This window comes from Shewanella sp. ANA-3 (genome assembly GCF_000203935.1).
GTDB lineage: Bacteria > Pseudomonadota > Gammaproteobacteria > Enterobacterales > Shewanellaceae > Shewanella.
In genome coordinates this window covers 459526-517196 of record NC_008577.1, presented here as the reverse complement: position 1 = coordinate 517196, position 57671 = coordinate 459526, and the positions used below count along the sequence as shown (strand labels likewise).

Sequence of the window (57671 nt, the reverse complement as noted above, 5' to 3'; positions counted from 1 at the left end):
CCTGAGATCATGGATGGTCGCGTTAAGACCCTGCACCCTAAAGTGCATGGTGGCATTTTGGCGCGTCGCGGTCTTGATGAAAATGTCATGGCTGCCAACAACATCAATGCAATCGATCTGGTTGCGGTTAACCTCTACCCCTTTGCCGATACCGTTGCTAAAGCCGGTTGCACCCTAGAAGATGCGATTGAAAACATCGACATCGGTGGCCCGACTATGGTGCGCGCCGCGGCGAAAAACCATAAAGACGTGACTATCGTGGTAAATGCGGCCGACTATAACCGCGTATTAGCCGAAATGGCCGCCAACAATGGCAGCACGACTCACACGACCCGTTTCGATTTAGCGATTGCTGCCTTCGAACACACTGCGGGTTACGATGGCATGATCGCCAACTACTTCGGCACTATGGTTCCTGCACACAGCACTGACGAGTGCTTCGAAGATTCTAAGTTCCCACGCACCTTCAACACCCAATTAGTGAAGAAGCAAGATCTACGTTACGGTGAAAACAGCCACCAAACTGCGGCCTTCTATGTCGACACTAAGATCGACGAAGCCTCTGTTGCGACAGCCGTCCAGCTGCAAGGTAAGGCACTGTCTTACAACAACATCGCCGATACCGATGCCGCCCTTGAGTGTGTGAAAGAGTTCAGCGAGCCAGCCTGCGTTATCGTTAAACACGCTAACCCATGTGGTGTTGCACTGGGTAAAGACTTGCTCGATGCCTATAACCGCGCCTATCAAACTGATCCAACTTCAGCCTTCGGCGGCATTATCGCCTTCAACGGCGAGTTAGATGCAGCAACGGCTAGCGCTATCGTTGAGCGTCAATTCGTTGAAGTGATTATTGCGCCAGTCGTGAGCCAAGGCGCACGCGATGTAGTGGCCAAGAAAACCAACGTGCGTCTGTTAGAGTGCGGTCAATGGGATACTAAGACCAAGACCTTAGACTATAAGCGCGTGAACGGTGGCCTGCTGGTGCAAGACCGCGATCAAGGCATGGTTGGTTTAGATGACATTAAAGTCGTGACTAAACGTCAACCGACCGAGAGCGAGCTGAAGGACTTAATGTTCTGCTGGAAAGTGGCTAAGTTCGTTAAATCTAACGCCATTGTTTACGCTAAAGACGGTATGACCATCGGTGTCGGCGCCGGCCAAATGAGCCGCGTCTACAGCGCTAAGATTGCCGGTATCAAGGCGGCCGATGAAGGCCTAGAAGTGGTTAACTCTGTGATGGCGTCCGATGCCTTCTTCCCATTCCGCGACGGTATCGATGCCGCAGCGGCGGCGGGCATCAGCTGCATCATCCAGCCAGGTGGCTCAATGCGCGATGCTGAAATCATCGCTGCTGCCGACGAGCACGGCATGGCCATGGTAATGACGGGCATGCGCCACTTCCGTCACTAATGCCACCTACAGCCAGCACGCTATGTGCTGGCTGTTTCGTTTATCGCACTCTGTAGCGCTAAGAATCTAACCACAAGAATTTAAAACTCAAAGGGATGACTTAACATGAAAGTATTAGTTATTGGTGGCGGCGGCCGCGAACATGCCCTAGCTTGGAAAGCGGCACAATCCCCACAGGTAGAGCTGGTTTATGTTGCTCCGGGTAACGCTGGCACAGCCCTCGAGCCGAAGTTAGAAAACCTCAACATCAGCGCGACGGACATTCCTGCCCTGCTCGATTTTGCTCAAACCAATCAGATCGAACTCACCATCGTTGGCCCAGAAGCGCCGCTGGTATTGGGTGTGGTCGATGCCTTTAACGCTGCGGGTCTACCCATTTTTGGCCCAACCAAAGCGGCAGCACAGTTAGAAGGCTCTAAGGCGTTCACTAAGGACTTCTTAGCACGCCACAATATCCCAACTGCGGGTTATAAAAACTGTACCGAAATCCAAGATGCTAAAGCCTTCGTGCGTGAACTAACGGGCAAGACAGGTTACCCAGTCGTAATCAAGGCCGACGGTTTAGCCGCAGGTAAAGGCGTGATCATCGCCCAAGATCAAGCCGAAGCCGATGCCGCCATCGAAGATATGCTCGCAGGCAACAAGTTTGGCGATGCCGGTTCTCGCGTGGTTATCGAAGAATTCTTAAAAGGCGAAGAAGCCAGCTTTATCGTGATGGTTGATGGTAAAAATATCCTCGCCATGGCGACCAGCCAAGACCATAAAGCCCGTGATAATGCCGACCACGGTCCTAACACTGGCGGAATGGGCGCTTACTCACCTGCACCAGTCGTTACCCAAAGCGTGCACGATTGGACCATCGCTAACGTTATCCGCCCAACGGTTGATGGCATGGCGGCTGAAGGCAATGTTTACACTGGCTTCCTGTATGCGGGTCTGATGATCGCACCAGACGGCAGCGCCAAAGTACTGGAATACAACTGCCGCTTTGGCGACCCAGAAACCCAACCTATTATGATGCGCCTCAAGTCAGATCTGGTTGAGCTGTGTTTAGCCGCGACCCGTGGCGAGCTGGATAAAGTTACCGCCGAGTACGACTCACGCGCCGCAGTCGGTGTTGTATTAGCCGCAGGCGGTTACCCAGACGACTACCGCAAGGGCGATGTGATCCAAGGTTTAAGCCTAGGTAATCACGATGCCAAAGTCTTCCACGCGGGTACTGAGATGAAAGACGGTCATGTAGTTACTAACGGCGGCCGCGTTCTATGCGCTACAGCCCTAGGACACACTGTGACCGAAGCACAAAAAGCTGCTTATCTGCTGGTTGATGAAATCCACTGGGATGACGTGTATTTCCGTACCGATATCGGTTATCGCGCCATTGCCCGCGAACAACAGGGCTAAGCTTTAATTCATTTAAAAAAACCGGCTATGCGCCGGTTTTTTTATGACTTAAATTTGACAAGCGTCAATTTTAAGTTAATGATTTATATCGATTTAAACAATAAAAACCTACTTTCACCCGCATTATTCCTATACAATGCTACGCAAATGTTAACTACCTACAAATGCTAAGGATTCTCCATGGAGATTAGACTCATTTCTGCCGCCATCGCCTTGATACTCGCGGGTTGTGGCGGAGGCTCAGAGGACTCGGGTAGCACAACCCCTCCGCCGGAGCCGCCAGTCCAACCTCCTGCGGTGACTCAATATACGGCGAGTACCAGTTCAGTCTCAGGTGGTAAGCTCATCCCTAGCAGCCAAAAGGTCGATGCGGGTAAAAGTGCCAGCTTTAGCGTTCAAGCCGACAACGGTTTCGTGCTGGATAGCATTAGCGGCTGTGGCGGTGCGCTGACCGAACAGACCTACATCACTGCGACGATAAGCGCCGATTGCACAATTACCCCAAGCTTTATCAGCAATGCTGAAAATGCCATTCGCCATCAAGACCATACCCTTGCCAGCGCTAACGAACTGATTGATTTCAGCACCACCGAACTTGCCAAAGTGGACGCTGCCCGCAAAGCGAAAATCACCGAACTCTATCAAGGTGTGGGTAACAGCATCAGTTGGCATCCGACCCACGATTCCATCACCTTTTCGAGCTTTATGCCGGAAAACACTTTTACCTTACTGCCATCCAATGTTGATGGCAGCGGCGCCAGCGCCGTACGCGGTTTAGTGATGGCGAGCGAACAACAAGGCCAGCGTTATGCCGCCATGGGTGGTAACCTGTTTGCGGTTAATAATTCGGATCAGAGTGATAAGCTGCTGAAAAACCTCATTGGATGGCTGACCAAAGGCGGCGATCAGCAGAATGGCCTGAGCATAATCACGGCACAGATGCCAAGTCGCGCCGACAGTTGGTATTTCCCCCATAACGAAGGGATCCGCACTTGGCTAAGCAAGTACTACCCCGACGCCCACAGCATCAACGACGCCAATAGCTGTGATTACACCGCCCTTGCCAGCTGTATCGATACCTTAAAACCTGATTTAATCGTTATCAGCGATATTGACCGCGACAACCTAGGTTACGCGGGCATTCAAGCGGCCATCACTAAAGCCAAGGCAGCGGGGATCCCGCTGCTGCTCTCGAATTATCGACGCGAACAAAGCGCTATGCTCTCGCCATTCTATCTTGAGATGGGGCTCTCTACTGCAGGAAACTATTGGTCGAAACTCAATGCCAATAACCTGAGTATCGACACTATCCTAGCGCAAGATAAGGCGCTCGCGGATGTCGAAACCCTGCTGGCAAATTTGCGCGAACAACGCTTCGACACGCAAGTGCTCAATGACTGCGGCGGCAACTATTTAAGCTGTAACAGCAGCGCCTTTGTCGAGGCCTTTAAGGCGGGCGCGGATTGGTATCGCAGCAATGCAGAAACCTTAGATAACAATGATATCGATGCTTTCAACAGCCCTAATTTTAGCTTGATGAAAGCGGGATTACTCCTCGCCGACAAGTATCGCAGTGAAATCGATTATCCCATCGCCTACAGCGAATCCGCCCAGTGGCAGCAAGCCCTGTTTGCCGATTGGACTGTCAGCTACGCTCGCGCCCACAACCTCGCCCAAGCTGACTTAGGTGAGTATGTCACCGACAGAGCCAATCTAAGCAAGGGCAGCAATGCCCATTACGCCTACCCTGCCACAGTGACGGAACGTAAAAGCATCACTGTGCCCTACTCCGGCCAGTGGACAACCACGGGCTGGTACGCCTTACCCGGACAGACCATCACCCTCAGCCGCTTAGATAACACAAATGCGAATGTCGAAATTAAGCTGAATTATCATAGACGTAATACTAACCGCGCCTATGAACAAAAGGTTTATCGCGCGCCATTGGAGCTGGCCCAGCAACGCCTCAAGCTCGCCAAAGGGCAAAGCATTGAGTTTTCAACCCCCTATGGCGGCCCGATTTACCTCTATATCAGTGGTGGCGAAGGAGCGCTCAGTGTCGATGTGCAAGCCAAGAATGTGGCTAAGCATCCCAGCATTATGGATTTTTCCAATCCCGCAGAAATCACGGCCTTCAATGACAAGATCCAAAACACTGAGTTGCCCCATGTGGATCTTCGTACCGATGGCGCCGAGCAACATTTGCGCCGCGACCGTTTTATGAATGCGATTGGCGGTAAGATCCCGGATGTCAATGCGTTGCTTAAGAGCATTGTCGAGGATCATATCAACAGCGTGTATACCCTCGCTGGGCTGAAAATCCAAGGTAAGAGCTTAAGTGAGTCTCTACCTGCGGATGTGCTTACCAGCTGTCAGGCACTGTTTGGCGCCGATTGCACCGATGCCAGTTTGCATACCCGCAGCATCATCCAACACGCTAACTATGACCAAAACGCCCACTGTGGCTCAGGTTGTAGCGGTAATCCATGGGATGCGGCTTGGAATATTTCACCCACGGGTTGGGGAGATAACCACGAACTCGGCCACAATCTGCAAACCAACCGTCTAAACGTGCAATATGCCACTGCTGCCAATAGCGACAATTGGACAGGCTATGGCAGCCGCGCGGGGGAAAACTCCAACAATATCTTCCCCTATGTGGTGCTATGGAAGACCCATTATCTGCGTGATGCTAATACCAACACCATCACCGATGGTCATATGAATCACAAAGATCTCTTCTATGTGTTTATGTCCGATGCCGCTGGCACCACGGATACCAGTGGCAAACGCGTGATCTTCGGCGCCAACTGCAAAGTGCTTGATGCGGGCGAAGACAGATACACAGCCCCTTGGGCCAGCAATGCCTACGCGGTACACAACGGCTATCGCATGGCCTTTTACATCCAAATGGCGCTAAAAGCCAATGGCATGACACTCAGCGACGGCACCAGCTTAAGCAATGGCTTCAATATCTTCACCCTGCTGTATCAACACAGCCGCATCTTTGGCAAATACGCCAATAATGCCAGCGACTGGGAGGCTAACCGCAGCAAACTGGGCTTTGAACTCTTCCCATACGAGGGCCATAGCGTTTACGGCGGCAAAACGGTGAGGGATATTCCGGGCAATGACTTTATGCTGGTATCACTGAGTAAACTCACAGGCAAAGATTGGCGCAGCCACTTTGATATCTTGGGTCTGCGTTACTCAAGCCTAGCCGCGGCGCAGGTGATAGCAAATGCCAGCCAAGGTACGGTGCCTATGGGTATGTATGAGCTTGAAACCGATTTACCGCCGGCAAATATGAGCCAAGGTTTAAACTTTATCCCGCTGTCACTTAGCGATGGCAGCACATTGTGGAAGGGCACAGGCTCACCTAGCCAATGTGCTAAGCCTTAAGAGTAATAGATGTCGATAGCCTGACACCTAAGCCCAATCACCCATAAACCTCGCCTATGCGGGGTTTATTTTTGCCCTAAAGCGTGAGCTAACGCACACAAGTCACCCTTTGGCGGGCGCACTATCTAGACCCAACAAAAAATATCAGGGGTTATTTATGGGATATTCGATCAAAGACATTATTTATCAAGGGGAAAAGTCTGGCGTGCACAATTGGCAAACGCTATCGGGACAGAATTATTATTGGCATCCAGACTGGTTGCACATTGCCGAGGATCTTACTGGTCACAAAGCCACCGCCCATATTCAAGCCGATGGCGATAAGGCGACCCAAAGCGAGGCCGAGCAAGCCATTGTGAAGCACCTCAACCGCGGCAAATAAGCGTCAATGGCCCGACGCAATCGCCTTGCGGGCGATTTTATCGATTAAACCCGGTGCAATCAGCTTTAGCCAGCGCCCGAGTCGACCACGCAGCGACGTAATAAGCTGCCGACCTCGGGTCGCGATCACAGGGAGCATCATGTTCGCACATTGCTCGGCGGTGATAATTTTGGCTTCCTGCATCGGGGATTTACCAAGGGGCTTACCCTCACCATTGAGGGCACGCTTATGAATCTGTGATACGACAAAATCGGGACAAATCACAGTCACGGCGACATTATCATCCGCCAGCTCAATCCGCAGTGAATCAAAAAAGCCGATAACCGCGTGTTTAGAGGCGGCATAGCCACTGCGTGTCGGCACGCCCGTTAACCCTGCCACAGAAGCGACCACCACCACCTGACCTTGGCTCGACTTTAAATAGGGTAAGGCGGCGTGAGTTAAATACGCTGGGCCTAAATAGTTGACTCGCATGATATCTTCGAGCACAGACAACTGATTGAGCTCATCGAAACGCGACCACATGGTCATACCCGCGTTATTTACGAGAATATCAAGGCGGCCATAATGAGCAATAGTGGCTTGAATTAAGGCTTCACATTGGGAGGCGCTACTGACATCGGCGGCAAACACAAAGGGAGTCGGACCATAGTTCGCGATTTCGAGGGCGAGGGAGGCTAAACGTGTTTCATTGCGGGCACTGAGCACCAGTTGGCAACCCACCCGTGCCATAGCGATCGCCAGCGCGCGGCCAATACCTTCCGAAGCGCCCGTAATAATGACTACTTTCCCCGTCAGTCCATCCATAACTATTCCCTTGTTACCAATGTGTTAATTATGCTCCGAGGTAAATTGGCATAATCATCTTAAAAGCGCAATCCCCTAGGCGCGTTGTGCCGCCTGCATATCAAACTGCTGGCAATAACTGGCCAAAGGTTGCGGTCGTCCGATTGCATAGCCTTGAGCGTAGTTAATACCAATCACTTGTAATCTATCGATAATCTCTTGGTTTTCGACAAACTCGGCAACCGTCTCAATCCCCATTACGCGGCAAACATCTTGAATAGATTTAACGATAGCGTAATCCTTGGCGTTGACAGCTAAATTCTTCACAAAACAACCGTCGATTTTGACATAGTCCACCGGTAGTTCACGCAGATAACCGTAGGATGCAAAGCCACTGCCGAAATCATCCAATGCGAAGGAAAACCCGAGTTTACGCAGCTGCCTGAGCATTTCCATGCCACGCTGACGGTTTTGAATCGCCGTAGTCTCGGTGATTTCAAAGCAGACACATTGGCTCGGAATATCAAAAATATGTTGCTGCTGAGCTATGTATTCCACCATGCCTTCGGCGCCTAGACTATTGCCTGAAAGGTTGATTGAAATACAGTGATCCGGCCACAGCTGTGGATTTAACGACAGCCATAAAAAGGCTTTACGTATCACCTCTTTATCGATTTCTGGCATCAGCTTAAAGCGCTCCGCCGCCGCAATAAACTGCGCTGGCGCTAAAATACGACCGCATGGCTCTTGGATCCTCAGCAGAATTTCCATCCGTTGCCGTTTGGAACTCGCCCCTAAACCGCGGATCGGTTGGTAGTAGAGCAGCAGTTCGTTTTCCTCAATCGCTTGCGCGATACGCACCGCCCATTTTGGTGCGTTACGCTGATAAGTCAGCTCTTTATCTTTATCATCGTAAAAATGGATTTGGTTTGTGCCCTTAGCTTTAGCGGCGATACAGGCAATATCCGCATCCTTGAGCAGCTCCAAGGCATTGATATAAGGCGCACGGCCAAAGGCAACACCGATACTCAAACCGACCTTATAGTTACAGTTTTTATCGTGCAACACCTGCAGCGAAACCTGAGCAATGATCTGTTTTAACTGCTGCGCCACAGATAAAGCCGTGCTATCGCAGATCACTAAGCCAAATTCATCGCCCCCGAGGCGGGCTAACAAGGTCTGTGGCCCGAGACAAGATTGAATCGCCCGCGCTACTAAGACCAACATGCGATCACCGGCTGTATGACCACAGCTATCGTTAATCAACTTAAACTGTTCTAAATCCAGATAACATACCGCGATGCGCTTAGCCTGACTGGCAAACTGCGGTAACTGCTCTTCAAAGGCTTGGCGATTCAATAAGCCAGTAATGCCATCGAAATTCGCGCGTTTTTGCAGCTGACGCTTAAGCAATTCTTCTTGGGTGATATCCCGCAGCACCACCACAGTACCAGTAATTTCTTTATCATGATTCAACACGTTACTGATGCTGCGCTCAATAACCCGTGGCGTTGCGGTTAAAAGTTTGATTTTGGCGACTTGCGGCGTGGTCTCCCCTAAGCGCATACAGTGGAATACCGCTTGATTTAACTGCTCCCCCGCTTTTAATAACGACGCTAGGCTCTGACCCACAGCGTAACAACTGGCGACATCGAGTAAGGACTCGGCCTTGGGATTCATGTAGATCACCTTGGCATCGATATCAGTCAGGATCACCGCCTCGGCAATCGACTCCAAAGTCGTCTTACCACGTTCTTTCTGCTGATAAATGCGAGCAAGTAAGCTGTTCACTCGGCTGGCCAACACTTCTAACTCGGCGTTGCCTTCGCCACTCACAGGGCGATACACGCTGGCCGTAGGGTCGACCAATGCCAACTGCTTCATCATGCTCTTAAAGGGCTTTAATAGGCCTGCGCGCAGCCAAATGTACCCCAGCGCCACAATTAACACGCCGAGTAGAATAATCCCCACCGAAACCCAATCGAGGTCGAGCTTTACCTCTTGGAAAGGTTCGGTTGAAAACTGCACCTGCAAATACAAGGGAATGTTATTCAGCAAACTCGGGATTGGGACGAACCCGACATAATCCTTTGCTGTTGCCAGATTGCTGCTGCTCATTTGTACCTGAGTAACTAATGGCACCTGGGCATATTCTAGTAAGTCTTGTGCCGATAACTGGCGCACCAAGAGCACGTATTCTTCGGGGGCAACCGCAACCGCGGTAACAACGAGCCCAACATTCCCTGCAAGATAAGCTCCTGCAAGCTGAGGTTTATCGGCGGCAAGTACCGCGCGGGCTATTTCCTGTTGTGTTGGCAAGGCAATGCTGGAGGAATTGGCGAGGACACTTTGCAGTTGTCCGCCTTGCAGAATAAACCAATGCAAATTGGCGGATATGGCACTCTCACGCCATGATGATTCGATTGACTCTAGCAGATCGCCATCGACCCGAGACAGAGGCGAAGCGTAGATATTAGTCAGGAAACTTAAGCGGTCGAGATCGATATGAAACTGTTGTTGAACATTGTTCAGCTCATGCTGCACATTGTTTTGGCGCAACTGCTCGACCCTATGGTCGAACCAATAACCGAGGCAATAGGACACAAGCACAACCGCAGGCAGACAAAACCCCGCAATAAATACCAATATTTTGTTGCCTATGCGCATCTTCTACCACGGCTTTCGTAATTAAATTGATTAACGGCTTTACATAGTCCCTTATAGCGCCATGCAACATAGCTTATTTGCAAATAGGATTAAATATCACTTTGCTTTATCCGTTGCTAAAGTAAGCAATAGCATGCATTTAATTGTTTAAAACACCTTTGATTTAGCACAGCTATTCGATAAATAAGTTTCTAAAAGTTAGATGTTAATCAAGATCCTATGTTCTAAATCCGTTTGTAAATACTTTGTTTCTTATATTGTTTTGATTGAACTGCGTATTATCAGGCAGTGTACTTCGTGCTTAATCAATCCTGCTCAGCGAAGGAAACACAGCAATAAAAAACGGACCCTAGGGTCCGTTTCTTCTTCTGTATCGATTACTTATGGTACTGCTTAGATTGAGCATGAACCGCCTTGATAAAGGCACCTGCATGCTCAGGGTCAACGTGCTGGTGAATACCATGGCCTAAGTTAAACACATGGCCTGTACCTTCACCGTAGCCCGCCAGAATTTGAGCCACTTCTTCTTCGATACGTGGAATTGGTGCGTACAGCATAGATGGATCCATGTTGCCTTGCAGTGCCACTTTATGACCAACACGGCGACGGGCGTCGGCAATATCGACAGTCCAGTCTAACCCTAAAGCATCACAGCCCGTTTCTGCCATAGCTTCTAACCATAAACCACCGCCCTTAGTGAATAAGGTCACTGGCACTTGGCGGCCATCGGCAAAGCGAGTCAGGCCATCGACAATCTTCTGCATATAACGCAGTGAGAATTCACGGTAAGCCGTGTGCGATAACGCGCCGCCCCATGAGTCGAAAATCATCAGCGATTGCGCGCCGTTAGCAACCTGTGCATTCAGGTACAGAGTCACTGAATCGGCTAACTTGTCGAGTAACATATGCAGTGCCGCTGGCTCTGCGTAGGCCATCTTCTTAATTTTTTCGAAGGTTTTGCTCGAACCGCCTTCAACCATGTAAGTCGCAAGTGTCCAAGGCGAACCAGAGAAACCAATCAATGGCACTTGGCCATTCAGTTCACGGCGAATAGTGCTAACCGCTTTCATCACATAACCCAGATCATCTTCTGGATCGGGAACGGCTAATTTTTTGATGGCATCGATAGTGTCTGTTGGGCGCTCAAAACGTGGGCCTTCGCCCGCCTCAAAATACAGACCTAAACCCATCGCATCGGGAACAGTCAGAATATCGGAAAACAGAATCGCCGCATCCAGCTCGTAACGACGCAGCGGTTGTAGCGTTACTTCACAGGCCAATTCATGGTTTTTGCATAAAGACATGAAGTCACCCGCTTGAGCGCGAGTCGCTTTGTATTCAGGAAGATAACGACCTGCTTGACGCATCATCCACACTGGAGTCATATCAACAGGCTGTTTTAGTAGGGCGCGTAAATAACGATCATTCTTTAATTCTGCCATTTGGCTTGATTCCTAGACTTATTGAGATCCGCTGGGTCGGTAGTTTAGCATTTACGCGAATAATGTAACCAATATGAGCTAATTTATGTGAGCTAATCCCCATCATTGCTGTCCATTTAAGCACTTATCGTCAAAATGCTAGCCAGATAACATACTGTTTATTAATCGAACCCAAAGTCACACTAAGACAGAAAAAAGTTGCGCTGGTTTCCTGCCTTTGGTATAAAAAGTTTGCGCTAGCAAGAACAATCAAGAAGCTCGTCGCATCGAGCCTGCTATATACATTACTCGCCCAACGATAGGTTTCTATCGTTGGGCTTTTTATTTCCGCATTTTTTTATACAAAACAGCTGGTTTGTCCATCTGCCAATTCTCGCAAATCCCAACAAAAAGGGTTGATCCAAGAGCTATTTCTCCCCTACATTAGAGTCATGTCCTGGCACTTAAATGGAATGCATCATGCTGAGAGAACTCGAAAAAGCAGAACAAAAGTGGGGCGGTTCAAATAAGCTTATAGATCAATGGCTAGAAAATCGTCGTAAACTCTTGGTGCATTACTGCCAGATAGCGGGCCTTCCTCCCTATGGGAAAGCCGAAAAATCTCTTCCCTCCTTCGACCATGTAAAATCCTTTTGTGATTTATTAGTCGATTACGTCTCCGAAGGCCATTTCGAAGTCTATGACCAAGTGGTCAATGCCTGTGAAAAATTTGGCGCCTCGAGCAAAACCTTAGCCCAGCAAGTACTGCCAAAGATCACCCCGACCACCAACGCGGCGTTAGATTTCAATGATAAGTACGCCGAAGCGCAGGATGATCAAGTGTTATACCAGCTCGATAAGGATCTCTCTGAACTGGCCCACACCATGGAAACCCGTTTCGAGTTAGAAGATAAATTGCTCGAAGTGTTACATAACCAGTATTCAGAGCACGCCCAACAAGCCTAATTAGTGTTAACCGTTATGCGCCGCGAGTCGCATGATGACTCGTCGCTTGGGGCAAGTCGCCATCCTTGATAAATGTTTGAGATTGGCATTCACCTCTTAACTAAGCGCTTAGCAATAGCATCCACAAACAAAAAAGCCAGCTTTCGCTGGCTTTTTCATTTTCATATCAATCGATTATACAGCTGATTGAAAGATCACTTGTGATGCTTTCTTAGTGTAAGAATCGATTTGATCGAAGTTCAAGTAACGGTAAGTGTCAGCTGCTGTTGCATCTAACTCTTTCGCGTATTCTTGGTATTCTTCAACTGTTGGCAGACGACCTAACAGGGCTGCAACTGCCGCTAATTCCGCAGAGGCTAAGTAAACGTTAGCGCCTGTGCCTAAACGGTTCGGGAAGTTACGGGTAGAAGTTGATACTACAGTTGCACCTTCAGCCACACGTGCTTGGTTACCCATACACAGTGAACAGCCAGGGATCTCGATACGCGCACCCACGCGACCGAAAATACCGTAGTAACCTTCTTCGGTCAGCTGGTCTTTGTCCATCTTAGTCGGTGGCGCAATCCACAGACGGGTTGGCAGCGTCTTAGCGAACTTGTCTAACATCTTACCGGTCGCACGGAAGTGACCGATGTTAGTCATACAAGAACCAACGAATACTTCGTCGATTTGTGTTTGCGCAACAGAAGACAGTAATACTGCATCGTCAGGATCGTTAGGCGCACACAGGATTGGCTCTTTGATCTCGTTCAGATCGATTTCGATCACAGCAGCGTACTCAGCATCCTTATCGGCGCTCATCAGCTCAGGATTCGCTAACCACTCTTCCATGCCTTTGATACGACGTTCGATAGTACGACGGTCACCGTAACCTTCGGCAATCATCCACTTCAGCATAGTGATGTTCGAGTTCAAGTACTCGATGATTGGCTCTTTGTCTAACTTAATAGTACAACCCGCTGCAGAGCGTTCTGCAGAAGCGTCAGACAGTTCGAATGCCTGTTCTACTTTCAGGGTTTCTAAACCTTCGATTTCCAATACGCGGCCAGAGAAGATGTTGATCTTGCCTTTCTTCTCAACGGTCAGCAGACCCATTTCAATCGCTTTCAATGGAATTGCATGTACTAGGTCACGTAGGGTGATGCCAGGTTGCATCTTGCCCTTGAAGCGCACTAATACTGATTCTGGCATGTCCAGAGGCATAACACCGGTCGCCGCTGCGAAAGCAACTAAACCAGAACCCGCTGGGAATGAAATACCGATTGGGAAACGCGTATGTGAGTCACCACCAGTACCTACTGTGTCTGGTAATAACATACGGTTTAACCAAGAGTGGATAACACCGTCACCTGGACGCAGAGACACACCGCCACGGTTCATGATGAAGTCTGGCAGCGTGTGGTGAGTGTTCACGTCAACGGGTTTTGGATAAGCGGCAGTGTGGCAGAATGACTGCATAGTCAGGTCAGCACTGAAGCCTAAACAGGCTAAGTCTTTCAGCTCGTCACGGGTCATAGGACCGGTAGTGTCCTGAGAACCCACAGAAGTCATCTTAGGCTCGCAGTATTGGCCTGGACGCACGCCAGCAACACCGCAGGCCTTACCGACCATCTTCTGCGCTAAAGTGTAACCTTTGCCAGAGTCAGCGATGTCTTGAGGACGTACGAATACGTCAGATGCTGGTAAACCTAAAACTGAACGTGCTTTGTCAGTTAAACCACGGCCGATGATCAATGGAATACGACCACCCGCACGCACTTCGTCTAACAGTACGTCGGTTTTCAGGCTGAACTCAGAAATCACTTCCTCAGTGCCATGACGCTTCACTTGGCCAGCGTATGGATAAATGTCGATCACATCGCCCATTTCCATTTTGCTGACGTCAAGTTCGATTGGCAGTGCGCCCGCATCTTCCATAGTGTTGAAGAAAATCGGCGCAATCTTGCCACCTAAGCAGAAACCACCAGCACGTTTGTTAGGTACGAATGGGATATCATCGCCCATGAACCACAGTACTGAGTTAGTCGCTGACTTACGTGATGAACCAGTACCAACAACGTCACCCACGTAAACTAATGGGAAACCTTTGGTTTTCAGCTCTTCTAATTTCTTGATTGGACCTACGCTGCCAGGTACATCTGGCTCGATACCATCACGCGCGTTTTTCAGCATAGCTAAAGCGTGCAATGGGATATCTGGACGTGACCAAGCATCAGGTGCTGGTGACAGGTCGTCGGTGTTGGTTTCACCTGAGACTTTGAATACGGTCAGGGTCACTTTGTCCGCTAATTTTGGACGGCTTAAGTACCAGTCTGCGTTTGCCCAAGCTTCAACGACTTGTTTAGCATAGGCATTACCCGCTTCCATTTTCTCAACCACATCGTGGAAAGAATCAAACATCAGCAGCGTGTGAGATAAGGCTTTAGCGGCTAAAGGCGCCAGAGCAGGGTTATCTAACTGAGCGATCAGCGGCTCGATGTTATAGCCACCTTGCATAGTGCCTAATAACTCAGTCGCACGTTCGGCAGACAGGATAGGTGAAGTTGCAGCGCCTTTGGCAACCGCATCTAAGAAAGCGGCTTTTACGTAAGCGGCTTCGTCAACACCGGGGGGAATTCGATTTTCTAGCAGGTCAAGAATAACGGCTTCTTCACCAGCGGGGGGATTTTGAACCAATTTAACCAGTTCAGCCACTTGATGTGCATCTAATGGCTTAGGGACTACGCCCTCTGCAGCACGTTCTGCGACGTGTTTACGATATGCTTCTAGCACGGCAACATTCCTCTTTGTTTGGCGCTCTAACAACGAAACTGCACGTCTTCTCAATTGAAGCTGACAGTCCGACATGATCGACCCGTATTTCCGGCCAGCAGTATACTACAGCTTTGCAAAAGTATGAATCAGGTCACACTCGGCGAAAGACGAAATAAGGGCTAAATCCGGAGGTGCAGCTCAACTTACGGCAAGAATAAAACAAGGGAAATTAGACAATAGTTTGAAAACAGACAAAAAACCATAAGCGACAAATAGTTAACATAAGTTAATCAATTTAAAATCGAACGAATATTTTTTTGCTCACAACCGCAGGTTAAGCGTAAATATTTTTAAACTTTGTGCTTTTAGACTTTGAAGATGCAGAGCTTAACCATACACTCAAGTTCCCAGAGCATAGCGCTTAGTAATCCTTCCCATCCCTTGGAGTAGTAATGACATCCCTTAGTATTCAAGCTGTTATCTTTGATATGGATGGTGTGTTAATCGATTCAGAACCCCTTTGGCAACGGGTTGAGTATGAAGTCTTATCGGCACTTGGCGTGCCCGTCACTATCGAAACGATTCAACAAACCACAGGTTTACGTATCGACCAATGTGTCGACTATTGGTATCACAAAGCACCTTGGGCCGATTACGACAATGCCAAGGTCAGCACCGCCATCGTCGATAAAGTCGCAGAGGAAATCCTGCGAACGGGCGAAGCCATGCAAGGCGTTCAACAAGCCATTGATTACTGCCAAGCTAAAGGCTTAAAGATAGGCCTAGCCACCTCTTCTTTTTACACCATTATCGAAGCCGTACTCAGTAAACTCGGCCTAAGCGATAAGTTTATGGCGGTACAATCCGCCGAAGGTCTCACCTATGGCAAACCCCATCCCGAGGTGTACTTAAATTGCGCCGCCGCGTTAGGAGTCGACCCGCGTTATTGCCTCGCGATTGAAGACTCTTTCAATGGTCTTATCGCCGCCCGCGCTGCCAATATGCAGACCGTCGCCATTCCCGCACCGGAGCAACGCGGGCAGGCCAAATGGGTTGTCGCCCATCACCAAGCCGACAGCTTGTTAGATTTACCGGCTATCTTGGGCTAATCACAGCAACAATTGACGCAAATAAAAAAGCCAGACATCCGTCTGGCTTTTTCATTTTCATCCTATGGATTACCAGATTTTTACGCGCTCTTCTGGTTTTAAATACATCTTGTCGCTTTCTTTCAGCTCAAAAGCTTTATAGAAGGCTTCAATATTGCGCGGTGTACCCATAGCACGGTAGTGGCTAGGTGAATGCGGATCCGTCAGTAAACGACGACCTAACTCTTCATCACGGTAGTTGCGGCGCCACACTTGTGACCAACCGACGAAGAAACGCTGCTCACCCGTTAAGCCATCGAGCACTGGTGCAGGTTTACCGTTTAAGCTCATCGCATAGGCACGCGCCGCTACGGTTAACCCGCCTAAGTCACCAATGTTTTCGCCTAAGGTTAAATCACCGTTCACAAACTTACCGGGCAACGCTTCATAGCCAGAATACTGCGCCGACAGTTGCTTACCGCGTTTTTGGAACTCTTCACGGTCTTTATCAGACCACCAATCACGCAGGTTGCCGTCGCCATCGTACTTAGCACCTTGGTCGTCGAAACCATGGCTGATTTCGTGGCCAATTACCGCACCGATACCACCGTAGTTAACCGCATCATCGGCTTCCATATTGAAGAATGGCGGTTGCAGAATCGCCGCAGGGAATACGATTTCATTGCCAACAGGGCTGTAATAAGCGTTCACCGTTTGTGGTGTCATATGCCACTCGGTACGATCGATTGGCTTACCTAACTTGTTGATCATGTCTTGATATTCGAAGTTGGCATAACGCATATAGTTACCCACCAGCTCATCAGGCTTGATCTCTAACGCTGTGTAGTCTTTCCACTTGTCTGGATAACCAATCTTGTAGGTAAACTTAGACAGTTTTTCTTGAGCCGCGACTTTCGTTTCAGGCGTCATCCACTCGAGTTCGTTGATGCTGACTTCAAAAGCTTTGATCAAGTTTTTGATCATGGTTTCCATGCGGGCTTTTGCTTCTGGTTTGAAATATTGCTTAACGTACTCCTCACCGACTAACTCACCAATCACTTGGTCGGCGCCATCTACCGCCTTTTTCCAACGTGGTTGTTGTTCTTCAATACCCATTAAGGTTTTGCCTTTAAAGGCAAAGTTAAGGTCAACGAAGTTTTTGCTTAACAGCTCAGCATAGCTATCCACTAAGTGGAACGTTAAGTAATCCTGCCAAGCTGAAACGGGGAAGGCATCAAAATTAGCGCCTAACTTTTCTAAGTATGATGGCTGACGCACGATGACTTCAGTCACTTTATCGCCAAGGCCCGCACTGGTCGCAAAGGCATTGATATCAAACTTGCCAGTGAGTTTTTGCAGCTCGGCACGGCTCAGTTTGTTGTAAGACTTGTTAGCATCGCGAGATTCAACGCGGCTCCACTGGCTCTTAGCGATCATCATCTCGATGTCGGCTACGTTTTTCGCGGCACGTTTTGCATTTTTATAGCCTGCTTCAGTCAGAATATCAGTCACATATTTCGCCATTGCTTGGCGATTAGCGACAAACTTAGCGTCATCTTTTAAGTAGTAATCGCGGTCTGGCAAGGTTAAGCCCGACTGGCTTAAATACACTGCATATTGGGTAGAATTTTTCGCGTCGTTATTAACGTAGAAACCAAAGGGAATACCTGAACCGCTGGTGAGTAATTTCCCCATCACCGCGGGTAATTCACTGTGATTTTTCACTGCAGAGATGTCCGCCAGTAATGGATTTAATGGGGTTACACCTAAGGATTCGAGCAAATCGGTATTCATAAAGCTGGCGTTAAAGTCACCGATTTTTTGATTATTAGAGCCAGGAGCAGCATCTTTTTGCGCTGCGGCGGCATCGATGATTTTTTTCAACGCATCTTGGCTTTGATCGTACAGCACAGAGAATGCACCGTAGTTAGACTTGTCGGCAGGGATAGGCGTATTCGCTAACCATTTACCGTTCACGCTGTAATAAAAATCGTCTTGATGGCGAACTGAGGCATCAAAGTTTTGTAATTCAATGCCAGAAACCGCGGCGACTTCAGTTTTAGGCTCGCTGCTGCAAGCGGCTAAACCTAGGCTCAGGGCAATCCCCAGCGCCAGTGTGCTAATCTTCTTCATTGTTTTCCCCAGCTTCCGTTGAGAGTGTTGTTATTTTTTCCTGCAAAACCTTAGCATTTTGCCTAGTTTGGCTGTAGCAAGATTTTGTAAAAGGTTATGACACTTAGTGATATTTGCGCAAACCAGTATAAACGCGATTTTTAGATTATGCAGGAATAGTGTTCAGCAGGAAAAACGAAGGGCATAACCTTAGTTATGCCCTTCGATCGATTTAGAAGGCTTTACCGACAAATAAATACAAGGATTTATCACCCATATCTGTAATACCAAAGCCCAGTGCTGCCGGCCCCATAGAAGTATCTGTACCTATGTAAAGGCTAGAAGCATAGATAAGGTCTGAGAGGGATACCTCTGAGCGTTCATACCATACATTTCCCGCCTCTAAACTTAGCCCTAAATAGAGTGGGTAATCTCTCATACCTAATAAGGCATCTCGGCCCAGATCATACTGATAGACAAAGGCACCAAAGAGCTTATGGTCGCCATTTAATGAATCTTTATGGTAGCCAGAAAGATTTAAGAAACCGCCTAAATCCGATAAATGTAAGCTATTACTACTGTCGTTATTGATAGTCGCCAATGATGCTTTGCCTACAAAGGAATGATTACCCACACTTAACGCCCCTTTCCAATCGGCTTCTATCTGAACACTGTAGTCAGTGTCATTGTTATCGACGACATCATCAAAATTCTCATTACGTACATAAACGTTTAGCGTTATGCGATTACCAGATGTTGGGAAGCTAATGCTGTCTAGGCTGTCATAACCCACTCTTAGATAAGCACCATAGGAGTTAAAATCAAAATCTTTAACTAGCCATGCATCATTAATAATAACCCCCTTTTCCGCAACCAAGCCCAATTCAATAACACCTTGAGGGACATAGTTATAACCTATACCCATTTCAATCGTATGAGTCTTCTTATTGAAAATAAGGGCACGGTTATTGTTATCGTATATATCCCAATTATGGATATCGTATTGATAACGAGCTCGACTATAAAAATCCTGATCCCTATCCAAGGGTTGATAAAACTCGGTTGCAAATAGCTTTTCGAACCCTAGCTTGACCTCGTTACGCCACTCTCCACCATTAAAGGTTAAGTCGGTCATGGTATAAGCCATGTCGAAACTGATGGCCGAATCGGTACTAAAGTCATCTTCCCAGTTAAAGCCGAGTTGGAAGTAATTTGGCCCCCAGGATTTCGCACGGGTAGTCACAGTCAATACCCGGCCTTCTTCGCCTTCCACAAACTCAGCATCCACGCGCTCAAATTTGTTTAAGGCATAAATCCGTTTTAACGCCTCGTTTAGCTCATCTTTAGTCACGGCTTGGCCGGCTTTCAGATCTAAGGTTTCCTTCAATAGGTTCAGACTAACCTTAGATTGGTTATCGAATACGATTTCTTTAATAGGATGCGCCACATCCGCCATTAATAACTTGCCCTTAGCCTTCTTCGCATCCACATAGGCGGCATATTCTTCGGCGCTGACACTCATGCTCTGCAATTTATCTAACTGACCGTTGGCGGCTTCTTTCCCCAGCGTCAGGGCCAAGGGCATGATGGTAAAGTCTGTGGTGCTTAAGGCATCGATAGCGGGACGGATCAATACGTCTTTATCTGTCAGTAATTGTTTTTGCTTTTCGGTACTGGCATTGGTCAAAAAATTTGATAACTGGTCGAGCACCGCAATCGTGCTGTCCAGTTTGTCTTTTTTCACCAGCGGCGAGCCGATATCTACGGCAATAATGATATCCGCGCCCATAGCCTTAACCACATCCACGGGCATATTGTTGGCAATACCGCCATCGACTAATAACTTGCCATCGATCTGAGTCGGTTGCAGTGCACCCGGCACAGTCGCAGATGCCTGCATGGCTTTGACTAAACTGCCGTGGTCGATGACGACGGGCAAACTGGTTTCTAAATCCGTCGCGACCGCACGATAGGGAATGGCTAAGGCATCAAAATCGCCAAATTGCTGTACCAGATCGGTTGATTGGCGTAATAGCTGCGACATGGTTTGCCCACGCAACAATCCACTCGGTGCCCTAACCTCTCCTTCGTTGTAACCTATGTTGAGCGGAATATTGTAACGATCACGTAACTGCTTATCTCGATAACTCAAGACGTTACGCGGAATGGTATCCGAATAACCGCTGTCCCAATCGACCCCCATCATAATGGCTTCGACTTCACTCGCGCTGTAGCCCAAAGAGTACATGCCAGCAACATAGGCACCGATACTGGTACCTGCGATGTAGTCCACGGGAATATGATGTTCTTCTAGGATTTTAAGCACGCCCACGTGCGCAGCACCTTTAGCGCCGCCACCACTGAGTACCAGCCCAACCTTAGGTCGTTCCGCCGCATACAAGGGCGTTAGCAAAAAACATAAAAAGACAGAAGCGAGTATTCGACGCATCATAATGGGCTACTTTTTATTGGATAAAAAATTCAACTTATCTTAACAAATTTATTGATTTAACCGTCAGCGATATTTTATCTGAACCGATGAGTGATTAAGCAATACAAGATAAACACAGTTCGCTATTCCGCAGCGAAATAGCGAAGTGAATGCAATAGACAAACGCTCAAAATAACGACCAATATTTCACAAGTAAACCGCATCAGCATGACTTGGAAATAACCCTAAACTTAAGATCCAAGAGTCGTTTTTTGCAGTAAATATCGTTCGAACTCTGTCACCGACATAGGCTTAGCAAAATAATAGCCCTGCACTATATAACAGCCACGGCTAAAGACCTGTTCCAACTGTTCGACCGTTTCGACCCCTTCGGCCACCACGGTTAATTTCAAGTTGCGAGCCAGCTCGATAATACTGCTAACAATCGCCTGATCCGCAGAATTAGTCGCGATATCAATCAAGAAGGAGCGGTCAATCTTCAAGGTATTCACATCAAAATGACGTAGGTAAGCCAAGGAAGAATAGCCAGTGCCAAAGTCGTCAATAGCCACTTCAATTCCCAATTCTTTAAGCTGAGTCAGATGGCTTTTTGCCGCTTGCACTTCCTTCATCAACACGCCTTCGGTGATTTCTAACCCGAGGGATGAGGTCGGCATTTGGGTATCGGCTAAGATTTTTTTCAAGCCTTCGATAAAATCCGGCTGGCGGAAATGCACCGCAGAAATATTCACCGACAATTTAAAGGGGGCCGCACAACGTTTTACCCACTTAGCGCCATCCAAGCAGGCGCGGCGGAATACCCAGCGGTCAATTTCAACCACTAAACCACAGGCTTCGGCGACCTTAATAAAAATATCGGGACGGATATAACCTTCCTTCGGATGGCGCCAACGAATTAAGGCTTCCATCCCAATAAATTTATCGCCACGTAAAATATCAATCTGCGGCTGATAATAGAGCTCAAACTCTTCCCGCTCGATGGCCTTACGCAAATCCGCTTCCAAGCGTAAATGGTATAAGGCTTGGGCATTACGCTCCGACGAATAATATTTAAAGTTGCCACGCCCCTCTTCCTTGGCGTGGTACATGGCAAGATCAGCGTTTTTAATAAAGGCTTCGGGCTGCACCGCATCATCGGGCCAAATACTGATACCGATACTGGTGGAGATATAAAACTCGCGACCAAACAATTTAAATGGCGCCACAATTTGCGCGAGTAAACGCTCGGCAATATGGTTTATCTCATTTAAGTTATTGGCATTTCTCAGCAGGATCACAAACTCATCGCCGCCAAAACGACACAGCAAATGCTCACTGCCGATGCAAGACTGCAAGCGGTTGGAGGCTTCAACCAGCAAGGCATCACCCATGCTATGGCCGTAGGAGTCGTTTACATGTTTAAAGCGGTCGAGGTCGAGGAATAAAAGCGCCAGCTTTTCACCAGTCTGCTGCGCGGTCTGAATCGATTGCAATAACCGGCTCGAAAACAGTGAGCGGTTAGGCAGCCCAGTTAACACATCATAATTCGCCAATCGTCTCAGATCCGCCTCGGTGCGTTTTCGCTCGGTAATATCCGAAAAGACAATCACATAGTGTACAGAGCTATCACTCGCCGACTGCATCACAGAGACGTTAAGCCACACGGGGCAAACCAGCCCATTCTGCCCCACTAACTCACGCTCACCCGTCCACGAACTGTCTTGTCCGAGTAACTGATGCACTTCGGTCGAGAGGCCATCCTTCATTTGCACGAATTGAGAAAAAGATTGTCCGACGAGGTCATGCTGCTCAGAACCAATGATTTGCTGCGCCGCATGGTTTGCCACTCGAATATTTTCATCCACATCTAAGATCAACACCCCTTCGGAGGTGTTCTCAAAGGCTTGGGCGAGAAGATTAATTTCATCCTCTAGCTGACGCTGCAGGGTAATGTCGCTATAAATCCCCGCTACCCGTTCAATCTCGTGGGTAGTGCGATTACGCGACACCGGGCGGCCCCTCACTCTTAACCAGCCCCAATTACCACTGCGGCGTTGATAACGATATTCCGCCTCAAAGCGATCGATTTCACCCGCTAACATACTGTTCCACTGACCTAAAGCTTTATCCCTATCCTCAGGGTGGACGGGGAGAGTCTCGAGGGTAACCACAATCTCATTGGCATGATTACCTAGCACGGCGCCACGGTTATCGAGGTAAAAGCTCTGGGTATCTCTATGCCATTCCCACAGGTCGGAGTCGCTACCACGAAGCGATTGGCGTAAACGATCGTCGCTCTCAGTTAATGCCTGATTCATCGTCATAAAAGTACGTACTTGACGCTGACGATACCAAGCTAAACTCAATGCGATGATCGAAAAGATCAGTAGCAAGATGCCCTTAAAGCCTTGAGTCAACCACCAATGCTGCTCAACATAGAAGGGATAAGCGAAGGGTTTATCCGACCAGATCCCATTCACCTGACTTAAAATCTCCAGCCCATACTCGCCTGCCGCCAGTCCAGCGAGGTTTATCTGCGACTCGCCTTGCAGCAGTACATAGTTATCTTCTTCTCCTTGATATCGCAGCCGATACTTAAATTGGATGGGTGAGTCGTCTAAATAATCTAAGTTTGTGATTTGCAGACTGACCATATTGGCACCTGGCTTAATCACCATCATAGGCTTAGGCAATAAAGACACTTGCGTATTATCGTCATAATAAACAGACACTGACTCCAACATCACATGGTCATCTGTTATGCGATTCGACAGTTTATCCACATCTATGTGCATTACCCCTTCAGGGGTACCGATATAAAGCCCTGTAGCCGCTGAATAAAAATATGCCCCCTCATTCATCTCATTTGAAATCAAACCATCGAGTTGATTGAACATAGCAATATGCCCTGTTGACGTATCTTGTCTGATCAGGGAATCTGCACAGGCAACCACATTGGCATTCGTGGTTTTTTGGATAAAAAATACCGAGCTACAGTTAACTTGCCATTGCGAAGTAAGCGAAATTAACTCAGCAGTATTAAGTCGATATTCAAATAGCCCTCTCTCATAGGAACCAAACCACATCACTCCAGGAGATATTTCTTCAATATGACTAATCGATGGCTCAGAGCTCAAGCCGCTGAATAATCCCCTCTTATCGTGGAATAGGTTTTGCTCATCAATAAAACCAAACACTCGTCTTCCGCCTAACCATAACTTGCCATCGGAAGCTCGATACAAAGTACGAATAGTAGGTCGCTTGGGTTCTGGTGAGTCCCCCGTCGATCCATCAATATTAAAAGGCTGTGGCTCAAACAGCCCTTGCTCCCAAAAATAGAGACCCGTTCCTGTCGCGATCCAAAATCGCCCTTTTAATTTAGGATCAACATAAGTGCTGTAGATCAGTTTATTTTTAAACTCTTCACTCCCATGGGCCCACTGTGAAAAACTCATTCCTTTTAGGGTTAATTTATCGACAACAAATAACCCACTGGTGGTCGAAACTAATAAATAATGCTCGATAAACTGACTGATCCCATAAATACTCTCATGGGCTTTCAACCCGTCTATCTCAACGGTCACCGCTTTCTGGTTATTTTTCCCCACAAAACTAAGATTTGAAGCACCAAACCATAACCCTTCATCACTTGCAAACACAGACCACACCATAGGATCGGGTAGCCCATAGGGGGGTTCGCTTGTGTAGGTATCGAGAATAAAATCCGGCTGCGAAGCCAGCAATGCCAAGCCATCACCAGAGCCGCCCACCCACATTAAGCCAGCATTATCAAATAAGATGGCCTTCAATGTTTCCATATTGGCTTGCGTCTTAAGCTCTTGTTGATAATTTTCAATCTGGTGGGTATCGGGAGACCACTTGAGTAACCCCGCTCGACTTGAAAACCAAATTTCACCATTATGGCCCTCAACCATAGCGGTACTCCAATCGGGTAATTCTGGAACAGGAAAAATCTGTAAGGTTTTTGGTTCTAATCGATAAACCCCTCGACTCGTTGCAATCCAAATACGCTGTTTTGAATCCTCAAGCATATCCAGAATACTTCCCATAGGTTCAGTCCATTGGTAATCAACGACTTTTTCCCCCGCACCGTTGAGAAGTAGCAATTGAAATTGACCCGCAACAAGAAACTGACCATCAGGCAAACTCAATAATTTTCGCCATGGTAAATCGCGATTCACAGGCAATTGGTTGACTAAAGTCAGAGTAAGTTTTGAAGGGGAAAAATCGTAAATCTGACCATTATCAATCAATAATCGCCATTCTTGGGTATTCTTACGCGCTGCAGAAAGTAAAACACCACCGGGGAAATGTGGAAATAAATTAGCTGACCCCATCTGGATAAACTGATTTTTTGCAATATCGTAAAGGTAAGTCGCGGCATTTGTGCTCAGTAAAAGCATATCGCGATCGACATTGATAACGGTTGTTAAAAACTCATCCGCAAGCCTTAATTCAGACCCAGTTTTATCAATCCGTCTCACTTTAGAATTACTAACCCGATACAAACCTTGCTCGGTTGCTGCCCACACAAAACCATGGTCATCAAGTGTGAGCGCACGAATGCTCGTGGCTTCTAGTCCATCTCTATCAGTAAAAACCCGTTGCACAAAACTACCCGCCCAAGCCGACTGGAGACTCAAGCAAACAAGCAACATGGAGGGCAAAATGAAGTGGATTATTATTTTTTTCATTTGATGACTTACTTCACACCATAGTTGTACTGTAGCAGTTCAACAATCCCAATACACTCGCTTATTCACATTAAATTTACATTTTTATTTAGGCAATAAAAAAGCGCCCTATTGGACGCTTCTTGAAGAAAGGTATTAACTTACTTTTTCTTTGCCTTTGGGTTTGGCAGGTCTGTAATAGAACCTTCGTAGATTTCAGCCGCTAGACCTACTGACTCGTGCAGCGTTGGGTGAGCATGGATAGTTAATGCTAAATCTTCAGCATCACAACCCATTTCGATTGCTAGGCCGATTTCGCCTAACAGTTCGCCACCGTTCACACCCACGATAGCACCACCGATTACGCGGTGAGTGTCTTTATCGAAAATCAGCTTAGTCATACCTTCGCTGCAATCAGAAGCGATAGCACGGCCAGAGGCAGCCCATGGGAAAGTCGCTGTTTCGTAAGCAATACCTTGCTCTTTCGCTTCTTTCTCAGTCAGACCAACCCAGGCCACTTCAGGGTCTGTGTAAGCGATTGATGGGATGACTTTTGGATCGAAGTAGTGCTTCATGCCAGCGATCACTTCGGCCGCTACGTGGCCTTCGTGCACGCCTTTGTGAGCGAGCATTGGTTGACCAACGATGTCACCGATAGCGTAGATGTGCGGTACGTTTGTACGTAATTGCTTGTCTACGTTGATGAAACCACGCTCGTCGATCTTAACGCCTGCTTTTTCAGCGTCGATCAGCTTGCCATTTGGCGTACGACCGATAGCCACTAACACTGCATCGTAACGTACTGGCTCAGTTGGTGCGCTCTTACCTTCCATCGAAACGTAGATACCGTCTTCACGGGCTTCAACCGCAGTCACTTTGGTTTCGAGGATCAGGTTGAATTTCTTCTTGATTTGCTTAGTGAATACGCGAACAACGTCTTTGTCAGCCGCTGGAATCACTTGGTCGAACATTTCAACCACGTCGATTTCACTGCCCAGAGAAGAGTAAACCGTACCCATTTCTAAACCGATGATACCGCCGCCCATGACCAGCAGTTTGCCAGGCACTTCTTTCAGTTCTAATGCGTCGGTCGAATCCCAAATACGTGGGTCTTCATGGGGAATGAATGGCAGTTTGATTGGGCGAGAACCCGCAGCGATAATCGCTTGGTCAAACTTAACAACGGTCACAGTACCGTCTTCAGCAGTCACTTCTAAGCTGTTAGGGCCAGTAAATTTACCGAAGCCATTAACAACGTTTACTTTACGCATTTTAGACATGCCGCCTAAGCCACCAGTCAACTGGCTGATCACTTTTTGCTTGAAGCTGCGTAACTTGTCTAAATCGATTGTTGGCTCGCCGAACACAACACCGTGTGCAGCAACGGCTTTGGCTTCTTCGATAACTTTAGCAACGTGTAACAGGGCTTTAGATGGGATACAACCCACGTTCAGACACACGCCACCTAAAGTGCTAAAACGTTCAACGATAACGGTTTCCAGACCTAAGTCAGCCGCACGGAAGGCAGCAGAATATCCAGCAGGACCTGCACCTAATACCACTACCTGAGTTTTGATTTCGTTACTCATGTTTTCCTCTAATTCTCATTCAATCCGTTGGAGGAGAGTAATCCTGCCAACCGAAAATGCGCCAGCGCGTAAGGTGGGCGCATTTTAACCTGTGTTTGATACTGATCACAATAAACAAAAGGCCACTCAAGTTGAGCAGCCTTATTTGTTTACAGAATCAAAGTACGAATATCGGACAGAATTCCTGACAGGGTCACGCTAAAGCGTGCAGCCATAGCACCATCGATCACGCGGTGATCGTATGATAGCGACAGTGGCAACATCAATTTAGGCTCGAATTCTTTACCATTCCACTTAGGCTTAATTTCAGATTTAGACACACCTAAAATCGCCACGTCTGGGTAGTTAACGATTGGGGTAAATGCAGTACCACCAATGCCACCTAGGCTTGAAATAGTGAAGCAGCTACCCTGCATATCGGCAGACTTCAGCTTACCATCGCGGGCGCGGATAGAAATATCGGCCAACTCACGAGATAACTCGATAATGCCTTTCTTATCCACATCACGTACCACAGGAACCACTAGACCGTTTGGCGTATCCACCGCCACACCGATGTGGTAGTACTTCTTCTGGATCAGTGATTCACCGTCGCTGCTTAAGCTTGAGTTGAACACAGGGAATTGTTGCAGCGTTTTCGCCACAGCTTTCATCATAAAGACCAGCGGAGTGATCTTATAATCGGCTTTCTTCTTCGCCGCCGCGTCGTTCTGCTGCTTACGGAACTCTTCCATTTCGGTGATATCAGCTTCATCGAACTGAGTCACGTGAGGAATAGTTACCCAGTTACGGTGTAGGTTTGGACCAGAGATCTTCTGGATACGGCTTAATGGAATTTCTTCCACTTCACCAAACTTGCTGAAATCCACTTTCGGTGCAGCAATCACTTGCAGACCACCACCGTTACCCGCTGCAACTGAAGTTGCTGCTGTCGCCTTAGGACGAGACAGTTCGTACTTCACATACGCCTGTACGTCTTCCTTCATGATGCGACCTTTACGGCCAGAACCCGTCACTTGAGTGAGATCCACACCAAACTCACGGGCCAAACGGCGAACCGCAGGAGACGCATGCACCACACCGGTTGCCACTGGCGCACCCGCACTTGGGTGATGTGGAACCGGTGGACGGCTCGGCGCGGCTGCAACAGGTGCTGGTGCCGCTTCTTGGGCGACAGGTGCAGGTGCTGCGGCTTGAGGCGCAGGAGCTGCACCAGCAGTCACAGTCTCAATCGTCGCAATCACGCTACCTTGAGAAACCTTATCACCGACTTTAACGGTTAACGACAACAGTTTACCGGCGAATGGCGCAGGCACTTCCATGGTCGCTTTATCGGTTTCTAACGTGATCAAACCTTGGTCAGCAGTGATCATATCACCCACAGACACTAGCACTTCGATCACATCGACATTGCTGGCATCACCAATATCTGGCACTTGGATTTCTTTAACCGCAACCACTGGTGCAGCAGCTACTGGAGCAACAGCCGCCGCAGGTGCAGCTTGAGCGACAGGAGCTGACGCGCTTGCTTGTGGAGCAGCGGCAGCAGGAGCTGCGCCACCCACTTCGAGCATGATCACTAAGGAGCCTTGAGAAACCTTGTCACCCACAGCCACTTTCACTTCTTTTACCACACCCGCGAATGGCGATGGTACGTCCATGGTCGCTTTGTCGGTTTCAAGCGTGATAAGGCCAGCGTCCACCTCAATCTTATCGCCAGCGGCAACTAAGACTTCGATAACAGACACATCTGTGTCACCACCGATATCCGGCACAGTGACTTCAACCACTTGGGTTGCACCCGTGGCTGGCGCGGCAGCCACAGGGGCAGGAGCCGCTTGTACTGGAGCAGGTGCTGCTGGTGCTGGCGCAGGAGCGGCAGCTTGAGCAACCGGTGCAGCTTGAACATTAGCCGTGCCCGCTGCTTGCATCATCGCAATTAAGGTACCTTCGCTGACTTTGTCACCGACGGCCACTTTCAATTCGGCTAACACACCCGCGAACGGCGCAGGAATGTCCATGGTCGCCTTGTCGCTTTCAACGGTCAGAATCGACTCTTCCGCTGCTAAGGTATCGCCCACAGAAGCACAGATTTCGATAACCTGTACTTCATCGCCGCCGATATCAGGAACAAAAACTTCTTTTAATTCAGCCATTTTTATTGCCTCTTACGCGTACTGTGGATTGATCTTGTCAGCGTCGATGCCGTATTCCTTGATGGCATTCGCTAACACATCAACAGGCAGCTCTTTACGATCAACCAGAGATTTCAGTGCCGCGATAACGATGAACTTAGCGTCCACTTCGAAGTGGTGACGCAGGTTGTCACGGCTGTCTGAACGACCGAAACCGTCAGTACCTAACACTTTATAATCGGTTGGCATAAATGCACGTAACTGCTCGCCGTAGATCTTCATGTAGTCAGTCGCAGCGATTGCCGGAGCATCACTTGAAATCACTTGGCTGATATACGCTTGTTTTGGCGTTTCAGTTGGGTGCAGCATGTTCCAACGCTCAACCGCTTGACCATCGCGAGTCAGTTCGTTGAAGCTGGTGACGCTGAATACGTCGGCAGTGATGCCGAAGTCTTTTGCCAGTGCTTGAGCCGCTTTGCGGGTTTGCTCAAGAATGGTGCCACAGCTCATTAACTGAACTTTGCCTTTACCCGAACCGCTAACCGTTTCCAACTTGTAGATACCTTTAACGATACCTTCCTCGGCACCTTCTGGCATTTCAGGCTGAATATAGTTTTCGTTCATTGTGGTCAGGTAGTAGAAGATATCTTCTTGTTTTTCGCCGTACATGCGACGAATACCATCTTGAACGATAACGGCAATTTCATAACCGTAAGTTGGATCGTAGGTAATACAGTTAGGAATAGTGTTAGCCAGTACGTGACTGTGACCGTCCTGATGCTGTAAACCTTCACCGTTCAGTGTTGTACGGCCTGAAGTACCACCGACTAAGAAGCCACGTGCACGCATATCACCCGCAGCCCATGCCATGTCGCCAATACGTTGGAAACCGAACATTGAGTAGTAGATGTAGAATGGAATCATCGGTGTATCGTTGACTGAGTAGCTGGTCGCAGCAGCTACCCAAGATGACATTGCACCCAGTTCGTTAATACCTTCCTGCAGCACTTGACCAGTTTTATCTTCACGGTAGTAAGCCACTTGGTCAGAGTCTTGCGGGACGTATTTTTGGCCTTCGTGAGCATAAATACCCACTTGACGGAACAGGCCTTCCATACCGAAGGTACGCGCTTCGTCAGGAATAATTGGCACGATGTTTTTGCCAATTTTCTTGTCTTTTAACAGTGCAGTCAGTACGCGAACAAACGCCATCGTTGACGAAATTTCACGGCCGTTAGAACCCTGCAAAATCGAGTCGAAAATCTTCAGTGAAGGAATTTCCAGCTCTTCGCTGAACTTCTGACGACGTTGTGGCACGCTACCATGTAGTGCGGCACGACGGCTCATCATGTACTTCACTTCTTCCGAATCTGGACCTGGGTGGTAGAACGGCAGATCTTCTAATTGATCGTCTGGAATGGGGATATTGAAACGATCGCGGAAGTAACGGATAGACTCGATACCCATTTTCTTCACGTTGTGGGCGATGTTCTTACCTTCACCCGCATCACCTAGGCCGTAACCTTTAACGGTTTTCGCCAGGATCACCGTTGGGCGACCTTTAGTCTTACGTGCATGGTCTAATGCCGCGTACACTTTAACTGGGTCATGACCACCACGGTTTAAGCGCCAAATGTCATCATCTGACATGTTCGCCACCATTTCGGCGGTTTCTGGGTATTTGCCGAAGAAGTGTTCGCGAGTATAAGCGCCACCTTTGGCTTTACAGTTTTGGTATTCACCGTCAACGGTTTCTTCCATTAACTGCAGTAACTTACCACTGGTATCACGGGCCAATAATGGATCCCAGTAACGACCCCAAATCACTTTCACGACTTCCCAGCCAGCGCCGCGGAATTCACCTTCCAGTTCTTGGATGATCTTACCGTTACCGCGTACTGGGCCGTCCAGACGTTGCAGGTTACAGTTGATGATAAAGACTAAGTTATCTAATTCTTCACGGGCAGCTAAACCAATCGCACCTAAGGCTTCTGGCTCGTCACACTCACCGTCACCTAAGAAGCAGTATACGGTTTGCTCAGAACAATCTTTCAGACCACGGTCAGTCAGGTACTTTAAGAAGCGAGCTTGGTAAATCGCTTGGATTGGACCCAGACCCATAGAAACCGTTGGGAATTGCCAGTAGTCAGGCATCAACTTAGGGTGCGGATAAGAAGATAAACCTTTGCCATCCACTTCTTGACGGAAGTTAGCCAGTTGGTCTTCAGTTAAACGACCTTCCAAGAATGAACGCGCGTAGATACCTGGGGCGATATGGCCTTGGAAATACACTAAGTCGCCGCCGTCTTTCTCGTTTGGCGCGCGGAAGAAGTGGTTGAAGCATACGTCATAAATGGTTGCGCTCGACGCGAAACTCGAAATATGGCCGCCTAACTCTAAATCTTTCTTAGAACCACGCAGCACCATAGCTAAGGCGTTCCAACGGATGATAGCGCGAATGCGACGTTCCATCTCTTGGTTGCCTGGCATGTGCGGCTCTTGACCCGCTGGAATGGTGTTCAAATAGGCCGTGGTCGCAGTGTAAGGCAAGTGCGTGCCATTGCGACGGGCTTTATCGATCAGTTTCTCTAATAAGAAATGGGCGCGTTCAGGGCCTTCCTGTTCTAATACAGCTTGCAGGGCGTCAACCCATTCCTGAGTCTCTAACGGATCTAAGTCTTGTAGCATATCTTCAGACATGACACTGTCCTTCTCTATATACATGATGATGAATGGTGTTTGCGGCATATTCCGCTTTAGCGATTGCTAAAGTCGGGAACTTAAGCGCCACTCTTTAAACGGCGCAAACTTCGCTGCAACCGGCTATCTTCTTCCCGCACAGATAACATCACCTCTTCGATGTAACTTAAGTGTTCATTCGAGGCTTCTCTGGCGGCTTCAGGATCACGACGAACGATAGCAGCGAGCAGAGCACGTCTGTGATCGTTGGCCATAGTGGAGGCTTCTTCGCGGCGGCTTAAAAGCTCCAAGTTTTGCGCCACATTCTTATGCAGCACAGGGGTTAAACTGAGTACGAGATGCAACATAGCCACATTGTGTGACGCTTCAGCTACTGCGCGGTAAAAACGCACAATGGCAGCGGCTTGTTGTTCGATATTGGTGGCGGCTTCCACCTCAAGGATCATACGCTTGATATTTTGCATATCGGCGTCTGTGCCACGCAACGCGGCAAAATAGGCCATCATGCCTTCGGTCGCATGACGAAATTCCAGCAAGTCGTATTGGCTTTCTGGATCGGCAGTCATTAATTCAACGATAGGATCGGCAAGACTCTGCCAGAGTTGTTCTTTGACATAAGTGCCACCGCCTTGACGGCGCATTAATAGCCCTTTCGCCTCAAGCTTTTGAATGGCTTCACGCAAGGAAGGGCGAGACACTTCAAACTGGATGGCCAGTTCGCGCTCCGGCGGTAATTTCTGACCCGGCTGTAAACTGCCTTCGAGGATCATCTGCTCGAGTTGCGCCATGATCACATCAGAAATTTTTGGCTGATTAATTTTACTATAGGCCATTTGGCGCTCAGCTCCGTTGTAAATTGGTCTTACCAATTTTTATGAGTGAGCGCACTTTATCAAATCATACTTTTGATGTCTAGATTGAAAATCGACCTTAAAAGGTGATCCCATCCAAAACCGCTCACGATGAGAGAGCATAGCCTAAAAAACTCATCATGGGGTCAGACCATTAAACCACAGCAAGAGCAGGTGCTAGGTGCTAGGTTCTAGGTGCTAGATTCTAGATTCTAGAGCCACGAAGTGGCGTCCTAGAGCAGCGCTTTTTGCTGCGTCCTAGCAGCAAAGCGTCCTAGATTCTAGAAGCCGCGCAGTGTCCTTCTTATTAACTCACCAACCCAAAAATGGTCAACAGCGATAGCACAGCAACCATCAGCGTAAAGTTGCGTTTACTTAAGACTAATAATGCTAAGGTCGATTGTACACAAACTGGTGCACTAGACTCCTCCGGCAGCGGTTGAGCCGCTAATGCCGTTTCAGTGACTACTCGTCTGGCACTCGCATGGATATTTAAGGCATGGTCACGCCAAGCCGAGAGCCCTTCGCTAAACTGACCGCTGAGCGCATAGCCAAAGGAAAATATCCGACTCGGGATCCAATCCATAACAAACATAATATCTTCAATCAGCGGTAAATTAAGCGACTTACGCACATTCTCTTCGGCATAAAAGCGAGCGGTGCAATATAACACCGCGCCGACTGGGCCTAGGAAGATAAAACATAATGCCACTGCGCCGTAATAACGATAGTTAATCCAGGCAACACTCTGCCCGACCTTAGCGCCTAAGTCTTTTTCAGACACCGCATCCAAACATTCACTGCAATCTAGTTCGGCGGCATAGTGGTAACAGGCTTGCACATCGGAGCGACACGCCGCCTGCATATACTTTTTGAAGCTATCGCGCTGTTTTTGATGATTAAAGCAAATAATTGCCACCACCACCCACAGGGCAAGAGTTAACAGCCCCCAGAACATGCCTGACGCAACCCACCCCAAAACATGAACGACCAAAGCCGGTAACACGAGGGCGAGCAACATGTTAGTACTAGTAAGAGAAGCTTTATCACCAAAAAAGGTCGATTGATAGGATTGCAGCACGCGATCGCATTGCCAAGAGGCAGGAAGAAACTTCAATCGTTCTACGAGAATGGCGACCAGTAATGAAAATAATGCCATCAGTAATACTCCTTGTAAAAAAGCTGGACGGACTAGAAAAAGCAGCGCGGGCTTCGCCCTTCTAGGCCCTAGGTTCTAGGTTCTAGGTTCTAGGTTCTAGGTTCTAGGCTCTAGAGCTACGAAGTAGCGTCCTAGAGCAGCGCTTTTGCTGCGTCCTAGCAGTTGCGCAGCAACCTCCTATATTCTAAAAGTCGCGCAGCGCCGCTAAATATCTTTGCCAGTCAAAGCTTGGGCCTGGGTCAGTCTTCCGCATTGGTGCAATATCGCAATGTCCCACAATCCGCTCTGCGGTTAACGCAGGATATTGTGCCAATAAAGCTTGGGTCAATGCGGTAAGTTGCTGATATTGGGCGGCAGTATAGGGTTCAGTATCCGTACCTTCAAGTTCAATACCAATAGAGAAATCATTACAATTTTCCCTTTCGCCATAACGGGATACACCCGCGTGCCAAGCTCTATCTTCACAACTCACATACTGCACACATTCGCCATCGCGGCGAATTAAAAAATGAGCCGACACCTCCAGCCCAGCTAAATCGGCGAAACTTTCATCGGCACTGGTATCTAAACACCCTTGAAATAATTGATCAATATAAGGCAGCCCAAAGCATCCCGCGGGCAAACTAATATTGTGGATCACCAACAGGCTGATCTCTCCAAAGGGCCGACGGTTAAAATGTGGTGATTCACAGCGCCGCGCCGCGCGATACCAACCAAACTCAAAACTCATGTTTACTCCTTAAAAACGGAACGTCACTACGAGACGGCTAGGTTCTAGGTTCTGGGTTCTAGGTGCTAGGTTCTAGGTGCTAGATTCTAGAGCCACGAAGTGGCGTACTAGAGCAGCGCTTTTGGCTGCGTCCTAGCAGCGAAGTGTCCTAGATTCTAGAAGGAGCGCAGCGACGCTCTAGCACCTAGCGGCGCAGCCATGATAATCTTAAGCCAAATGCAAGCAAGCAATTTCAAGCACGCCATCTGTGGCATGCAAGAATGCAAGGACCCAATCATGCTAGAAAACGATATTCGCCACGCCGTAAAAACCGCCCTCAATGAAGACCTTGGTGGAACAGAGATCAATGAGCACAGCAAAGCCATTGCCTACGGCGATATTACCGCCCAACTTATTCCTGCTGATAAATATGCAGAAGCAACCTTAATCACCCGTGAAGAAGGCGTTTTTTGCGGAAAAGCTTGGGCCGAACAAGTCTTTAATCAATTAGGTGGCGATGTCGCCCTGCACTGGCATGTTGATGATGGCGATCTCGTGTTGCCAAACCAAGTCTTATGTGAATTATCAGGCCCTGCCCGCACCCTGCTGACGGGCGAGCGCACGGCAATGAACTTTATTCAGACTTTGTCAGGAGTGGCGACGCTGACAAAACACTATGTCGATAAGTTAGCGGGCACTCACACACGACTACTCGATACTCGCAAAACCATCCCAGGACTCCGCACGGCTCAAAAATACGCAGTCACCTGTGGCGGCGGTAAAAACCATCGAATTGGTTTGTTTGATGCCTTCTTAATTAAAGAAAATCACATTATGGCCTGCGGTGGCATACGCCAAGCAGTGGATGCAGCGCGCAGTTTACATCCTAATAAACCCGTAGAAGTCGAAGTCGAATCCCTAGAAGAACTGGCATTAGCGCTAGATTCAGGCACAGATATCATTATGTTAGATAACTTCGATATCACCATGATGGTCGAAGCCGTCGAGCTGAATAATCAATACAAGGCTAAAGGCAGCGGTGCAAAACTCGAAGTCTCAGGCAATGTCACCTTAGATACCTTGGCAGAATTTGCCAAAACTGGGGTTGACTATATCTCCGTTGGCGCCCTCACCAAGCATGTTCGCGCCTTAGATCTATCAATGCGGCTGAAAGGCTAGAAAAAGCAGAGCGGGCTGCGCCCTTATAGATTCTAGGTACTAGGTTCTAGTAGCAGCCCATAAGCCGTCATCCTCGCGAACGACTGCATGGATGCAGGAGGTAGAATAACGCAGGAGCAGTTATCGACGAGGGGATCCAGCTTTATGCATTTCAGCTCTAGCTTCTAGCGCGAGCTTGCGAGCGTCCTAGCAGTTGCGCAGCAACGTCCTAGATTCTATCTTCCCAACCTTTACAGTATAACCCCACTAAATACGCAGATTAAAAACAGGTATAACTCGCGTCGATGTTTTGACTCTGTGTTAATTGCGTCAACTTAACTAACATTGTCAATACTTTGTTAGAACGCAATACGTTTTAGCATCAAGTTTTTAGACAAAATAATCATTTAATTAATACTTTATGCGTAAAAGTAGTTTCAATTTACTTAACTTTGTACTAACTTTTACCACAGGCGAGATGGCCGTTTCGGCCTTCCTTATCAAAATGAGCTCAAAGTGAATTGTCGCTAGCCAAAAAACCAGCAATTCATTCAAGGCAATTAAGATAAGCAGCCGAAACGAACACAATCGATAAATGACACTTTGCACTGTATTGGAGTTAAAAATGAAAGGTATCAAAATGAATAAGAATGCTCAGGGTTTTACCTTGATCGAATTAATGATTGTAGTAGCCATTATCGGTATTTTGGCTGCAGTGGCATTACCTGCTTATCGTGAATATGTTGCAACCTCGCATGGTGGTGCATCAATGAAAGGCCTTGCAGGATATGTAACTAAGGCCCAAGCATGTATCCAAACAGGTGTCGGATGCACAACTCTCGGAACTGAAATTACCGCTGACCCAAAAGTTGATGCAGACCCAGCAGTTACAGAAGCAACTGGAACAGATTTAACATATGATGACGGTACTTGTACTGTTACAGCTACAATCGGTGCTACTGGCGGTGTATCTTATGCTGCAGACACTAAAGATGCTAATAAAGCAACCAAAAAACAATGTGAAGAAGGTGCTGGATTAAAAGCTAGTAGTTAATCTTATTGTTTTATAGAAAGCCCCTTTTGGGGCTTTTTTATTTTTATCAATTAATTATCCCAGTTAACCATAATCTTGGATAAAGTTGCTGATTAAGCGCGGTATCACCGAGGCTAACGATTAACAATGCACCACAGGTTATTAATATTGCCACTAACGCAACTTTTAATGGCAGTGTTATTACTCGCGATTGATAGTGACGGCAATTAAGTGCCAATAATGCCACCAATAATGCTTGGGATAATGGCATTACAATCACCCCATCAAACATGGCATAAATCCATATTGCGCATAGGGCAAATGCCAACACTATATCGGTAGTGTCCGTCTCTATGACTATATGTGAGCTGGTGTCGAGGCTACATTGTGAGTTTTTAGCCAAATGCTCACTCGACTTTGCCCCTAATAATTTAAGTCTTTTTAATATTGACCATAATGTTATTAGCGACCAACTCGCCAGTAAGATAAACGCAACCACACCAAACTCATATAAAAACTGCATGAGGGCATTATGTGGGTGAGCATTAGGTAAAGGTCTTGCTTCTGCCCATGCAAAACTCATTGGCCCGTAACCTAAGCCAATATGTTCAGGGATCGCATGCAAAATATAAATCCACATATCAATCCGGCCAGAGCTATTGGTTCTTAATTGCCAAATTGGGCTATCAAAAATAAACAGTGGAATGATAATGATCAGCACCAGCCATAAAAGCGTGCCGAAAGCCACCGCCTTCATAATGGGGCGAATAAATGCTTTACCAAAGCTGGCGGGCAAAAAGCGATACACCACAATAGCCGCCACTAGCAGCGCTAATAATGCTCCGCGAGCCTCCGATTGCAGCAGGATTAACCACAACACACTAAAGGTCACCATGGCTACTCGTTTATATTTTTTAAGTGGTTCGATATAAAAAGACAAACACAACAGCGGCAGCAGCGCAACTTGCAACTGGTTGAAAAACCTTACATTCATAAAGTCAGCCACTAAAGAATGCACATCGGGCCGATTGTTATCAAGGGCATGAAATAGCAGCAGCAAGAAAAACTTAACTGCAATACAAATCGAGAAAAATAATGCAAACCCAAAAAAGTATTGCAGCGCAGCAGTTCTGCCTATATCCGCAATCAATACACCAATGACGTAAAACAAACAGAGCAATAATAAAAAATTAGCTAACTCAACGAATGACCAAAATGGATGCTGGCTAAAAATGGTTGATATCAAACCGAGTATAAATAGGCTTGCCACCACCCACAGTGTAAAAGGCGATGTGACGATTATTGGAATACTCGGTCGCCACAAAAGGCCAACCGCTGAACACACGATAAATATAATTACTAGGATTCGCTTAAGATCGTAAGCGTTATCCACCCCCAGATATCCAGTGATATAACCTGATAATACCGAGCCAAGAAAAAATAGCGCGAAGAAAGTGAGCAGGATAATCCGACTAACAATCGGGATTGATTTCAATATTTGCATCCTTAATTGAGCATACCATCATGCATTTATCCCCGATGGTGAGCGTTAGATTTTATCGCCAAATGACCGATTATTTGCACGTTCTAGTCAAGTAAATCGAAGCGACTTGAAGATAAGGCATTGTTATTTATCGACCATTAATCCACAGTACAGTTTATGGTAAAACATTGCTACTTTTGCAAGCGGTATATAAATTCGCATCCTTATGATGATACTCATTTTTTTGTGATTATTTGAGCTTTTTTATATATGACAAATAACCTTTTTGCCGCTATGATGGAAAAACTAATGGAGATAGGAGTTTTTCATGCCATCCGCTGGCCTTCACCTGGGATTATCCACCCTTTTCATCCGTAAAGGTCTGCTTAATGAAGAGCAGATGGCGAGTGCCATCACTAAATCCCGCCAAAATAAACAAACCTTAGTCACTACCTTAGTGCAGACTAAGCTAGTGTCGGCTCGCAGTATTGCCGAGCTTTGCTATGAGGAATACGGCACCCCGCTGCTGGATTTAGCCGAATTTGATGTTAGTGCCATTCCCGAAGAGTTTCTGAATAAAAAACTGATTGAAAAGCACCGCTGCTTACCGCTATTTAAGCGCGGTAATCGCCTCTATATCGCCACCTCTGACCCCACCAATATTGCCGCCCTTGAGGAATTCCAATTTAGTGCAGGCCTACATGCCGAAGCGATTTTGGTGGAAGAAGATAAGCTCGCTAAAGCCCTTGAAAAGGTACTAGAAGAAGATATTACTGGCCTTGATTTAAGCGGCATGGATGAAGCAGCACTTGCCGGTATCGAAGTTACCGATACCGATAAGCGCCAAGAAGAAAACGCAGGAGAAGCCAGCGATGACGCCCCTATTGTTATTTATATCAATAAGATATTAACCGATGCCATTCGTAAGGGCGCCTCTGACTTACATTTTGAGCCCTATGAAAAACGCTACCGTATCCGTTTTCGTATCGATGGTATTTTGCATGAGGTCTCCGAACCGCCCATTAGTTTAGCAGGGCGACTCTCGGCGCGCTTAAAGGTAATGTCCAAGCTGGATATTGCCGAGCGCCGCGTCCCACAAGATGGGCGGATTAAAATGAAGCTATCCCGCACTAAGTCTATCGACTTTCGGGTAAGTACCCTGCCGACCCTGTGGGGCGAGAAGATTGTAATGCGGATATTAGATTCTTCTTCCGCCCAGCTTGGTATCGAAAAACTCGGTTACGAACCCGATCAAGAAAAGCTTTACCTTGAAATGCTAGCCAAACCTCAGGGCATGATATTAGTGACAGGCCCAACGGGTTCGGGTAAAACCGTTTCGCTCTACACAGGCTTAAATATCCTCAATACCGCCGAGCGTAATATCTCCACTGCCGAAGATCCGGTGGAAATTAACCTTGAGGGGGTAAACCAAGTCCATATTAATTTAAAAGCGGGTTTAACCTTTGCTTCAGCACTACGTTCGTTTTTGCGGCAAGACCCCGATGTGGTGATGGTCGGGGAAATCCGTGACCTTGAAACCGCCGAAATTGCCATTAAAGCCGCGCAAACTGGCCACTTAGTATTATCAACCCTGCATACTAACTCGGCGGCAGAAACGCTCACCCGTTTAATTAATATGGGCGTACCCGGCTATAATATTGCCAGCTCAGTTAATTTAATTATTGCTCAGCGCCTTGCACGGCGGCTTTGCACTGAATGCAAACAAGCCGAACAGATACCCGAACATGAGCTACAACGCTTAGGCTTTACCGATGAGCAAATCGCTCAAGGGTTTACCACCTTTAAACCTGTGGGTTGTGAACATTGTTCTGGTGGCTATAAAGGACGGGTAGGTATTTACGAAGTGATGAAGATGTCAGATGAAATTGCCCGTACTATTATGGAAGGTGGCAATTCATTGCAGATAGCAGATCAAGCCAAGGCTCAAGGCATGCGCGACCTGCGGCAATCGGGCCTCCTAAAAGTCCTTCAAGGGGTAACTAGCATTGCAGAAATCAATAGGGTGACAAGCTTTTAAAGTCTACTCATCTATGACGCATAAAGTGCTCGATAGTTTTTATTTAATCGCTTTTGTTCCATTTTTTATACTAACCTAGTACCAATAAAGCTTTAATTAATCACGCCTAACAGGGATTATCTATGGCTACGGCAACTACTGTAAAAAAGCCTCGTGCCAAAAAGAGCGAGCAAAAAAGCCAACCCAAAATCTATACCTTCGAATGGAAAGGCCTTAATCGCGACGGTCAGAAAACCAGTGGTGAACTGAGGGGGGCCTCTGCGGCCGAAATTCGCAGCCAACTCAAATCCCAAGGTGTAAACCCTAAAACCGTACGCAAGCAATCAGCGGCCCTATTTAAGCTAGGTGACGCAAAAATTAGTCCAATGGATATTGCCATGATTACACGGCAAATTGCGACAATGCTTGCTGCTGGCGTTCCCTTAGTCACGACTATTGAGTTACTCGGTCGCGGTCATGAAAAAGCAAAAATGCGTGAGCTATTAGGCTCCATTCTTTCCGAAATCCAATCGGGTATTCCACTATCAGACTCACTACGCCCCCATAGACGCTATTTCGATGATCTCTATGTTGATTTAGTAGCTGCGGGTGAACACTCGGGATCTTTGGACGTAGTATTCGACCGTATTGCGACATACCGTGAAAAGTCTGAAGCATTGAAATCTAAGATAAAAAAAGCCATGTTTTATCCGGCTGCAGTAGTCGTCGTAGCCATTTTAGTAACAACTCTACTGTTACTCTTTGTTGTCCCGCAGTTTGAAGAGATTTTTAAAGGATTTGGCGCGGAATTACCTGCTTTTACTCAGTTGGTGCTTCATATATCCAGAGGCTTACAATCCTCTTGGTATATTTTTTTGGGAGCTATCGTAGCTGGAGTATTTTTGTTTGTTCGCGCCCATAGAAACTCGCAAATGGTTAGAGATCGAGTGGATGAAGCCGTATTAAAAATTCCTGCAATTGGACCTATCTTGCATAAAGGTGCAATGGCGCGTTTTGCTCGAACCTTAGCCACGACTTTTGCCGCAGGGGTTCCGTTAATCGATGGTTTAGAATCTGCAGCTGGTGCATCAGGAAACGCTGTATATCGAAAAGCCATTTTGAAAATCCGTCAAGAGGTGATGGCCGGGATGCAAATGAACGTCGCCATGCGTACCACAGGGCTTTTCCCCGATATGTTGATCCAAATGGTGATGATCGGTGAAGAATCAGGTTCACTCGATAATATGCTAAACAAAGTAGCCAATATTTATGAGATGCAGGTCGATGATGCGGTTGATGGCTTATCAAGCCTTATCGAGCCCATTATGATGGTGGTTATTGGCACGGTTGTTGGCGGCCTCATTGTCGCTATGTACTTACCAATCTTCCAAATGGGTAAAGTTGTAGGTGGTTAAGCCGTTGTAGACTCAATGTTTTCCAGAATTGAAACTGTACTTTTAATAATAACAAGTAACAATGATGACTGACTTTATTTCTCTTTTAAGCCACTCTCTAGCTCAGAGTCCTTGGCTGTTTATTACGTTAAGTTTTGTGTTTGCCGCCACTATTGGCAGCTTTTTAAATGTCGTCATTCACCGCTTTCCGGTGATGATGAAGCGCGAGTGGCAACAGGAGTGCAATCAATATCTACAGGAATATCATGCAGATGTAGTAGAGCAGATTGGTATCGAAAAGCTCAACAAGCCGATAGATACTTACCCTGAAAAATACAATCTCGTGGTGCCAGGTTCCGCCTGTCCTAAATGTAAGACCGCAATCAAACCTTGGCATAATTTGCCGATTGTGGGCTGGTTAATGCTCAGGGGAAAATGCGCCGCCTGCAATACAGCAATCTCCTCTCGCTATCCGATTATTGAGTTAGTAACAGGATTACTCGTTGCAACGCTCGCTTGGCATTTTGGTCCTAGCTGGCAATTTGTGTTTGCTGCGGTATTAACCTTTGTATTGATTGCATTAACGGGTATCGATCTGGATGAGATGCTGCTTCCCGACCAGATGACCCTTCCACTCCTATGGCTAGGATTACTCATTAACCTCAACCATACCTTTACTACTCCAACCGATGCCGTTATAGGTGCTGCAGCGGGCTATTTGAGTCTCTGGTCAGTATTTTGGCTGTTTAAGTTGCTCACAGGTAAAGAAGGCATGGGTTATGGCGACTTTAAACTGCTCGCCGTATTTGGTGCATGGCTAGGTTGGCAAATGCTCCCCCTAGTCATTTTACTATCCTCTTTAGTTGGTGCCCTTGTCGGCATCACGCTCATCGTACTCAAACGTAATCAGCTAGCCAATCCAATCCCCTTTGGGCCCTATATTGCCGCTGCAGGTTGGATAGCCCTGATATGGGGACAACCTATAGTCGATTGGTATCTAAGTACGCTATAAAAACACTGTCTATATCTTTCTTCAGTGTTTAGCATTCAATTTTGTACAGATATAGTCCAAATTGATTAGGTGCCTTATCTAGATGGGAATCTTATGTCCAAGTTTGTTGTAGGTCTAACGGGTGGTATTGGTAGCGGAAAAACTACCGTTGCCAATTTATTTGCCGAAGAAGGTGTCGATTTAGTCGATGCCGATATAGTCGCTCGCGAAGTGGTAGCAAAAGGCTCAAAAGGGCTCGAAGCCATTATCGATCACTTCGGCACTGAAGTATTAACCGAGGCTGGCGAGCTTGACCGAGCCAAGCTACGACAACGGGTATTTAGCGATGAACAACAGCGCCAATGGTTGAATCAGTTGCTCCACCCGATGATCCGCCAAGAAATGTTGTCAGAAGTCGAAAATGCGACCTCTGACTATGTAATTATGGTTGTACCCTTGCTATTTGAGAACGGGTTAGATAGGTTAGTCAATCGGACTTTAGTGGTGGATATTTCGCCTGAGTTGCAAATCAGCCGTACCGTAAAACGGGACAATGTGGACGCCACTCAGGTAAATAACATCATTAATAGCCAATGTAGTCGCAGTGACAAACTCGCCAGAGCCGACGACATTATTGATAATCAGGGAGAGATATCAACACTAAAACAAGAGGTGCAAGCATTGCACCAGCGCTATTTACAATTATCCGGTAATCACGACGCCCATGACTGACTTAGTTTATGAACAGCCTTTAAATGAGAAAATCCGTAGCTACTTGCGGCTCGAATATCTCAATAAACAGCTCAGTAATAACCTAAATCACGACCACCAACATAGATGTTTCTACCCTCTTTTCTCCCTGTGCGAATTATCGGAGCGTTGCGACTATCGCAATGAGGTCCTTAAAGATATCGAACGCAATCTGCTACAACTAAGCAAATGGCAAGAGCTCGACCATGCCGATAGCGAACAGATTGAGTTTTACATTCAAGCATTAATGCAAGCCAGAGAGCCACTTCAGCGTCCCGAGCGCTGTGGTAGTCAACTCAAACAAGACCGTTTTTTATCGGCTCTGCGACAGCGTTTTGGTATGCCAGGCGCCTGCTGCAACTTCGATCTTCCCCAACTGCATTTTTGGCTCGCCAAACCTTGGGAAGAAAGACAGCAAGATTACCAAGCTTGGATCAGCCATTTTGATCCTTTACTCAATCCCATCACGCTTTTGCTTCAGTTAACTCGCAGTACCGCCCATTTCGATAATGCCACCGCCCATGCCGGTTTTTACCAAGGTGACAGCGCTCAAGCACTCTCGCTAGTGCGAGTCAAAGTCGATGCCGCCCACGGCTGCTACCCCACCATCAGTGGCCATCGCAATCGCTACGCCATCCACTTTGTGCAATTCGACCAACAGCGCCACTCTGACCGCAGCATCGAATTCCTACTAGCGACCTGTGCTTGAAGCCTTTACACTAACGACCTCTAAGCTGCTGCCGAGTTAAAGCCGCATAATTGCGATACTCAGCGATTCCCTTGTTATTTCAGTCGACTGCTAAGGAGAAGTCTATTATGCCGTTAACCGTCAACTGTCCAATTTGTAAAACCCCAGTAGAATGGGTCCCACAATCGGAATTCAAACCTTTTTGTAGCGAGCGCTGCAAGATGATTGACCTCGGCGATTGGGCCTCCGAAAAACATGCTATTCCGGTCAAATCTGAGTTTGACCTCGACGCGTTAGATGAACTCGGTTACGACGAAGAAAGCTTTTTCAAAGAGTAATACTCAATAATCAGCCCTTTATAAGCAGAATTTTATGACAAAACGCATTCATGTTGCCGTAGGCATTATCCTCAACCCTAACGGGCAAATCTTACTCGCTAAGCGCCCCGAGCATTTACATCAAGGCGGTAAGTGGGAATTTCCAGGAGGCAAAGTCGAACAGGGCGAAACCGTCACCCAAGCCTTAATTCGGGAGCTAAAAGAGGAAGTCGCGCTAATCGTCAGCGCAAGCGAGCCTTATATGGCGCTAAGCTACGATTATCCCGATAAACAAGTGTTACTCGATATTCACACTGTCAGTGAATTTACGGGAGAGGCGCAAGGGCTTGAAGGGCAACAGATTGCTTGGGTCAATAAACATGAGCTAAGCCATTACGACTTCCCAGAAGCCAATAAACCGATCCTTAGTAAATTATTGGCGCAAACCGAGTAACAAAACCGCTATTTTGCAGGCAAGATTTAGGTTTTACATTAGCGTTACGTGATCTGGGTTGCAGCAAATTCATCCGCAACTTTTAGAAAGCGCAAATTAGTGTTTGAATGCAAACTCATTATTCTTCTTCGATTTCGAGGGCATATCATGCACAATAACGTCAAAGCATTACTCGCCACGACCGCGTTATTTTTTAGTTGCCAAGTACTAGCAAATGGCGGCTGTGGCTTTGAAGAGCAACAACAGGGCTTGATTGCCACCTGCAGCGAGGAGAAACAAGAAGTGATTTTAACCGGTGTCGTTGAAGCGCAACATTTAGTAAAAGATCTCAATGAGTTTGCAGAGGGCTACAAGAGCTATCAGGTGGATACCGCATCCATAGCCCCTCTTAAAAATATCGCTGAGCCAACCGAAATCGTGGTCATCATCGGCACTTGGTGCCCAGACTGCCATCGCGAAACCCCACGCTTTATTCGCATTATGGAAGAAGTGGCTAACCCCAATATCAAAGTGACTTACATCGGGGTTGATCGCAGCAAGCAAGATCCTGAAGGACTGGCGGCAAAATACGACTTCAAACGTATTCCAACCTTTATCGTGCTACAACAGGGTAAGGAAATTGGCCGTATCGTTGAGCGTCCAACCGTTTCACTCGAAAAAGATTTAGTCGAGATTTTAAAGTAATCTCGAGTCGCTAAATAATAAAGGCCGCTAAGTCTACACTTGGCGGCCTTTATCTTTTTAAAATGGAGCCGAAGTTAAATCGCTTCTTCTAAAATTCGCTGCGCCAGCATCACTAACACCCCTTCACGCAGTGCGCCGCCTGATAGCGCCAACTGCTCAATGCCCAAGAATTCAAAGAGTGCGAGTAAAATTGCCACTCCTGCAGCAAATGTCGGTGCGCGTTCGGCACTTAGGCCGAGAATCCCCATAAGGCTGGCATGTTCTTCGGCAAGGATTTCCGCTTTAAGCTGTGTCAACACAGCTAAAGTAATGATTTCAGACTGCTTACGGTGCATTAAGACTTCGACTACAGATTGCACCGCGCCAGAAGCCCCCACCACACAGTGCCATCCTAAGTCTTTTAACCTTTGCCTATGTTCACCTAAGACTTCGAACACTTCCTGCTTGGCATCGTCAAAATCGAGCTCTTGCAACGGGGCATTGTTAAAGAAGCGACGGTTAAAGGTCACGCTGCCCATGGGTAAGCTAGTCTTAAACTGAACTTGGTGGCCATCACCGATTATAAACTCGGTACTCGCGCCACCAATATCGATCACTAAACGTCGACCTTGGCCACAAGTGGTCGCCACCATGCCTTGATAAATAAGCTCAGCCTCACGCATGCCTGAGATAATCTCAATCGGATGACCCAAGAGCGGAATAGCCTTTTGATTAAACTCATCGGCATTATGGATACAGCGCAGTGTCGCGGTGGCAATCACAGCGACATGATTAGGATGGATTTTATGCAGCGCCAACATTTGGGCAAACATCGCTAGACAATCTAGGCCACGCTGCATCACTTCTGCGGTTAAATGACCATCTTCGCCAATGCCTTCGGCTAACCTTACTTTACGTTTGTATTTAGCAATAATCTGTGGCTGACCGCCTTTTGTCTTAGCGATCAGCATATTAAAGCTATTAGAGCCTAAAGTAATGGCGGCATAAGCGGGTGTTGGCATTTAAGGCTGTCTACGCGTCCTGTCATGGCGAGGTGGACGTCCACCACTACGATGGGCACCTTGTGGTCGCCCTGCACCTGAGCGTTCACGTAAATTACGTGCTCCCGCAGGGTGCCTGCGATGAATTTTGACCGGCGGCGGAATATCTTCCAGCAAGGCATCACGGTCATAATTACTCACAGGAATAGAGTGATTGATGTAGGTTTCAATCGCTGGCAAATTCAGAGCGTATTCTTCACAGGCAAAACTGACCGATACACCTTTGTTACCCGCACGCCCAGTACGACCAATACGATGAACGTAATCTTCACAATCATCAGGTAAATCATAATTGTAGACGTGGGAAACATCGGAGATATGCAGTCCGCGCGCCGCAACGTCGGTCGCGACCAGAATATCCAATTGGCCTTGAGTGAATTGCTCGAGAATGCGAATACGCTTCTTCTGCGGCACATCGCCCGTCAGCAGGCCGACACGATGGCCATCCCCTTCAAGCCAAGACCATAGGTTTTCACAGCTGTGCTTAGTGTTTGAAAAAACAATGGCTTTCTCTGGCCAATCTTCTTCAATCAGCGTCAGCAGCAAACGCATTTTGTCTTCTTGGGAAGGATAGAAAATTTCTTCTTTGATGTTCTTGGAGGTTTTTTCTTCGGGGGCTATTTCGACTTTCACAGGTTCATTCATATGATCGTAGGCGAGTTCTTGCACCTTCATCGAAAGTGTCGCCGAAAACAGCATATTCAGACGCTGATCGGCACTGGGCATACGTCGGAATAAGAAACGAATATCCTTAATAAAACCGAGGTCGAACATGCGATCGGCTTCATCTAGCACAACCGCTTGAATACCGCCGAGATTGATAATGCCTTGGCGCACGTAGTCGATAATCCGACCTGTGGTACCAATCAGAATGTCTACACCTTGATCGAGCGTCTTGCGCTGCACATCATAGCTTTCACCGCCATAAACAATGCCCACTTTTAAGTGGCTGTGTTTGGCAAGGAGAATCGCGTCTTTGGCGATTTGAATCGCCAGCTCACGGGTAGGAGCCATAATGATGGCGCGCGGCTGATTTAACTGACGGTTTTCAGGGACAGGCGTCGACAATAAATGGTTAAATGTGGCAACCAAAAACGCCATTGTCTTACCCGTGCCCGTTTGGGCTTGGCCGGCGATATCTTTTGATTGAAGTAATACGGGTAATGATAACGCCTGAATCGGCGTACAAAATTCAAAGCCGTTTTCGGCAAGTGCCTGTTTAACCTCTGGATGCAGAGGAAGGTCGGCAAATTTTTGATTAGATAAATGTGTTTGGCTCATAGCGCAAGCATACCATTTGGGGTTGCAATAAGATACTCGATCGTTTGAAATAGCCACATTGTAAAAAGGTAACTTGAAAAGCTATTTTTCAGCCCCAATATACATGGTAAGCCATTAACAAACCAGCAATGGCAACCAAACTGGAGAACATCATGAGCGATAAAATTATATACCTGAGCGACGACAGCTTCGAAAACGACGTATTAAAGGCCGATTTACCAGTATTGGTAGACTTTTGGGCTGAATGGTGTGGTCCATGTAAAATGATCGCTCCAATCCTTGACGACGTTGCCGAAGAGTACGCAGGTCGTGTGACTATCGCTAAATTAAACGTTGACCAAAACAACGTTTCTCCAGCGAAATATGGCGTTCGTGGTATCCCAACTTTACTGTTATTCAAGAACGGTGAATTAGCGGCGACTAAAGTTGGCGCACTATCTAAAACTCAATTAAAAGAGTTCATCGACGCACAAATCTAATTTGTTGTCGCTATGAGTGACCTCCGGCACAAGCTTTAATTAATTGTGCCGGAATACCCCTAAATTTCTGGACGCCCCGCTTTGTTAGTGCTACTTTAATAACCAGATTCTTTCTAACTAAACCACTTCTCGCTCGTCAATCACTATCCTGAATCACAAACTTTACTGATTGATTGCGGTAAGCTTTGTCGCGTAACACAAGATCCCCAACATGAACTTAACTGAATTAAAAGACACGCCGATATCCGACCTAGTCTCGCTAGCCGAAAATATGAAACTCGAAAATATGGCCCGCGCTCGCAAGCAGGACATTATTTTCTCTATTCTTAAAGCCCACGCCAAAAGCGGCGAAGACATTTTCGGTGGCGGTGTATTAGAGATACTCCAAGACGGATTCGGTTTCTTACGTAGTGCAGATGGATCTTATTTAGCTGGCCCGGATGATATTTATGTATCACCAAGCCAAATTCGCCGCTTTAACATGCGAACGGGCGACACGATTTTTGGCAAGATTCGCCCACCAAAAGAAGGTGAACGTTATTTTGCCCTGCTAAAAGTTAACGAAGTTAACTTCGATAAACCTGAAAACTCTCGCAACAAAATCCTCTTTGAAAACTTAACCCCACTCCACGCAGAAGAACGTATGCGCATGGAGCGTGGTAATGGCTCTACTGAAGACATCACTGCCCGTATTCTGGATTTATGCTCACCTATCGGTAAGGGTCAACGTGGTCTGATCGTCGCACCACCAAAAGCGGGTAAAACCTTATTACTGCAAAACATTGCTCAGTCAATCACCTACAACAACCCAGAAGTTGTGTTGATGGTACTGCTGATCGATGAACGTCCTGAAGAAGTGACCGAGATGCAACGCCTAGTTCAAGGTGAAGTGATTGCATCGACCTTCGACGAACCAGCTAGCCGTCACGTACAAGTGGCTGAAATGGTAATTGAAAAAGCCAAACGTTTAGTTGAGCACAAGAAAGACGTTGTGATCTTACTCGACTCTATCACTCGTTTGGCTCGCGCCTACAACACTGTTATCCCATCATCGGGCAAAGTGTTAACTGGTGGTGTGGATGCAAACGCCCTGCACCGTCCTAAGCGCTTCTTCGGCGCGGCTCGTAACATCGAAAACGGCGGCAGCTTAACGATTATTGCTACCGCACTGGTTGATACCGGCTCGAAAATGGACGAAGTGATCTACGAAGAGTTCAAAGGTACAGGTAACCAAGAACTGCATCTGTCACGCAAGGCCGCTGAAAAACGCGTATTCCCAGCGATTGACTTCAACCGCAGTGGTACTCGTCGCGAAGAAAAACTGACCACACCTGATGAACTGCAAAAGATGTGGATCCTGCGTAAGATCTTAAATCCTATGGATGAAGTCAGCGCAATGGAATTCCTGATCGATAAACTGGCTATGACTAAGACCAACGAAGAATTCTTCACCGCGATGAAACGCGCTAAGTCTTAATCCTAGGTTTAGGGTCAAATCTTTCAAAAAAGCCGCTTAATGCGGCTTTTTTATTGCGCCGAGTTTGGCAGTGCAAGATTAAATCACAGAGCGTTGAGCCCTCTTCAGAGAGGAAATCACGAAGGTAATCCACTTATCAAACCTCAGCGAACTCCCTTAGATTCCCGCATTCAATTGTTATTTAAACTGCGTTTCAGACTTAAGGTATGTCGCTAGGGCACGGCTTAAGGCTTGAGTCTGTTGCCTGAGCATTTCACGAAGTAACAGCACCACGGGCGTGACATGCTCACGCCCAGGGCACACTAAGTATAAATTGACCGATTCGCCCCGATATTCGGGCAGCAAGGGCACAAGGCGCCCAGCCATAATATCCTCCGCCAGATCTAAGCTCGACTTGAACACTAAACCCTTACCAGCCACGGCCCAGCGGCGCGCAATTTCAGCATCATTGGCGCTGCGATTACCCGTCACGCGGATTTTAAATTCCTGGCCATCACGCTCAAATTGCCATTGATCATGGGTGCGGTCATCGAGTTTATAAAACAAACAATTGTGCTGAGCTAACTGTTCTAAGGTTTCGGGTTTACCAAACTTGGCGAGATATTCAGGTGAAGCGCATAGTAATCGGTCGGCGCAGCAAATCGGAAATGCGACCTGATTGGAGTCCTGCGGTTTACCGTAACGCACCGCGACATCAATTTTGTCGTGGTAAAAGCTGCTGATGTTATCACCCAAATGCAGTCGCACCTGTAGCTGCGGAAAATCTAACAGGAAATCATCGAGCCAAGGGACGAATAAGTTACGCCCAAAATCGGATGAAACTGAGAGGCTCAAGGTACCAGAGACTTTACCTTTATCGCTGGCGATCGCCTGCTCCCCGAGTGCAAGATCACTTAAGGCACGGCGGCAATGGATAAGGTAACGCTCTCCCTGTGCGGTTAATCTAAGGCTTCGGGTCGTACGTACAAAAAGGCTGGTATCAAGTTGTTTTTCAAGCCGTTTAATCGCTGCGCTTGCAGATGCTGCCGAGAGTTCCATTTCGACCGCGGCAGCCGAAATACTGCCGCAGTCGGCAACGCGAACAAATAGTGCGAGATCATTCAGCAGCATGATTTTCAAAAATCCTTTGAAAAAATTACAAAGTTTACCCCGTTTATCTAGGCTTTAATATTCCACACAATAGTTGCCATTGACAAGTACAGGCACCAGCCGCAAGCGAGGAATCAAGATGAAAGCCATAGGTTATCAAACCGCGGGAGCCGTCGATGCACCCAATGCATTACAAAACATCACCTTACCCGAACCTACACCGCAAGGTTTTGACCTGTTAGTTGAGGTAAAAGCCATATCCGTTAATCCCGTCGATACCAAAATCCGCACATCGAGCTCAGCTCCAACAGGGGAATATAAAATCCTCGGTTGGGATGCGGTCGGAGTCGTTAAAGCCGTGGGTGAAAAGGTGAGCCTGTTTAAGGTGGGCGATGAAGTCTGGTATGCCGGCGATATTAGCCGCAGCGGCAGTTATGCCGAGTATCAGTTAGTCGATGAGCGCATTGTGGGCCATAAACCGCAAACCTTAAGCAATGCCCAGGCTGCAGCCCTCCCCCTAACCAGTATTACGGCTTGGGAGCTATTGTTTGATCGCTTAGGCTTACCTCAGGATGGCTCGGCCACGAATGCGCGAATTTTGATTATCGGTGCCGCTGGAGGTGTAGGTTCTATCATCACCCAACTTGCGGTCAAGCTGACTGGCGCCGAGGTAATTGGCACAGCATCACGCCCCGAATCTGCCGCTTGGGTGAAAAAGTTAGGCGCGAATCAGGTTATCAATCACCAACAGCCACTCTCGCAGGAACTGGCGAAGTGGGATATTGCCGATGTCACCCATGTGATTAGCCTAACCCAAACCGATAAGCACTTTGACGAAATCGTAAAAGTCCTCAGACCCCAAGGTAAACTGGCACTCATTGACGATCCCGTCGGTCCACTGGACGTGATGAAGCTTAAACTTAAAAGCCTGTCGCTACATTGGGAGCTCATGTTTACCCGCAGCCTCTTTCAAACCGAAGACATGATTGCTCAGCATCATCTGCTCAATCGTATCGCCGAGCTGATTGATGCAGGCACAGTTCAAAGTACCTTTGGCGAACACTATGGCGCCATTAATGCGCAAAACTTGCTTAAAGCCCATGCACCAATAGAGTCGGGTAAGGCCATAGGTAAAATCGTGCTCGAAGGATTTAGCCAATGAAAGTGACAGTTTTTGCGCAAATTCAAGCTCGTTCTGGCCAAGGCAAAGCCTTGTCTCACGTCCTTAAGCAGCTGGTTAAAGCAACCCTGACCGAGGCCGGTTGCTTAGAATACACGCTGCACCAATCCATAGAGGATGCCGATCAGTTTTGGATGTATGAGGTGTGGCAATCCCAAGCAGCCTTGGATGCGCATATGGCAAGCCCGCACTTTAACGACTTTGTGACTAGCTCAAACGCTATCATGGACAAGGCGAGCATTTACAAGGCCTATGCCTGCTAACCTCACCAAGTAAAAAGCGCCTAATCAGGCGCTTTGCTTTTTGAATCAAACAGCTAACAGAAATTAAACTAAGGTCATCGCCATTTTGCGGCGCAGATAGGCTATCTGCTGCATATGAGGCAAATCCTTCGGACAGTTGTCTTGGCAGCCGAGCAAGGTCATACAACCAAACACGCCGTCCTGATTACCAATCACATGGTAAAAATCTTCAGCCGTGCGCGCATCGCGGCTATCGAGTTCAAAGCGGGCGATTTTCATCATCCCCACGGCCCCAACAAAGGTCTCACGCATTTGTTTGGTCGCGCAGGCTGATACACAAACCCCGCACTCGACGCAGCGCTCTAATTCATAGAGCCGCGCCGCTTCCTCTGGCGCCATAGGCTCTTCGAGGTGATGGATACTGATATCATTCGCTTTGGGGTGTAACCACAGCTTCAAGCGCTCGGCGAGTTCACGCATAAACTTACCCGTGTTAACAGATAAATCACCAATCAATTCAAAGCCAGGTAATGGCATTAGGGTGATTTCTCCCTTGGGATATTTGGCGGTTAAGGTGCGGCAAGCTAAGGTTGGGAAACCATTGATCACCATGGCGCAACTGCCGCAAATCCCCGCCCGACAGACAAAGTCAAACTGCAACGACGTATCTTGCTCTTCTCTGAGCTTATTGAGTGCAATAAATACCGTCATGCCCGGCGTTTCGGTGAGCTGATAACGCACCATCTTCGGCTTATCATTTGGCTCCTGCGGATCATAACGAAAAATATTAAAGGTTAACTGGCGACCTTGGCTCATTATGATTTTTCTCCTAGCACATTGGCTGATGGTCTTTGTAAGGTATCGCTTAAACGTTCATTTTTAGCTTGTAAGCTCGGCGGCAGCTCGAATGGCATCAGCGCCGCTTGGCGTTGATAACGATCGGCATCATCACCCAGCCCAGCCAAAATCTCGGCAATTTGTTGCTCGCGTTTGGCTGTATCGGGGTGTGCGATGGCATTATCGATACCATAACCCCGGTATCCCGGCGGCAGCTCCATCTTCATCACATCCAACGGCTCGTAGCTTAAAACGGGGGCCAACGCCTCGGCATCGGGCCAACTGGCGAGAGTACGGTTGAGCCAGTCTCTGTCATTACGCTGCGGATAATCCTCACGGGCGTGGGCACCACGGCTTTCGGTACGCGCGGCTGCGCCACAGGCCACAGTTAGCGCCACCTTGAGCATCCGCTTCACCCTTAGCGCTTCTACCAGCTCGGGGTTAGCGTGGCGTTTCTTACACTTAACTCCGAGCTTACGTGAGCGTTCAAGCAGCGCCTTTAGCTCAGTCACCGCCTTATCGAGCTCAGGGCCGTTACGGAAAATCCCCACGTAATCCATCATAATCCGCTGCATTTCGCGCTTCAGTTCGAAGGGGCTTTCATGGCCTTCGCCATCGACTAAGGTGTCGATTTCAGTCTGTACCTGTCGCATAAATTTTTCGGCAAGCTGAGTGTCGATTTCAAGGCTATTATTCTCACAAAAATCAGCCACATATTTGCCGATAATCATGCCACCCACCACGGTTTCGGCGAGCGAGTTACCACCCAAGCGGTTAAAGCCATGCATATCCCAACAGGCCGCTTCGCCGACGCTGAATAAGCCCTTAAGCTGCGGACTCTCGCCCGTTGCCTTAGTGCGGATCCCGCCCATGGAATAGTGCTGAGTTGGACGAACAGGGATCCAGTCCTTCGCGGGATCAATCCCGAGGAAGTTTTCGCAAATCTCCTGCACTTCACGCAGGTTGGTTTCGATATGCTTACGCCCAAGTAGGGTGATATCGAGCCATAAATGCGGGCCATAGGGGCTATCGACGCCCTTACCTTTACGCATATGTTCAGTCATACGGCGAGACACCACGTCCCGCGACGCCAGCTCTTTCTTCTCTGGTTCATAGTCCGGCATAAAACGGTAACCGTCTTTATCCCGCAGCAAGCCACCATCACCACGGCAACCTTCTGTGGTTAAAATCCCCACGGGCACAATCGCCGTTGGGTGGAACTGTACCGCTTCCATGTTGCCAAGGGTCGCAACGCCCGTTTCGAGCGCCAGCGCCTGACCTATACCCTCGCAGATAATCGCGTTGGTTGAGACTTCATAAATGCGGCCATAGCCACCGGTGGCGATAGTGGTCGATTTCGCGACATAGGCACGCAACTCGCCCGTGATTAAACAGCGGGCAATTACCCCGTGGCAACGTTGACCGTCGTGGATAATAGAGAGCGCTTCGACGCGTTCGTGGACAGGAATATCCATCGAAATCGCTTTGTTATCCATAGCATAGAGTAAGGAGTGGCCGGTACCGTCGGCGGTGTAGCAGGTGCGCCACTTTTTGGTGCCACCAAAGTCACGGGCATTGATCAGACCGTGGGCTTCTTCGGCTTCCTGCAAGGTGACTTTTTGTGCGTTAACAATGACGTCCCTCGGGCCTGCGGTTACACGTGTCCAAGGCACGCCCCAGTTGGCTAATTCACGCACCGCCTTAGGCGCACAATGGGCAAACATTCTGGCGACTTCTTGATCGCAGCCCCAGTCCGATCCTTTCACCGTATCTTGAAAGTGCACGTCTTCATCATCGCCCATGCCTTTGACTGCATTACCAAGGCTTGCCTGCATTCCGCCCTGCGCCGCCGCAGAGTGAGAACGTTTAGCGGGGATAAGCGATAGCACTAAGGTATCTAACCCGCGCTCTTTAGAGGCAATGGCCACCCTCAGGCCAGCCAATCCGGCACCAACCACTAATGAATCGGTATAAATCAGTTTCACGCCTGCTCCTTAACGGGTACTGCTGTTATTGTTTTAGGACAACACTCTTTTGTTATATTCGCTAACTCGCGTGGGGTAAAAATGCCAATAAGGAGGCAATCCCTACCGTGACAAACGCGATACTCACAATGGTTTTAATCTTACGTAAACGGCTGCGACTATTGAGATCCCGCGCAGCCCCCCACTTCAGTGCTACGCGGTAAATCCCGATGGCTGCATGTAACTCCACCGTCAGCAATAGCGGCAGATACACCATCCACACGCCTTGGTTCCAAATCCGCTCTGCACTGCCCTGCGGGCCTATGGTTTCTGGCGCCGAGCCAATAAGCCACAGATGCACTGGCAGCAATAACAGGATCACCACGCCCGTAATGGCCTGCCAACGCCAGAGGCGAGTATCACTGTGATTGATCACTTGCATCTGTTGTTTGAGCGCTCTTTGCTGGCGCAAACTCATGGGTAACTTTTGCAGTGCCACAATCACATGCACCAATGCAAGGGCGGCAATACCGACGGCAATACAAGTCACCACCCAGGGATAGCCATGGCCATCACTGGAGAGAAAACTTAGCTCCATAGTGCGAGCCACCCAGTTCATGGCATCGCCACCCAATAAAATGGACGACACCAGCACTAAGTGGGTCCACAAAAACACCGCCAGAATGACACCCGACAAACTCTGGCTTAAATCCAGCCACGCACTCCATTTTTTTATACTTAGTTTGATTGCCATTGCTTTCGCCTCGCGCCGCAGGCTCCTGAGAGCCCTGCTTAATAAGTTGTCCTCGAAAATTAATATCGCTCACAAATCCATCAAAAAACCTGAGTTAGATCAACTAGGAGGCGAATAATTAATCGAATGCTTAAATATTAGCAGCGAAACAAAATCCTGCTGCGCCCAAATCCATCAGGGATAAACGCAGCAGAATTGGATTTCAATCAATGGGGCACATAAGGCTGCACCGGCACACTTAGCTCACTACCGATAAACATATAGGAGACTAAGCTCGCACCACCTAGGCATAACAAATAGATAATCAATACCTTAGCAAGCTTACGTAAGCCGGAGCGCTGGGTCGTGATGCCCCACTTAACCGCCACTCGGTATAAACCAATCATGGCGTGGATGACGACCGCGGGCAGCAACAGGGCGTAGAGCAACCAAGCATTATCGTGATAGACACGCTCGGCCGATAAATGTGGACCAATTTCAGGATTTAAGATCATGGTAAAGAGGTGCACTGGCACCAGGAAAAACAGAATAAAACCCGTGATCAACTGCCAAAACCAAGCATGGGTATCGCGATGTTTAATGCCACCTAAATGTGATCGCAACGCTCGCCACTGCCCAAGCTGCGCCGGAAACCGTCTAAGAGCAACGGCTGCATGTAGAATCACCACGAGCAGCATAAACACTGAGAAGACTTTAGTGACAATCGGAAAGCCATGGCCCGTACTGCTAAACATACCGCCTTCGAGCAACTGCACCACATGGTAAAAGGCCTCTTTACCCAGCAGAATGCTCGACTCGAAATGCATATGTAACAACAGAAAGCAGCCCAGCATAATACCAGTCGCGCTCTGTAATCTATCGGCCTTGGCCGACCAAGGGTGACCTATCCCCTGTGTTTTCACGCTAGTGTGAACGCGCGTTACGCTTGTCATCTTGCTTTTACCCTTTAATGGTTTGTTGACGCCTCTTTGCAAACTACACCATAGCAGCAACAAAAAACGCGGCTGAGTGTCACAGATTTAAAGCGTGAGGCAACTCACGGGATAAGCGTCAACTCTTAGAAGAGGATCACAAAAAAGCCGTAAAAACCAAACAAAGGTAAAACCAATTAACCATTATATTTCATGGCTTTACATTAAAAATCGAAACGAGCGGTTCGATTTTGCGTACAACCAACAGCTGACAAGCTAACTCCTTGTCCATGCTGAAATAAACCTCGTTTACTACCCAAAACTCCCTAGATTTTTAGCACGAATCCCTCAACCCACCTCATCACCATCACTCACGTTTAATTGCCATCGAATTCTGCAAATTAGCGCAGTTTGGGTATACAATAGCGCGATATTTTTTAAACCTAGCCACAGGATTTTACCCATGCCTTGGATCCAACTTCGCATTAACACTAACAGTGACGATGCTGAAACCATCAGCGACTTACTTATGGAAGAAGGCGCCGTTTCTATTACCTTTGAAGATGGTAAAGACACCCCGATTTTTGAGCCTAAACTGGGCGAAACCCCTCTGTGGCAAGATACCGTAGTGGTTGCCCTGTTCGAGGCTGACACAGATCTCGCACCGACTATCGAGATGCTGAAAACCCTGCCGTTTTTAGGCGAGCACTTCAGCCACAAAATCGAGCAAATTGAAGATAAAGACTGGGTTCGCGAGTGGATGGATAACTACCACCCAATCCAATTTG

Annotated in this window: 42 protein-coding genes (2 of these 42 only partly in view); 21 read left to right on the top strand and 21 right to left on the bottom strand. The window is 47.8% G+C overall.

Features of this window, described 5'->3' with window-relative positions:
• From purH to SHEWANA3_RS02320, 4 genes are all read left to right on the top strand, one after another.
• Positions 1 to 1410 carry the 3' portion of a bifunctional phosphoribosylaminoimidazolecarboxamide formyltransferase/IMP cyclohydrolase gene (gene purH / locus SHEWANA3_RS02335; protein WP_011715653.1) on the top strand. 189 nt of this gene lie to the left of the window's left edge, so only the last 1410 of its 1599 coding nucleotides appear in the window; its start codon lies beyond the left edge, outside the window; it ends in the stop codon at positions 1408 to 1410.
• A gap of 105 nt (positions 1411 to 1515) precedes the next feature.
• A complete protein-coding gene (gene purD / locus SHEWANA3_RS02330; RefSeq protein WP_011715652.1) occupies positions 1516 to 2814 on the top strand; it encodes a phosphoribosylamine--glycine ligase in 1299 nt (432 codons plus the stop codon).
• 180 nt (positions 2815 to 2994) lie between these two features.
• Positions 2995 to 6216, top strand: coding sequence for an ImpA family metalloprotease (locus tag SHEWANA3_RS02325; RefSeq protein WP_011715651.1), 3222 nt, complete (start codon positions 2995 to 2997; stop codon positions 6214 to 6216).
• 157 nt (positions 6217 to 6373) lie between these two features.
• Positions 6374 to 6598: a hypothetical protein gene (locus SHEWANA3_RS02320; protein WP_011715650.1), complete on the top strand. Its 225-nt coding sequence runs from the start codon at positions 6374 to 6376 to the stop codon at positions 6596 to 6598.
• Positions 6599 to 6601: 3 nt separating this feature from the next.
• Here SHEWANA3_RS02320 and SHEWANA3_RS02315 read toward each other — a convergent pair whose 3' ends face one another.
• The 3 genes from SHEWANA3_RS02315 to hemE all read right to left on the bottom strand — a co-directional run bounded on the left by SHEWANA3_RS02315 (position 6602) and on the right by hemE (position 11493).
• Positions 6602 to 7405 (bottom strand): SDR family oxidoreductase, encoded by an 804-nt coding sequence (locus tag SHEWANA3_RS02315; protein ID WP_011715649.1) that lies wholly within the window; start codon positions 7403 to 7405, stop codon positions 6602 to 6604.
• Positions 7406 to 7480: 75 nt separating this feature from the next.
• On the bottom strand, positions 7481 to 10051 hold the full coding sequence (locus SHEWANA3_RS02310) for an EAL domain-containing protein (protein WP_011715648.1): 2571 nt from the start codon (positions 10049 to 10051) through the stop codon (positions 7481 to 7483).
• A gap of 377 nt (positions 10052 to 10428) precedes the next feature.
• Positions 10429 to 11493 (bottom strand): uroporphyrinogen decarboxylase, encoded by a 1065-nt coding sequence (gene hemE / locus SHEWANA3_RS02305; protein WP_011621241.1) that lies wholly within the window; start codon positions 11491 to 11493, stop codon positions 10429 to 10431.
• Between the two features lie 459 nt (positions 11494 to 11952).
• On the opposite strand from hemE, the gene rsd reads away from it, so the two are divergent.
• Positions 11953 to 12438, top strand: a complete 486-nt coding sequence (gene rsd / locus SHEWANA3_RS02300; RefSeq protein WP_086017236.1) for a sigma D regulator — start codon at positions 11953 to 11955, stop codon at positions 12436 to 12438.
• A gap of 174 nt (positions 12439 to 12612) precedes the next feature.
• Here the strand turns inward: rsd and acnB are convergent, their stop codons facing one another.
• Entirely contained in the window at positions 12613 to 15210 is a 2598-nt protein-coding gene (gene acnB, locus SHEWANA3_RS02295) for a bifunctional aconitate hydratase 2/2-methylisocitrate dehydratase (RefSeq protein ID WP_041412523.1), read from the bottom strand.
• A gap of 434 nt (positions 15211 to 15644) precedes the next feature.
• On the opposite strand from acnB, the gene hxpB reads away from it, so the two are divergent.
• Positions 15645 to 16301 (top strand): hexitol phosphatase HxpB, encoded by a 657-nt coding sequence (hxpB, locus tag SHEWANA3_RS02290; protein WP_011715645.1) that lies wholly within the window; start codon positions 15645 to 15647, stop codon positions 16299 to 16301.
• Between the two features lie 69 nt (positions 16302 to 16370).
• On the opposite strand, the gene SHEWANA3_RS02285 is transcribed toward hxpB, so the two are convergent.
• The 9 genes from SHEWANA3_RS02285 to ampD form a co-directional block, all read right to left on the bottom strand.
• Complete coding sequence (locus SHEWANA3_RS02285; RefSeq protein ID WP_011715644.1) at positions 16371 to 18413, bottom strand: M13-type metalloendopeptidase; 2043 nt, start codon at positions 18411 to 18413, stop codon at positions 16371 to 16373.
• Between the two features lie 211 nt (positions 18414 to 18624).
• Positions 18625 to 20844, bottom strand: a complete 2220-nt coding sequence (locus SHEWANA3_RS02280) for a patatin-like phospholipase family protein (protein ID WP_011715643.1) — start codon at positions 20842 to 20844, stop codon at positions 18625 to 18627.
• A gap of 230 nt (positions 20845 to 21074) precedes the next feature.
• Complete coding sequence (locus SHEWANA3_RS02275; protein WP_011715642.1) at positions 21075 to 25538, bottom strand: EAL domain-containing protein; 4464 nt, start codon at positions 25536 to 25538, stop codon at positions 21075 to 21077.
• A gap of 140 nt (positions 25539 to 25678) precedes the next feature.
• Positions 25679 to 27106, bottom strand: a complete 1428-nt coding sequence (lpdA, locus tag SHEWANA3_RS02270) for a dihydrolipoyl dehydrogenase (RefSeq protein WP_011715641.1) — start codon at positions 27104 to 27106, stop codon at positions 25679 to 25681.
• A gap of 149 nt (positions 27107 to 27255) precedes the next feature.
• Positions 27256 to 29262, bottom strand: a complete 2007-nt coding sequence (aceF, locus tag SHEWANA3_RS02265) for a pyruvate dehydrogenase complex dihydrolipoyllysine-residue acetyltransferase (RefSeq protein WP_011715640.1) — start codon at positions 29260 to 29262, stop codon at positions 27256 to 27258.
• Positions 29263 to 29274: 12 nt separating this feature from the next.
• Entirely contained in the window at positions 29275 to 31941 is a 2667-nt protein-coding gene (gene aceE, locus SHEWANA3_RS02260; protein ID WP_011715639.1) for a pyruvate dehydrogenase (acetyl-transferring), homodimeric type, read from the bottom strand.
• 80 nt (positions 31942 to 32021) lie between these two features.
• On the bottom strand, positions 32022 to 32774 hold the full coding sequence (gene pdhR, locus SHEWANA3_RS02255; RefSeq protein ID WP_011070781.1) for a pyruvate dehydrogenase complex transcriptional repressor PdhR: 753 nt from the start codon (positions 32772 to 32774) through the stop codon (positions 32022 to 32024).
• Positions 32775 to 33099: 325 nt separating this feature from the next.
• The gene (gene ampE / locus SHEWANA3_RS02250; protein ID WP_011715638.1) at positions 33100 to 33951 is read right to left on the bottom strand and encodes a beta-lactamase regulator AmpE; all 852 of its coding nucleotides are present in this window, start codon (positions 33949 to 33951) and stop codon (positions 33100 to 33102) included.
• A gap of 184 nt (positions 33952 to 34135) precedes the next feature.
• A complete protein-coding gene (ampD, locus tag SHEWANA3_RS02245) occupies positions 34136 to 34681 on the bottom strand; it encodes a 1,6-anhydro-N-acetylmuramyl-L-alanine amidase AmpD (protein WP_011715637.1) in 546 nt (181 codons plus the stop codon).
• 276 nt (positions 34682 to 34957) lie between these two features.
• Between ampD and nadC the strand changes: the two genes are divergently transcribed.
• Together nadC and SHEWANA3_RS02235 are read left to right on the top strand one after the other, a co-directional pair.
• A complete protein-coding gene (nadC, locus tag SHEWANA3_RS02240; protein ID WP_011715636.1) occupies positions 34958 to 35839 on the top strand; it encodes a carboxylating nicotinate-nucleotide diphosphorylase in 882 nt (293 codons plus the stop codon).
• A gap of 604 nt (positions 35840 to 36443) precedes the next feature.
• The gene (locus SHEWANA3_RS02235) at positions 36444 to 36872 is read left to right on the top strand and encodes a prepilin-type N-terminal cleavage/methylation domain-containing protein (RefSeq protein WP_011715635.1); all 429 of its coding nucleotides are present in this window, start codon (positions 36444 to 36446) and stop codon (positions 36870 to 36872) included.
• Between the two features lie 46 nt (positions 36873 to 36918).
• Here SHEWANA3_RS02235 and SHEWANA3_RS23550 read toward each other — a convergent pair whose 3' ends face one another.
• The gene (locus SHEWANA3_RS23550) at positions 36919 to 37845 is read right to left on the bottom strand and encodes an O-antigen ligase family protein (protein WP_166485342.1); all 927 of its coding nucleotides are present in this window, start codon (positions 37843 to 37845) and stop codon (positions 36919 to 36921) included.
• 817 nt (positions 37846 to 38662) lie between these two features.
• Here SHEWANA3_RS23550 and pilB point away from each other — a divergent pair.
• From pilB to SHEWANA3_RS02190, 8 genes are all read left to right on the top strand, one after another.
• Positions 38663 to 40372, top strand: coding sequence for a type IV-A pilus assembly ATPase PilB (pilB, locus tag SHEWANA3_RS02225; RefSeq protein WP_011715633.1), 1710 nt, complete (start codon positions 38663 to 38665; stop codon positions 40370 to 40372).
• A 122-nt stretch (positions 40373 to 40494) separates the two neighbouring features.
• Entirely contained in the window at positions 40495 to 41766 is a 1272-nt protein-coding gene (locus SHEWANA3_RS02220; protein ID WP_011715632.1) for a type II secretion system F family protein, read from the top strand.
• Between the two features lie 64 nt (positions 41767 to 41830).
• Entirely contained in the window at positions 41831 to 42757 is a 927-nt protein-coding gene (locus tag SHEWANA3_RS02215) for an A24 family peptidase (protein WP_041412917.1), read from the top strand.
• 93 nt (positions 42758 to 42850) lie between these two features.
• Positions 42851 to 43468 carry a dephospho-CoA kinase gene (gene coaE, locus SHEWANA3_RS02210; RefSeq protein ID WP_011715630.1) on the top strand — a complete coding sequence of 206 codons (618 nt, stop codon included), beginning with the start codon at positions 42851 to 42853 and terminating at the stop codon, positions 43466 to 43468.
• Positions 43461 to 44195, top strand: a complete 735-nt coding sequence (gene zapD, locus SHEWANA3_RS02205) for a cell division protein ZapD (RefSeq protein WP_011715629.1) — start codon at positions 43461 to 43463, stop codon at positions 44193 to 44195. The genes coaE and zapD overlap by 8 nt, the downstream gene beginning before the upstream one ends.
• Positions 44196 to 44302: 107 nt before the next feature.
• A complete protein-coding gene (gene yacG / locus SHEWANA3_RS02200) occupies positions 44303 to 44512 on the top strand; it encodes a DNA gyrase inhibitor YacG (protein ID WP_011621218.1) in 210 nt (69 codons plus the stop codon).
• Between the two features lie 34 nt (positions 44513 to 44546).
• Complete coding sequence (gene mutT / locus SHEWANA3_RS02195; RefSeq protein WP_011715628.1) at positions 44547 to 44945, top strand: 8-oxo-dGTP diphosphatase MutT; 399 nt, start codon at positions 44547 to 44549, stop codon at positions 44943 to 44945.
• Positions 44946 to 45092: 147 nt separating this feature from the next.
• Positions 45093 to 45629 carry a thioredoxin family protein gene (locus SHEWANA3_RS02190; protein ID WP_011715627.1) on the top strand — a complete coding sequence of 179 codons (537 nt, stop codon included), beginning with the start codon at positions 45093 to 45095 and terminating at the stop codon, positions 45627 to 45629.
• Between the two features lie 74 nt (positions 45630 to 45703).
• Here the strand turns inward: SHEWANA3_RS02190 and SHEWANA3_RS02185 are convergent, their stop codons facing one another.
• Both SHEWANA3_RS02185 and rhlB read right to left on the bottom strand, forming a co-directional pair.
• Positions 45704 to 46630 carry an exopolyphosphatase gene (locus tag SHEWANA3_RS02185; RefSeq protein WP_011715626.1) on the bottom strand — a complete coding sequence of 309 codons (927 nt, stop codon included), beginning with the start codon at positions 46628 to 46630 and terminating at the stop codon, positions 45704 to 45706.
• Positions 46631 to 47950, bottom strand: coding sequence for an ATP-dependent RNA helicase RhlB (rhlB, locus tag SHEWANA3_RS02180; RefSeq protein ID WP_011715625.1), 1320 nt, complete (start codon positions 47948 to 47950; stop codon positions 46631 to 46633).
• A 152-nt stretch (positions 47951 to 48102) separates the two neighbouring features.
• Between rhlB and trxA the strand changes: the two genes are divergently transcribed.
• Together trxA and rho are read left to right on the top strand one after the other, a co-directional pair.
• Positions 48103 to 48429 carry a thioredoxin TrxA gene (trxA, locus tag SHEWANA3_RS02175; protein WP_011070766.1) on the top strand — a complete coding sequence of 109 codons (327 nt, stop codon included), beginning with the start codon at positions 48103 to 48105 and terminating at the stop codon, positions 48427 to 48429.
• 211 nt (positions 48430 to 48640) lie between these two features.
• Entirely contained in the window at positions 48641 to 49906 is a 1266-nt protein-coding gene (gene rho, locus SHEWANA3_RS02170) for a transcription termination factor Rho (protein WP_011621213.1), read from the top strand.
• A 177-nt stretch (positions 49907 to 50083) separates the two neighbouring features.
• On the opposite strand, the gene SHEWANA3_RS02165 is transcribed toward rho, so the two are convergent.
• Positions 50084 to 51016, bottom strand: a complete 933-nt coding sequence (locus tag SHEWANA3_RS02165; protein WP_011715624.1) for a LysR family transcriptional regulator — start codon at positions 51014 to 51016, stop codon at positions 50084 to 50086.
• 118 nt (positions 51017 to 51134) lie between these two features.
• On the opposite strand from SHEWANA3_RS02165, the gene SHEWANA3_RS02160 reads away from it, so the two are divergent.
• Both SHEWANA3_RS02160 and SHEWANA3_RS02155 read left to right on the top strand, forming a co-directional pair.
• On the top strand, positions 51135 to 52157 hold the full coding sequence (locus SHEWANA3_RS02160) for a zinc-binding alcohol dehydrogenase family protein (RefSeq protein ID WP_011715623.1): 1023 nt from the start codon (positions 51135 to 51137) through the stop codon (positions 52155 to 52157).
• Complete coding sequence (locus SHEWANA3_RS02155; protein WP_011715622.1) at positions 52154 to 52438, top strand: putative quinol monooxygenase; 285 nt, start codon at positions 52154 to 52156, stop codon at positions 52436 to 52438. The genes SHEWANA3_RS02160 and SHEWANA3_RS02155 overlap by 4 nt, the downstream gene beginning before the upstream one ends.
• Before the next feature lie 63 nt (positions 52439 to 52501).
• Here SHEWANA3_RS02155 and SHEWANA3_RS02150 read toward each other — a convergent pair whose 3' ends face one another.
• The 4 genes from SHEWANA3_RS02150 to SHEWANA3_RS02135 all read right to left on the bottom strand — a co-directional run bounded on the left by SHEWANA3_RS02150 (position 52502) and on the right by SHEWANA3_RS02135 (position 56904).
• Positions 52502 to 53233, bottom strand: a complete 732-nt coding sequence (locus SHEWANA3_RS02150; RefSeq protein WP_011715621.1) for a fumarate reductase iron-sulfur subunit — start codon at positions 53231 to 53233, stop codon at positions 52502 to 52504.
• Positions 53233 to 55239 (bottom strand): fumarate reductase flavoprotein subunit, encoded by a 2007-nt coding sequence (locus SHEWANA3_RS02145; protein WP_011715620.1) that lies wholly within the window; start codon positions 55237 to 55239, stop codon positions 53233 to 53235. Before SHEWANA3_RS02145 ends, SHEWANA3_RS02150 begins: the two co-directional genes overlap by 1 nt.
• A 61-nt stretch (positions 55240 to 55300) precedes the next feature.
• Positions 55301 to 55972, bottom strand: a complete 672-nt coding sequence (locus SHEWANA3_RS02140) for a fumarate reductase cytochrome b subunit (protein ID WP_011621208.1) — start codon at positions 55970 to 55972, stop codon at positions 55301 to 55303.
• Between the two features lie 206 nt (positions 55973 to 56178).
• Complete coding sequence (locus tag SHEWANA3_RS02135) at positions 56179 to 56904, bottom strand: fumarate reductase cytochrome b subunit (RefSeq protein ID WP_011621207.1); 726 nt, start codon at positions 56902 to 56904, stop codon at positions 56179 to 56181.
• Between the two features lie 442 nt (positions 56905 to 57346).
• Here SHEWANA3_RS02135 and prmA point away from each other — a divergent pair, with 442 nt between their 5' ends.
• On the top strand, positions 57347 to 57671 hold the start of the coding sequence (gene prmA / locus SHEWANA3_RS02130) for a 50S ribosomal protein L11 methyltransferase (protein ID WP_011621206.1). It continues 557 nt past the right edge of the window; 325 of the gene's 882 nt are visible here — the first part of the coding sequence; the start codon lies at positions 57347 to 57349; its stop codon lies off the right edge, out of view.

Bases quoted from the DNA above. Each gene is read 5' to 3' on its own strand.
- purD (WP_011715652.1), top strand. From the start codon at position 1,516: ATGAAAGTATTAGTTATTGGTGGCGGCGGCCGCGAACATGCCCTAGCT.
- SHEWANA3_RS02325 (WP_011715651.1), top strand. From the start codon at position 2,995: ATGGAGATTAGACTCATTTCTGCCGCCATCGCCTTGATACTCGCGGGT.
- SHEWANA3_RS02320 (WP_011715650.1), top strand. From the start codon at position 6,374: ATGGGATATTCGATCAAAGACATTATTTATCAAGGGGAAAAGTCTGGC.
- SHEWANA3_RS02315 (WP_011715649.1), bottom strand. From the start codon at position 7,405: ATGGATGGACTGACGGGGAAAGTAGTCATTATTACGGGCGCTTCGGAA.
- SHEWANA3_RS02310 (WP_011715648.1), bottom strand. From the start codon at position 10,051: ATGCGCATAGGCAACAAAATATTGGTATTTATTGCGGGGTTTTGTCTG.
- hemE (WP_011621241.1), bottom strand. From the start codon at position 11,493: ATGGCAGAATTAAAGAATGATCGTTATTTACGCGCCCTACTAAAACAG.
- rsd (WP_086017236.1), top strand. From the start codon at position 11,953: ATGCTGAGAGAACTCGAAAAAGCAGAACAAAAGTGGGGCGGTTCAAAT.
- hxpB (WP_011715645.1), top strand. From the start codon at position 15,645: ATGACATCCCTTAGTATTCAAGCTGTTATCTTTGATATGGATGGTGTG.
- SHEWANA3_RS02285 (WP_011715644.1), bottom strand. From the start codon at position 18,413: ATGAAGAAGATTAGCACACTGGCGCTGGGGATTGCCCTGAGCCTAGGT.
- SHEWANA3_RS02280 (WP_011715643.1), bottom strand. From the start codon at position 20,844: ATGATGCGTCGAATACTCGCTTCTGTCTTTTTATGTTTTTTGCTAACG.
- SHEWANA3_RS02275 (WP_011715642.1), bottom strand. From the start codon at position 25,538: ATGAAAAAAATAATAATCCACTTCATTTTGCCCTCCATGTTGCTTGTT.
- lpdA (WP_011715641.1), bottom strand. From the start codon at position 27,106: ATGAGTAACGAAATCAAAACTCAGGTAGTGGTATTAGGTGCAGGTCCT.
- aceF (WP_011715640.1), bottom strand. From the start codon at position 29,262: ATGGCTGAATTAAAAGAAGTTTTTGTTCCTGATATCGGCGGCGATGAA.
- aceE (WP_011715639.1), bottom strand. From the start codon at position 31,941: ATGTCTGAAGATATGCTACAAGACTTAGATCCGTTAGAGACTCAGGAA.
- pdhR (WP_011070781.1), bottom strand. From the start codon at position 32,774: ATGGCCTATAGTAAAATTAATCAGCCAAAAATTTCTGATGTGATCATG.
- ampE (WP_011715638.1), bottom strand. From the start codon at position 33,951: ATGGCATTATTTTCATTACTGGTCGCCATTCTCGTAGAACGATTGAAG.
- ampD (WP_011715637.1), bottom strand. From the start codon at position 34,681: ATGAGTTTTGAGTTTGGTTGGTATCGCGCGGCGCGGCGCTGTGAATCA.
- nadC (WP_011715636.1), top strand. From the start codon at position 34,958: ATGCTAGAAAACGATATTCGCCACGCCGTAAAAACCGCCCTCAATGAA.
- SHEWANA3_RS02235 (WP_011715635.1), top strand. From the start codon at position 36,444: ATGAAAGGTATCAAAATGAATAAGAATGCTCAGGGTTTTACCTTGATC.
- SHEWANA3_RS23550 (WP_166485342.1), bottom strand. From the start codon at position 37,845: ATGAATGTAAGGTTTTTCAACCAGTTGCAAGTTGCGCTGCTGCCGCTG.
- pilB (WP_011715633.1), top strand. From the start codon at position 38,663: ATGCCATCCGCTGGCCTTCACCTGGGATTATCCACCCTTTTCATCCGT.
- SHEWANA3_RS02220 (WP_011715632.1), top strand. From the start codon at position 40,495: ATGGCTACGGCAACTACTGTAAAAAAGCCTCGTGCCAAAAAGAGCGAG.
- SHEWANA3_RS02215 (WP_041412917.1), top strand. From the start codon at position 41,831: ATGACTGACTTTATTTCTCTTTTAAGCCACTCTCTAGCTCAGAGTCCT.
- coaE (WP_011715630.1), top strand. From the start codon at position 42,851: ATGTCCAAGTTTGTTGTAGGTCTAACGGGTGGTATTGGTAGCGGAAAA.
- zapD (WP_011715629.1), top strand. From the start codon at position 43,461: ATGACTGACTTAGTTTATGAACAGCCTTTAAATGAGAAAATCCGTAGC.
- yacG (WP_011621218.1), top strand. From the start codon at position 44,303: ATGCCGTTAACCGTCAACTGTCCAATTTGTAAAACCCCAGTAGAATGG.
- mutT (WP_011715628.1), top strand. From the start codon at position 44,547: ATGACAAAACGCATTCATGTTGCCGTAGGCATTATCCTCAACCCTAAC.
- SHEWANA3_RS02190 (WP_011715627.1), top strand. From the start codon at position 45,093: ATGCACAATAACGTCAAAGCATTACTCGCCACGACCGCGTTATTTTTT.
- SHEWANA3_RS02185 (WP_011715626.1), bottom strand. From the start codon at position 46,630: ATGCCAACACCCGCTTATGCCGCCATTACTTTAGGCTCTAATAGCTTT.
- rhlB (WP_011715625.1), bottom strand. From the start codon at position 47,950: ATGAGCCAAACACATTTATCTAATCAAAAATTTGCCGACCTTCCTCTG.
- trxA (WP_011070766.1), top strand. From the start codon at position 48,103: ATGAGCGATAAAATTATATACCTGAGCGACGACAGCTTCGAAAACGAC.
- rho (WP_011621213.1), top strand. From the start codon at position 48,641: ATGAACTTAACTGAATTAAAAGACACGCCGATATCCGACCTAGTCTCG.
- SHEWANA3_RS02165 (WP_011715624.1), bottom strand. From the start codon at position 51,016: ATGCTGCTGAATGATCTCGCACTATTTGTTCGCGTTGCCGACTGCGGC.
- SHEWANA3_RS02160 (WP_011715623.1), top strand. From the start codon at position 51,135: ATGAAAGCCATAGGTTATCAAACCGCGGGAGCCGTCGATGCACCCAAT.
- SHEWANA3_RS02155 (WP_011715622.1), top strand. From the start codon at position 52,154: ATGAAAGTGACAGTTTTTGCGCAAATTCAAGCTCGTTCTGGCCAAGGC.
- SHEWANA3_RS02150 (WP_011715621.1), bottom strand. From the start codon at position 53,233: ATGAGCCAAGGTCGCCAGTTAACCTTTAATATTTTTCGTTATGATCCG.
- SHEWANA3_RS02140 (WP_011621208.1), bottom strand. From the start codon at position 55,972: ATGGCAATCAAACTAAGTATAAAAAAATGGAGTGCGTGGCTGGATTTA.
- SHEWANA3_RS02135 (WP_011621207.1), bottom strand. From the start codon at position 56,904: ATGACAAGCGTAACGCGCGTTCACACTAGCGTGAAAACACAGGGGATA.